The following is a 57,671-nucleotide window of genomic DNA, read 5'->3' as shown; positions in this document are numbered from 1 at the left end:
GTCGTCCAAAACGTCTTCAGTCTTCACTCGAAAGAGTTTCGCCATTTCGCCTAGGTGCGGTGTGATTATCAAGTTTTTATCCTTAAGCACGAGCTGATCTCTGGCTTTGTTAAGCCTGTATATTCCATCTGCATCTACAACTATTGGGATATCGCGCTTAAGGGCTTTAATCATCATCTTATCGTACTTTTCATCCATTCCCATTCCAGGACCGAAAACAGCAGCCGTGGCTCTTTCCAAAAGCTTTTCAAATTCAACTTCATTTGCATAGGGTTTGATCATCACTTCAGGCCAGGGACTATTGCAGTATGCATAAGCCTCTTTATCTATCAAGACAGTGGAAAGCCCACAGCCGCTTCCAAGACCTGATTTAGCGCTCAGCAGCGGCGCTCCCGTCATTCCTATGCTTCCTCCGGCAATCGCCAGGCTTCCAAAATCGTATTTATGGCCAGAGGATCTTCTGGTTTTCATTTTACCCGCAGTTTTTCCCGACAGCAACCTTTTATCAGGTGAAGCCTGAGACTTATCCAGTCCGATTCCCTCTCCCACGATTATTTCACCGTTGTAGTCAGGAGCTTGTCCCAATAGGTTCCCTGTTTTAAGGGAATCAACCACTACAGTAAAATCAGCTTTTATGGCATTGCCGTAAACCCTGCCATTGTTTCCGACAAGTCCACTTGGTATGTCTATGCTTACAACCGTTGCTTTGCTATCGTTGATTTTTAACATTATATCAGACAGCTCTCCATCAACTTTCCCTTTAAAGCCCGTACCAAATATCGCATCTATAATAAAGTCCGAGTCCCCGATTATCTGGTCTAACAGCTCCCTCGAAGATGAGCCCAAATAATATACATTGTCCGTTGAGATTTCAAGCCTTTTTAATTCTACGGATGTATCCCTTTTAAGCTCCTTCTCCCCGGCTGTCATTAAAACCCTGATATTGAAGCCATCGTTGCCCAATAGCCTAGACAGTGCAAGACCGTCTCCCCCATTATTGCCTTTCCCGCACACCGCCAATACTTGCTTGTGCTTTTTTTTGCCGGTTATCCTGTCACTAAGGACATTATATATTGATTTTGCTGCTTTTTCCATCAATTCAAGGGATTTGCCGTCCTCTCCTCCAATGGTTTTTTCGTCTATTTCCTTCATTTCATCGGCAGTGTATATGTACAATTAAGACCCCTCCTTCAATACTGCAACGGCCATGGCAGTCGCATATTTCTCGCTATGGGATATGCTTATTAAAATAGAGCCTATGTTGTTATCTTTAGCGTATTCAAAGGCCTTGCCGATAAGAACCACTTCAGGCTTGCCCCAAGCATCTTTTACTATTTCTATATCGGACATGTTGAAAAAACGAAAACCCATTCCCATCGCTTTGGAAACAGCCTCTTTCGCGCTAAAGTAGCCCGCAATTGTCTGGGGAGACATTTTTCGTTTATTGAAGTATTCCCTCTCTGATTCGGTAAAATATTTAACTAAAAATCTCGGATTCTTTTCAATAGTCTTTCTAACCCTATCCACTTCTATCACATCGTTGCCTATACCGTAGATCAATCTCATTCTCCTCTGTTGATTATTTGACTGATGTTATGATTATATCATAAAATGCCACGGATTATACCTCTGTTGCTCCTGTATCATCGATAGCGGGGGCTCACCAATATAAAACATCGTACTCTCTGGAGGCTAATCTTTTTATCATAAATAAAGCAACATAAAGCTTTATTATTCGGAGCTGAATGCCTCAAAAGAATTTAGCAGCAAAAGAATTTAGTTTAATCAAAAACCAATTTATGCTATACTAAAATTAGGTGATGGATATGGTATATAAAAAAAGCATTGAAACGCGGAGAAAGATTTTATCCGTAACAAAAGAACTTGTTTTGGAAAAAGGATGGAACAACATTTCCGTAAGAGACATAGCTGAATTGGCCGGTGTCAAAAATCCGCTGCTTTATTATTATTTTCGAAACAAGCAGGGTATAGCCGACCATATATTCGGCAGCCTCATACTGAAAACTCTCGACTACGCGGAAAAGGAAGTTCCATTCAAGGACGACGGCATGTTGAGCCACTTCTTGTATGTTTCTCTGTATTACAGAATACTGTTGGAAGACGAATTGTACCAAAAACTCTACATGGAATCGACACATCCTTTTGACAGCCCGGTAGAGAACGTAGACGACTACGATTTGAACTACATGGTTACTAAACAGTTTGACGGCATATTGAAGGCTTACAACATGAATCTCGATTCAACTGCTTTAAAAGCTTACACCATTTCAGCTTTTTCCGTTGCCACGAGTATCTTCAGAAATATAATCGCAGGCAATTTGGACCTAAGCTACAAAGATGCGATGTTTTTCATATCGCGATTTTGGATAATGAGTGTGGGCATAGATGAAAAAATCTTCGAAGAGAAGATGAACAAAGCCATTGAAATGGCTCTTCAGGTTGATTTAGAATCATTTGTAAGCGATGATGACTGAAAATAAAAAACGCCTAAGGGCGTTTTTTATTTTCTCGAAAGCGTCGGAAGATATATGCTGAATCTGCTTCCTATCCCCGGTTTTGTCCTCACTTTTATCTTTCCTCCGTGCTGGAGAACTATCACCTTTGCGATGCTCAGCCCTAAGCCGTATCCACCGGTGGTTTTGGTTCTGGATTCGTCAGCTCTATAGAACCTCTCAAATATATTGTCTAGATCATCCTTTGAAATACCTATCCCAGCGTCAGTTATTTCCACCACGGAGAACTCGTTCTCAATAAAAGCCCTTATTTGAATTTTCTTGCCTTCAGGTGTGTACTTCACTGCATTGTCAACAAAAATCCTTATAACCTGTTTTATTCTGTTTGGGTCTCCTTCAATCCATATTCCGGAAGTCAAATCAGCACAAATATCATGCTCGCTGTCGATCATTGCCGTCTCTTTAGCCACCTCTTCAACTATTTCACTCAAATTCACTTCAGTAATTTCATATTTTAATGCATCCCTGTCGTGTCTAGCCAAAAACAAGAGCTTTTCAACTAGATCAGACATGTTTCCAGCTTCATTTTTCATGGCATCTATTGACTCCTGCAAAATTTCAGGGTCGTTTTTCCCCCACCTGTCAAGCATGTTTGCATAGCCATTTATTACTGAAATTGGGGTTCGAAGCTCATGAGAAACGTCTGAAACAAACCTTTGCTGCTTTCTGTAGCCGTCTTGAATTCTGTCTATCATCTCGTTTATCGTTATTGCAAGATCTTTGAGCTCATACTTTGCCCTGCCCACGTCTATTCTCGTGTCCAGATTCTGCGTGTTGATGTTTTTTGCTGATTTTGATATCTTTTTAATGGGGTTCAACACTCTTCGCAGTTTTATATCTCCTAGAACCAGTATCATCAATAATCCCAATATGTACCCGAAGCTCATTAAAATCAGCACAATCTTAAGTGTGTGGATATTTTCTTCCACGTTGAAAAAAAACACTACCCTGCTGTACTCCCCTTGACTTGCCTCCAAAGCAATGAGATCGTAAGAAAGCAAGCTGACTATGGAAAAACTTTTGTACAAAGGGTTGTTTTCAGTCAAAAACTGGTAATTGACGACGGGGTAGAACTGGGTGGTTGCAGCACTTTCCTGAGTCACTGCGTTTGTGACTAATATGTTTATTCCACTTTCCTCGTAAATATGCTCTAATTCCTGTTGTAGCTCAACGTTTGACTCATGTTGTGAAACTGCCCCCAGGGCTTCATTTATGTAATCCCTGTTTCTTTCGTATATCTGGTTTCTGGTTATTAAAAGATATCCGCCACTAACTAAAGCAGCCGTTAATAGTGCGGATACGCTATAAAGTAAAATATAATTTAACGTTATCTTTGTTCTAATCGAAAACTTCAAAATCCGAGTTATATTGTCGATTAAAATCATCGGCAGCCTCAATAAATATTCAAGGCCTGAAAACAGATTCCCTATGATCGAATTTTCTCTTTTATTCATCAGTCATCTTATATCCCACGCCTCGTACTGTTTTAATAAGATCTACGCCATATTTTTGATCGAGCTTGCTTCTTAGGTATCTTATGTAAACATCAGTGACGTTGGTTTCCCCCATATAATCATATCCCCATACTTTTTCAACGATTTTGTCCCTTGTCAAAACTATGTTTTTATTTTCCATGAGGTATTCCAAAAGTTCAAACTCTTTTTTAGTCAATTCCACCAATTCCTGTTCGTAGGTAACCTTATATTGGTCTTTGTCCAAAACCAACTCCCCCATAATCAGCTTGTTGCCGTCGGGCTTATCCACGACGGCTTTTCTTTTTACAGCTACCCTTATTCTAGCCAGCAATTCTTCTATTGCAAAAGGCTTGGTCATATAGTCATCGGCACCTATATCCAACCCCATGACCTTGTCGCTTACATCATCCTTGGCGGTCAGCATAATTACCGGCACACTCAGATCTTCCTGCCTTATTCTTCTGCATATCTCCATTCCACTTAAAAGGGGCAGCATAATATCTAGTATTATCACATCATACTTGCTCTCCTGAGCCATTTCAAGCCCTGTTCTGCCTTCAAAAGCCAAGTCAACCTCATAACCCTCGTGTTCCAGCTCCAATTGCAGAAAACGGGCGATTTTGACCTCATCCTCAACAACCAATATCTTGATGCCCATAGGATGTCCTCCCTCATTCTATTATTATCTCGTTGCAGTTTTGTTCATCAATACGACTTTCTGTATATGCAGTCGACTTATCCGAATAACAAGGTTCCTTATCTTCTTCACAGCTTTTAAGGCTTATATTGTCACTCTTTATTTTCTTCTCATTTGCCTCCACCACATCTACATTATACAGGCTTTTATATACTCCGTCGTAGGTTTTGTCTGATTTTATATCTGTTTTTTCTGTTTTTTCTGTTTTTTCAACGACATTATCTTTTATCTCCGATTCTTTGATGGTTTTCCCATTCTCTTGATTTCTTACGCCGATTTCAAAGGAATAATCGCTAATTACAGCTATCAATGCAACAATCAATAAAAACGCCATTGGTATGTTGAATAAAACTACCACAATTAAAACAAGGGCCGCAGGCATTGCTATTACTTTTTTATCATTTTTGATCATCAGAATGTCGAAACTGAATATCTTGTTTAAAAAATCTTCGAATACGAGAAGTAATTTCTTAATTCGCGAATCTTCTCTTTTCTTTAGATACAATACAGCCCCATCTATGTCTCCTCGAGACTTTCTCAAGGCTTTTTCCCCAGTTTGATAATCGCAGTCCACTCTTTTTCTCAGGTTTTCCACCTGATCGAGAGTAATTCTCATCTTTGCACGCTCCTCTACTTGGTACACCCTTATCTGTATCCATCATAGTAAAGGCCTATTAATCCAGCATTTGACTAGGATTAAAATTAAATTAAAATGGCTCAGGCAAATTTTGCCCAAGCCACAATGAATCTATCTCAATGGTATTTTACATTTTGCCTTTCAGCTGCTTCGCCAGATCTTCAAAGCCCTTTTTGCCCAACAACGCAAACATGTTTTTCTTGTAGGCTTCAACACCAGGCTGGTTGAAAGGATTTACCCCTAGCACGTAGCCGCTAATGCCGCAAGCCCTTTCAAAGAAGTACACAAGTCGCCCTAAATTATATGCATCCAGCTTTTCGAGCTCCAATACTATGTTTGGAACATTTCCATCCACATGGGCAAGAAGCGTCCCCATATAGGCCTGAGTGTTCACATAGTTCATTCCTTTGCCAGCTATATAGTTAAGTCCGTCCAAGTCGTTATCGTCACTTGGAATAATCATGTCTTCTTCGTGGTTATTTACAGTTATGACAGTTTCAAAAATATTTCGTTTTCCTTCCTGAACGATTTGCCCAAGGGAATGCAGGTCGGTGGAATTATTAACTGAAACTGGGAATATGCCTTTGCCTTCCTTGCCCTCACTTTCTCCAAAGAGTTGCTTCCACCATTCGGCAAGCATCGTCATTTCAGGTTCATAATTTACCATTATTTCAGTGTCTTTGGCTTTTCTGTACAGGACGTTTCTTGCAGCCACGTATCTATAGCAGGGGTTATCTAAGGAATCATCACCATTGATTTCATCCATTTGATCCTTTGCCCCTTGCATGAAAGCCTTGATGTCAAAGCCGGCAGCACCTATTGGCAGCAAGCCTACTGAAGTATGAACAGAATATCTTCCTCCAACATCATCAGGAATTACGAAGCTTGCATATCCCTCTTCGTCGGCAAGGCTCTTTAAAGCCCCCCTAGCCTTGTCAGTGGTCACAAAAATTCTTTTTTTAGACTCTTCTTTGCCGTATTTCTCTTCCAAAAGGTTCTTGAAGACTCTAAACGCTATCGCCGGCTCAGTAGTAGTTCCAGATTTTGATATCACGTTTACCATGAAGTTTTGGCCTTTGACTCTTTCGTAGAGGGCCTTTAGGTATTTTCCGCTGATATTTTGTCCTGCAAAGTAGATTTTTGGAGCTTTCCTTTGATTTCCATCCAATTCGTTGACAAAAAAAGGATTCAAAGCATCAATTATCGCTTTCGAACCAAGATACGAACCACCGATACCAATTACCACAAGGGCTTCGCAATCATTTTGTATATTTCCCACAACATCTAAAAGCCTATCAAATTCTTCTTTGTCGTAGTTGTCCGGGTAATCAAGCCAGCCAAGAAAATCATTTCCTGCACCACTTTTGTTTTTTAACATCTCATCAGCAAGTTTAATCTGGGTATAAATGTTTGACATTTCCTCTCCGGTTATCATAGCATTTTTAATATCGACTTTTATGCTCATAGTATCAATCCTTTCAGTGACATATTCTGTCCTAATTATAACAGAAAGTTGTCAAAATAACCAATAGATAAGTTTATTTTTCCAAACTTTACAACCTTTTATGCAAAGCATTTCTTTCTTTATATTAAACGTTGTCTATGATAGTATTAATAAATAAAGGAAAATGGAGGTGCATCATGGATTATAAGATCGTAGTCGGAAGCAGCTGTGACTTTGACGAAGCCTGGGGGACCAAGATACCCCATTCTACAGTGCCTTTCACAATAACCATCGGTGATGAAGATTTAGTGGACGACGAAAGCTTGACTGTGGAGACTATAATAGAAAAAATGAAAAAGTCTGTGGGAGCTATAAAGACCGCCTGTCCCTCGCCAAATCATTTTTTAGAGAAATACAAAGAAGCTGAGAATATTTTTGTGGTCACCATTTCTTCAAACTTAAGCGGAACATATAACAGCGCGATAACAGCAAAGGACATGTACACTGAACAATACGGAGAAAAATTCATCCATATTTTCGACTCTTTAAGCGCCGCCATAGCCGAGACTATGATCGCTATAAAAATAACAGAGTTGGCAGACCAAGACAACTCCCTTCCGGAAATCGTCAGCAAGGTCGAAAGCTACATAGGTGAAATGAAAACCATGTTCGTTCTCGAAAACCTGGACAACCTTATTAAAAACGGTCGCATGAGCAAGCTTACAGGCATGTTCGCTCAATTCTTGCATATTAAGCCCATATTGGGGGCAGATGAACACGGCGAGATAAAACTGATCGAAAAAGCTCGGGGCAGTAAAAACGCATTGAAAAAGCTTGTAGACCTTATCGGATCAGAAACAGATTTCTCAGACAAAAGGCTTGGAATTGTTCACTGTAACGCACTCGAAAAAGCCCAATCCGTAAAGGAAATGATTATGGAAAAGTATAACTTCAAGGATGTGGTCTTAACTGAAGCCAACGGTTTAAGCGCAGTATATATGGATGACGGTGGAATCGTCATCTCCTATTAAGGTAAATAGCATGCCGGCATATCATATAGCCGGCATGCTATTTTTATTTTTTTGTATTAAAGAAGAATACGCATAGGGTGCCAGGACCCGTATGGGCGCCTATTGCCGCACCCATCATGCTGATTATGAAGTCTTTTGATCCGAATCTTTCCTTAATCATCTCCACCAGCTTTTCAGCACTTTCTTGGTCGTCGCCGTGGCTTATTCCAATCGTCTGACGGCCAAGGTCATCTGCTTTGTCTTCCATAAGCTTTAATATTTTGCCAAAGAGCTTCTTTCTGCCCCTGACCTTGTCCAGCTGCTCAAGTTTTCCATCTTCGTCCACTCTCAGTATTGGCTGTATGTTTAGCATGTTTCCCACAACCGCCGCCCCTTTACTGAGTCTTCCTCCTCGATAAAGGTAGTTTAGATCTTCCACTGTAAATATATGTTCTATTTTTGCTGCGTCTGACTCAACACTCTTGATCAAATCTTCAAATGACATACCGTTGTTTTTTCCATCGACTGCCTTTTTTACGATCAAACCCAGTCCGTTTACTGCAGCCTTGGTATCGATTATTTGAATTTTTGCATTTGGATATTTTTCTTTTACTGCATTTGCCGCTATCTGAGCTGCATTGCAAGTTCCTGAAAGACCCGATGAAAAGCTCAAGTAAAGTATTTCATCACCTGCTTGCGCATATTTTTCAAATATTTTTTCAAAATCCTTTATGGTTATTTGAGCTGTCTTATAAACTTTACCATCTCTCATGCCTTGATAAATTTCTTCTGGAGTGATGTCAATTCCGTCTTTAAAATCATTGCCATCTAAACTTATGTAAATTGGGATTAATTCAACTTCCTGGGTTTTTAAATACTCTTTTGACAAATCGCATGCACTGTCAGTAATAAGCTTTATACCCATGATTCCCCTCCTTAGATTTTTTCCGGTTCCGAATAACTCTCTCCAAAGGTTTCAACTGTCATTTCTTCTATCACTACAGGCTCGATAGGTCTGTCCTGACGTCCGGTCTTGGTATTTGCAATAGCGTCAACCTCTTCCAGCCCTTCTACAACTTTTCCAAAAGCAGCGTACTGGCCGTCGAGATGAGGTGAATTTTTGTGCATTATGAAAAACTGTGATCCTGCTGAATCCGGCTGCATAGATCTTGCCATGGAAAGCACGCCTCTGTCATGTTTCAAATCATTTTGAACGCCATTTCCTGAAAACTCACCTTTTATTCCGTAACCTGGACCGCCTGTTCCCGTACCTTGTGGACATCCTCCCTGAATCATGAAGTTCTTTATTACCCTGTGAAAAATAAGTCCATCGTAATACTTGTTGCTAACGAGGCTCACGAAGTTATTTACAGTATTTGGTGCCTTGTCTGGATAAAGCTCTGCTTTGATAGTGTTTCCATTTGCCATTTTAATCGTTATTATAGGGTTTTTTGCCATTTTCATTCTCCTTTTTATCTATGGTCTCTTACATTTATCCGCGGGTCCAAGAAAAGCTTTCTACCTTTGGATTCTAAATATCTTACAAGCTTGTCCACATGTGTGTTTATTATCAAATCTTCAGGGAAGTCTATCTCTTCAAGCATCGTCTTGGCGACACCGAACTCTCCAACGTCGTATGCAATATGAGCATCGCTGCCCAATGTTATCATCATGTCCCTTTTCATGCACTCCTCCGCGACCATCCTGCAGTTGCTATAGCTGCCCTCTCTTGAGTGCACAAAAGAGCTGTTATTGATTTCGATAATCGTATTGGTGTCCTTCGCAGCTTTAAGTGCCTCCTGATAATCTACTTCGTAAATCGGGTTTCCTATATGGACGATAACATCCACATACTCCTTCTCCATAGCCTTTATAAGAGCCCTCGTATTTTCCTTTTTGCTTCCAGGCGCCAAACACATGCTGTGTAGTCCCGCCAAAATAATCTCCATCCGATCCCTGTATTTCTCAGGTATATCCATATTTCCATCGAAGTCCATTATGTTCGCCTCTATGCCTTTTAATATCTTTACCCCTTCTATTTTAGGCGGCACGACTTTAATATTTGCAAAGTAGTATAGATGCGGACCTCCGGGAAGCTCTATTCCGTGCTCTGTTATGCATATCAGCTCGAGTCCTTTTTCTTTTGCAGCTGCGGCATTTTCATTTATAGTGCTGTAAGCATGGTTGCATGCCACTGTATGGACATGTGTGTCGATAACTGTTTTCAATCCATCAGCCTCCTATTCATCGTTGCCTTTATTTTCTTTTTTTTCGTTGTTTATCATAATTCTATCACAAAATTCCTTGGCTGAGTTGATTCCCATATATTTTAACCTGTTGTTTCTTGCAGCAGTTTCCAATATTATTGCCAGATTTCGCCCCGTTGTAACAGGTATGACGACTTTAGGCACGTCAATTCCCAATATATTCAGATACTCTTCGTCTACTCCAAGGCGGTCATAATACTTTTCAGGGTCCCACTTTTCAAGATGGGCATTCATGTCTATCTGCATCGCATCTTTGACCGCCCCGATTCCGTACAATGTCCTTATGTCTATTATTCCTATTCCTCTAATTTCCATATATTGGCGAAGAATATCTGGAGAAGTTCCATTAAGCCCATCCCCGATTTTTTTTATCTCTACCACGTCGTCGGTTATAAGCCTGTGGCCCCTCTTAATAAGCTCAAGGGCAGTTTCGCTCTTGCCTACTCCGCTGGATCCGGTTATTAGCATGCCCACTCCGAAAACCTCTACCAAAACTCCGTGTATTGATATCATGGGAGCTAAATACGCATCCAGGTAGTTGATGACCTTATTAATGATCTTTGAAGTCTCTCTTCTCGACCTTAGTACTACCTTGTTGTATTTTTGGGCCATTTCCATGTAGAAATCATCCACTTCCAAGTCCCAGCATATTATAAGACAGGGAAACGTATAGGTAAAAAGCTTCTCCACCTTTTCTCTTCTCTCTTCATATGACAGATGCTTTAAGTAGCTGTTTTCAACCTTTCCAATGATTTGAACCCTGTCTGAATCAAAATGCTTGTAAAAGCCGTACAATTGGAGCCCAGGCCTGTTTATGCTGCTGCTCGTCAAGTGGATATTTTCATTCCCTCCGTCACAGAGCACCTCCAGATCAAGATCCTTGCAAAATTCTTTCAATGATATATCTTTCATATGGATCCTCCAAATATAAATTTATCTATCGCATAAGCTACTCCGTTTTCATCGCAGCTTTTGGTTATGTAATCAGCAATTTTTTTTATGTCTTCAGGAGCATTTTCCATGGCTACGCCCATTCCGGCATATTCCAGCATTGATATGTCATTGTAGGAGTCTCCTATGGCGATGACCTCTTCTCTTTTTATGTCGTAAACCTCAGATAGCTTTTCAATTGCGATAGCTTTGGACGCCATCCTGTCAACAAATTCAAGAAAGTAAGGTCTCGAAGTATGTACTGAAACCGTCTCGCTTTTTAGCCTTTCCATCAACTCCGGCATGAATTTTTTTATTTTATCTTCATCTTCATACCACAAAAACTTAGTCACTCCCTTTGAAACTTCGTCCAGGGAATTTACCAGTATCAGCGGAGTTTTGGTTATTTCGCTATAGTAGTTGGATTTATCGTTGTCCTTATTTGAATAAAGCCTATTGTCTGACCATATCATCATTGTTATGTCCCAGTCCTCGCCTATGGTATAAATCTGGCGAGAATCTGAATTTTCTAGAGTTCGTGAATACAAGACTTCCATAGTATTGGCTTTCAGTACCATGGAACCGTTGTATGTTATCAACGGAATGTCCAATCCTATTTTTTCAACCAGAGGCATTACTCCCTGTATGGGCCTTCCTGTGGAAATGGTAAATACGATTCCCTTATCCACCGCTTTTAGGATTTTGTCCTTAGTTGTTTGTGTCAGCTCTCCCTTAGAATTAAGTAATGTTCCATCTATATCAACTGCAATGAGCTTATAGGTCAATGTGCTTCCTCCTCTTTATTTTTGTCACTATCCGCATTATTTGAATCCTTTTTAAAATACTGATATATCGACTCAGCTGTTCTGCTGTCGATTCCTTTAACTTTCTTAAGCTCGTTCAAATCTGCTCTTTTTATTTTTTCCAGGCTTCTGAAGTGTTCTAATAGAAGCCGTTGACGCTTATGACCTATCCCCTGTATTTTGGACAGTTCTGAAACTTTAAGCCCGTCGCTTCTAAGTTTTCTATGATATTCAACGGCGAACCTGTGTACCTCTTCGGAGATTTCATTTAAAAAATAGTATATGGGAGTTGCTGGCGGTATCTCTACCACTCCCCTTTCTATTACAAGCTTTTCAAGCTTGTGCTTGTCGTTTTTCACCATGCCGCAAAGGGTTATATCTAAATCATACATGTCGACTATCTTCTTCGCCGCATTCAAATGCCCAAGTCCTCCGTCGAGGAGTATGACTTGGGGAAAGGGCAGAAAACTTGACTTGTCTTCTTTTTTTCCCATTTCCCTCAGGCCTCTTTCGATCCTTCTGAAGATTATTTCTTGAGTGCTTGCAAAGTCATCCTGACCTTCGACAGACTTTATCCTAAATCTTCTATACGCCTTTTTGTCCGACTTGAACCCTTGAAATACCACCATTCCACCAACGGCATCTTTTCCGCTTATGTTGGAAATATCATAAGATTCTATCCTCTGGGGATATTCTGACAAACCTAGGTTTTCTACAAGCCATTTTCCGCAAAAGCTTTCAGCTTGATTTTTATTGAATTTCTTGTTGAGGTGCTCAAACAGCGCGATCTTGGCATTCTCTTCCACCATGGACAAGAGTTTCTTTTTGTCTCCCTTGAATGGAACAGTTATACTGACCTTTGATCCCTTTTTCTCTCTGAGCCAGGTTTCGATGGTCTCTCTGTCTTCTATATCCTGTGGTATAATTATCTCTTTTGGAATCATGGAACGACTGTGGTAAAACTGTTTTACAAATTGGTTCAGGACGTCTTCTCCAGATGCGTCCAGCTCTATCATATGAGTTTCTCTACCAAGCATTTTCCCATCTCTAATATTAAACACTTGTATGCATATATCTTTACCTTCCGCAGTGTAGTTTACCACATCCTGGTCGGAATATATGTCTAAAATTATTTTCTGCTTTTCACCTATTGCTTTTATTCCCTGGATTTGATCTCTAAGCTTTGCAGCTGTTTCAAAGTCCAGTTTAACTGATGCTTCTGCCATGTCTCTGCTCAGCTTGTCTACGATTATTTTGTCTTTTCCCTTAAGTATTTCTATGATTTCACCAACGCTTCTCATGTACTCATCCCTATCTACTGTTCCGGTACATACCCCTGGACACCTGTGGATGTAGTAATTTAGGCATGGCCTTTGGTTGTTGTTGCCGTTGTCAAATTTTTTATTGCATACCTTGAGCTTATAAGTTTGATGGATGGCTTCCACTGTCTGTTTAACAGCAGAAGCACTGGTGTATGGTCCAAAATACCGTCCTCCATCCTTCTTGACATTTCTAGTCATCATAACCCTGGGATATTGTTCGTTAAGAGTGACCTTGATGTACGGATATGATTTGTCATCTTTCAAGAGTATATTGTATCTTGGGCGATGCTTTTTTATCAGATTGTACTCAAGGATCAATGCCTCAATCTCATTATCCGTTACTATAATCTCAAAATCTTCTATGTTCCTGACCATCGACAACACTTTAAGGCCATGGGAGCTGTTTTTCTGAAAATACTGCTTCACCCTGTTCTTAAGATTTTTTGCCTTGCCTACATATATTATTTGATTTTCTGAGTTCTTCATCAAGTAGACTCCCGGCTTGTCCGGCAAGTCTTTTAGTTTTTCGTTGATCATGGGAATCTATCTCCAAAATAATTATTAATATTTTCATATAATAAGTTTTTTTTAAGCATATGATGGTATATATTATAATATCACATAAAATTAATATTAAAAAGTTAAGATCGCGAGGTGTTAAGCATGAAACTAAAATTTGGCAACGAATCCATAATCGTTTATGACGAAAACTACGAGGTGCATATACAAAAAAAGATTTTCGGAGGATATACTCTAAAGAAATATGTGCGCGACTCCATATTCGATCTTCTGGAATCAAGAGATATACGCGTAGAAATTTCCCAGGAGGAAGCCATTGACCTTGGCAAAGAGCTTTTGGACAAGATTTATAAAACCAAGAATGTACAGATAAATTTCAATCCTCTAACAACATAAAAGGGAGCCGCATATCACAATGCGGCATCCCTTTTATGTTTTATCCTTTATGTCGTTGCAGCTATCCATCTCGCCGCAGGTTGAACACCCTTGTGAACAGCTGCACTCTCCTTTTTTAACATTCTTAAAGCCTCTTACTAATATATACCCGGTAAGAACCAAAACGGGTATTAGTATCATCAAATCACCCATATTAAAATCTCCTTAAAAAAACAAGCTGCCTATCTGGTATACAGCCATTGCCATCAAATAAGCCGTACCAGTTTGGTACAAGACGGCAAAACCGGTTTCCTTCCACGAATTAAGCTCCTTTTTCATAACACTTATAGCTGCAAAGCACGGTGATGCCAGCAGTATAAAAACCATGAATGAATAAGCGCTTAGGGGAGTGTACAGGCCCCTCAATGATGTAACGAGAGCTCCTTCACCCACTCCATGAAGCACGCTTAGCGTACTTATCACAATTTCCTTAGCTGCAAAGCCGGTTATGAATGCAACCGAGGTTATCCAGTCTCCAAATCCTAGAGGGATAAAAACCGGGGCAATCGCTTTTCCGAATATAGCCAGGATGCTTTGAGATGGATCTGCCACATGGGAAAATGAAAAATCAAAGGATTGGGCGAACCACAGTATAACAGAAGCTGCAAATATCACCGTTCCCGCTCGTATCAAAAAGTCCTTTCCCTTATCCCACATGTGAATTGCCACGCTTTTTAGAGCGGGTATCCTATAGGGCGGAAGCTCCAACAAAAACCCTGATTCCTCACCTTTGTATCTAAGTTTTGACAAAAGCATCCCTGAGGCCATGGCGATCCCTATGCCCAAGACATAAAGGGAAAACACCACCCAGTGAGCGCTTGAAGCAAAAAAGGCACTGGCAAACAAAAGATAAACCGGCATTTTAGCTCCACAGGATATAAAAGGCGTCAAAATTATCGTCAGTTTTCTGTCTCTCTCGTTTTCAAGTGTTCTGGTAGCCATTATCCCAGGCACTGAACAACCCGAGCCTACCAGCATCGGAATAATAGATTTTCCGGATAACCCGAACTTCTTAAAAACTCTATCCATCATAAATGCTATCCTAGCCATATATCCGCTGTCTTCGAGAATTGATATAAAGAAAAACAATATCATGATTTGAGGCACAAATACAAGAACGGCTCCCACTCCTCCGATGATCCCGTCAACAACCAGGCTTTCTACCATCTCTGAAGCTCCGATCCAAGCCAATCCCGATTCCGCTGCTCCAGTTATGAAGTCTCCAATCAGCCATTCCATAAATCCAATGGTCATATCTCCCAGGCCTGTAATGGTTATATAATAAATCAGCCACATGATTCCTAAAAAAATCGGTATGGACAGTATCCTGTGAGTCAGATACTTATCCAGCTTTTCAGTCAGGGTCTCCTTTTCCAGGTTGCCTTCCGTATCCTTTATAACTTTTTTTGCAGTTAAACTTAAAAAAGCGTACCTTTGTTTGGCAAGCAAATGCTTAATGTCTTCATTGTATTTTGCTTCAAGTTCTTCTTTTAATTCTTCACCTTTTTTTAAAAGACCCTCATCGATGTCTTTTAAAGCACTTAATACTTCCTGATCCTTTTCCAAAATCTTTAGAGCCAACCATTTGGCGTCAATTCCGGATTCTAAATCCGACTTTGATACAGCTTTTGAAATATCGTCGACAGCTTCGATTATATCTTTAGAAAAATAAGAGAATCTTTCAAATATACTTTTATTGTCTTCATCAACAATATGTTTTATTTTTTTTAACTCGCTTCTGTCATTGGATCCTGTAGAAATGATTTTAGTGCCCAATATGTCGCCAAGTTTTTTAATATCGACATCCATATTTCTCCTTTTCACTTCATCCATCATATTTAATATGATGACTACAGGGACATTCATCTCTAGAATTTGGAGGGTTAGATATAGATTTCTTTCGAGATTTGAAGCGCTGACTACATTGAGTATTCCATCAGGCTTGTCTTGAACGATGTAATTCATGGCAATTATCTCGTCAATGGAAGACGATGACATTGAATATATTCCGGGAAGGTCCACTATGTGAACGCCTGTATTCCTAATGTTTCCTTCCTTTTTTTCAACTGTAACTCCACTCCAGTTTCCTACATACTGAGCTGATCCGGTAAGCTCATTGAAAATTGTCGTTTTACCCGAGTTTGGGTTTCCTGTCAAAGCATAGGTCGTACCCATGCGCATCACCTCTTTTTGCTATTTTAAGATTATGTTTTGTGCCACTGCTCTTCTGATTCCAAGATTGAATCCTCTTACTTTAATATTTATGGGATCTCCCAAAGGAGCAGTCCTGACAAACTTGACAGAAGTACCCGGAGTCATCCCCATTTCCATCAATTTATTTTTCATTTTTCTATCCAGTTCCAGTTCTAATATCTCTCCCGATTGTCCTGGTTTCAAGTCGATAATCGTCATAATCATCTTCCTTTCGATTGATTCTATCGATATTATATACTAATTGATAACTTATATCAATTATTTTTTCTTTTTTTTGCTTATACTTTAACAATATAAAAAATCAGCTGTGATATACTGTTTATGAGGTGATTTTATTGACTTTGGTAATAGCCCATCGTGGTGCTAGCGGTTATGCACCGGAAAACACATTTGCTTCTTTTGAGAAAGCTCTTGAATTAAATAGCGACGGCATCGAGCTAGATGTGCACATGACAAAGGATAACCGGCTTGTGGTCATCCACGATTTTACTTTAAAGAGAACAACCGGCGAAAAGGGGCGCATCAAGGATTTTGATTACAGCGATATTAAAAACCTCGATGCCGGCAGTTGGTTTTCTGATGCATATAAGCATCAACAGATTCCTGAACTCATAAAAGTTTTGGAATTTCTTAAAACTGAGGATATTCTAATAAACATAGAAATCAAAGCCGGTAGCAGGTTGTATCCGTATATAGAAGAAAATCTTTTAGAAGAAATTTCCCGCATTTCAGTCAAAGGTAAGTTTCTCATATCTTCCTTCGACCATCACGGCATCAAGAGACTTAAATCTCTTGACCCTAAAATCAAAACGGGAGTATTGAGCGGATCCTCCATGATAGATCCTTGCAGGTACTCACGGGAATTTGTGGGTGCCGATGCATATCATCCACATTATAAAACTGTGGATAAAGATTTAATCGAGGAGAGTTTAAAGCATCATATGCCACTTAATGTCTACACGGTAAACCGGCGGAGGGATGCAAAAAAACTTGCAGATTTAAACGTCAATTCAATTATCACCAATTTTCCTGACAAGGTCATGGAAGCATTAAAGGGGTTTAGTTTATGAATTCATAAACTAAACCCCTTGTTTATTTGATTTTAATTTCAGGGCAATTGTGGGTTAGTCCCACAATCTTCTTTTCGAGCTCTTCTATCATCTCATCCAATTCCCGCATGTCATCCCTGGGCACATTGTAATGTAGAAACAAGGATTCAAGATAGTATACTATTCTATTCAGCTTTTTATTTTCCGAAACAAACATGCCGAACATCTTGCTGTTCGAGGCATTGGAGAGTCTGTCTATGTCGTATTTTATGTACTCGACAAGGTCGTTTATTGTTGTGAACATGCCCGCTCCCAATGGATAGGGCTTTATTCTTTGAAGCATGAATTCATTCTTTCTGCTGACAGTGTAAATGTATTCTACATCTATGTCTTCTTTTGAAAACTCAACCTTGCATATAAGTCCATGATTTGTATGGACTTTGGCACCCATTTGACGCAAAAGCATAACTGCGGTATCTTGATCGATTAAATTATAATCCATTTTATTTTACCTCCCGTTAAACTAAATATTTTTTGGTTAAAGTAAATAAAAAACAAGCAGATATACTGTTGATATTGCAATCGACAGTATCATAAGGGGAAATCCCACCTTCATGTACCTTGTAAAACCAAGTTTATGTCCTTGTCTTTCTGCAATACCTGCCACAACTACGTTTGCTGATGCTCCAATTAAGGTTCCATTGCCTCCTAGGCATGCCCCTAGAGAGATGGCCCACCAAAGGGGCGTAATATCAGCAGGACTGTTTTCACCGATTGCAATTATCAGAGGTATTAAAGTTGCTACAAAGGGTATGTTGTCCAAAAATGATGACATTATTGCCGAACCCCACAATATTACGATAGCAGTCAGTATAAAATGTCCTTCTGTGAAGTCGAGTATCCCTTCTGCCATAAAATGTATTACTCCAACTTTTTCAAGGCCGCCGACTAAAATGAACAATCCGGCGAAAAAGAATATAGTGGGCCATTCCACGCTTTTGAATATCTCTTCAACATCTGCTCCGCTTATAAGAAGCAGCAATACAGCACCTGACATGGCTATTATAGACGAAGGATAATCCAAGAATTTATGCAGAAAAAAACCTACCATAATGAAAATCAGAACTGTTATGCTTTTTTTTAAAAGTGGATGATCTGCTATGGATTTTTTTTCATCGAACTTCATTATAAGGTCCAGCTTGTCTTTATCAAATACCAGTTTATCCTTATAGATATACTTGATTATTGCAAAGGTGATTATGAAAATCACTGATGTGACAGGAAGAAGATTAACTACAAAATCCGAAAAGCCGAGATTTGCTGCGCTACCTATCATTATATTTGGGGGGTCGCCTATGAGGGTAGACGTTCCACCGATATTGGAGGCGATTATCTCCGGTATTAAAAAAGGTATCGGGTCAAGCCCCAGGGTATTTGTAATGATCAGAGTCATAGGCGCTATCAACATTACCGTGGTAACATTGTCCAATAAAGCAGAGGTAACAGCTGTGATGACTGAAAATACTAATATTATCTTCCAGGGATCTCCTTTTACCTTTTTGGCAGAGTATATTGCTAAAAATTCAAATACGCCTGTAGTTTTTACGATTGCGACTACTATCATCATCCCTATCAATACTCCGATGGTATTGAAATCAATGTAGGCTACTGCATCCTCAGGCGATAGTATTCGCATGAGAATCATAACGCTTGCTCCGACCATTACAGCTACGGTTCGATTGATCTTCTCGGTGATTACCAGACCGAGAACAAATAAAAAGATCAACACAGCAGATAAAACGTTAAAACTCATATAAGATCATTTCCCTTCTTAATTAAATATATAAGATTCCCATTGAATGATTATAGTCCTCTTGAAACAAAAAAGCTACCCACCATAGGCAGCTCCAAGCAAAAAAACTTAATCTAATTGTCTTGTATATTCGAGGAAATAATTTTCGTAAAATCTATGGCTATGAAATCTGTCTGTTGTTGATGAGATTGAATATTAGGGTTTGCTATATCCGTAATTTCCAAAAGGGATAAGAGCAGATTTCCTGTATTTACTGAAAGGTGAATTTATTTTTTTGCAACTACAGATCTAGATGAAATTTTTATAGGCCTATGGTATAATATTTTGATGACATTGAACAAAGGAAGGTAACAAATGATAACAGTAACCAATATTAGTCTCCGATTTGGAGAACAAAAACTATTTGAAGATGTAAACTTAAAATTCAATCCAGGAAATTGCTATGGCGTAATAGGGGCAAACGGTGCCGGCAAAAGTACTTTTTTAAGGATTTTATCCGGAGAGATTGAACCTAACACCGGTGATGTGAGCATAGCGGCCAACACGAGACTGTCAGTACTAAAGCAGGACCACTATCAATACGATGACATGAAAGTCATAGAGGCGGTAATCACAGGAAACCCTAGACTCCACCAGATAATGAGCGAGAAGGATGCCCTTTATTTAAAGCCTGACTTCGATGAAGATGACGGGATAAGGGCAGCTGAGCTTGAAGGAGAGTTTGCTGATCTTGATGGTTGGGAGGCTGAGTCTGATGCCGCGTTTTTGCTTCAAGGACTTGGCATCGGCACAGATCTTCACGACAAAACATTGAAAGAACTCGGTGGAAATGAAAAAATCAAGGTTCTCCTTGCACAAGCTCTCTTTGGCAAGCCGGGAGTTCTGATACTGGATGAGCCTACAAATCACTTGGATCTTAAAGCCATAAACTGGCTTGAGGAGTTTTTAATAAACTTTGACGGAACGGTTATCGTCGTATCCCATGATCGCCACTTCCTCAATAAAGTGTGCACCCATATGGCTGATGTGGATTTTGGCAAGATAAAGCTTTTTACTGGAAACTACGATTTCTGGTACGAATCCAGCCAGCTGGCACTTCAGATGATGCGGGATCAAAACAAGAAAAAGGAAGATAAGGTCAAACAGCTCCAGGACTTTATCGCAAGATTCAGCGCCAACGCTTCAAAGTCGAAGCAGGCGACTTCAAGAAAGAAAATTCTTGAAAAAATCACTTTGGATGATATCCAACCTTCAACAAGAAAGTATCCTTTCATATCTTTCAAACCTGAGAGAGAGCCAGGGAACGATATATTGTTTGTAGAAGGAATCAGCAAGACCATAGACGGAGAAAAAGTTCTTAACGATGTAACCTTCACCGTAACAAGAGACGATAAAATAGCCTTTATGAGCGAAAACGACATAGCTCTCACATCCTTATTTAAGATACTGGCAGGAGAAATGGAGCCTGACGAAGGATCATTTAAATGGGGCGTAACCATCACAAAGGCTTATTTTCCCAAAGATAACGCTTCATATTTTGACGACGTAAACTTAAGTCTTATCGACTGGCTGAGACAATTCTCAGAAGAAAAATCAGAAACATATATTCGGGGTTTTTTGGGCAAGATGTTGTTTTCCGGTGAAGATGCATTGAAAAAAGTAAGCGTTCTTTCCGGTGGGGAAAAGGTCAGGTGCATGTTATCGAGAATGATGCTTCAAAACGCAAATCTCCTGATGCTTGATCAACCGACTAACCACTTGGACCTTGAGTCCATTACAGCTTTGAACAACGGGCTGAAGGATTATAAAAACAATATCCTAATAGCTTCCCACGACCACGAACTGTTGCAAACTGTAGCCAACAGAGTGATTCAAATTACGCCTGAAGGCATGGTAGATAGAAGAACAAGTTTTGATGAGTTTATAGACAGCATGTAAAAACAAGGGATCCTTCATTTGGCGGATCCCTTGTCTTTTTATTCTTTAATAAGATCGTTAACCTTATTTATATCTCTTTTCCTCTCAATCACAGGAGTCTTATCCTTTGCATACACATTCGACAGTTCTTCAAAGGAGGGCTTGCCTTCGCTCTGATAAATTACCCCCAAGGCATGTTTTTCAGTTTTCAAGGCGGTCATCAGCGCATTTTCCACCTTGGACTTGTCGTAACCTTCATCCAGGTAGTAAGTATTGTTTTTATACCAAGAATAATTATTGACCTTATTGAAGCTGACGCAGGGATGGAAAATATCCACCAAGGCATAGCCTTTATGGTTAATAGCAGCCTTGATCGTATCCTTCACCATTTCCTTGTCGGCTGAGAAGACTCTGGCTACGAACGTCGCCCCTAAAACTATCGCCGTCGCCAAGGGATTAAATGGTTCGTTTACGACTCCCGACACTTGAATAGGGGTAGTAAATTCCTTCTTGCTTGTAGGCGATGCCTGACCTTTCGTCAGACCGTAAACCATATTATTGTGTACGATATGGGTTATGTCCGGATTTCTCCTCACGTTGTGGAGAAAGTGATTTCCGCCTTCGCCATACATGTCGCCGTCGCCACCTTCGGCAATTACAGTCAGCCTAGGATTTGCCGCTTTTACTGCAACGGCCACCGGAAGCCCCCTTCCATGGAGCCCATTGAAATAATTCACGTTTACATACTGAGGCATTTTTGCAGCTTGTCCTATGCCTGAGGTCATCACCACTTTTGTTGGATCTATCTTCAGTTCCTGCAGAGCTCCTATCAAGCACTCCCTAATGGGAAAGTTTCCACATCCGGGACACCAGGCTATGTCCAGATTACCATCCATTTCAAAGTTTTTCATTTGAGCACCTCCTCAACACGGCTTTCAATTTCTTCAATGGAAAATGGCTGACCGTTGTATTTTAGTATTTTGTGATCTGCATTTATGTCAAGCTCCAATTTAAGGAGGTTGGCAAGCTGTCCCGAAGCATTGTTTTCGATCGCAATTACTTTATCAGCTCTGTCAAAATACTCTTTAATCGAAGGATCTAGAGGATACAGCTGCTTTATTGATAAAAACGCCATATCCTCATGTGCCCCACTTTCGACATATTCCTTTATAACGCCGAATGTGGATCCCCATCCTACAATCAAGGTATTATATTCGTCTGGTCCTATGAATGCCGGTTCAATGTAATCTTCGAGTATAAGCTCTTTTTTTGAAAGCCTCTTTTCGTGCATTGCCACTCTAACGCTAAAATCCTCGGTAATATACCCGGATTCGTCATGCTCATCGCTATCCACCTTTACCATCCCTTTTCCCTGGGCAGGAATTCCACGAGGAGACAACGGACCTTTCGAAAGGTCATATCGCTTGTAATCCTCTTCTGTTTCCTCCACAAAAGAATCTAGGTATTTTCCATCCAGTTCAAACCTTTTCATCTGACCGAAGGATTCGAGATAAAACTGATCGGTGAGTATAATTGCAGGAACCTGATACTTATCAGCCAGATAAAATGCCCTCTGCCCAATCACAACTCCGTCCTCGAGGGTTCCCGGAGCCAATACCACTTTAGGGTATTCTCCGTGACCTGCATGCACAGCTTGAAATAAATCTGCCTGTTCTGTTCTTGTAGGAAGTCCCGTTGCTGGCCCCGGTCTTTGGGCTATATGAACAACGCAAGGGGTCTCAGTTATGCCAGAGAGGCTCATTGCCTCTTCCATAAGAGAAAACCCTCCCCCTGATGTCGTCGCTATCGCTCTGGCTCCTGCATACCATGCCCCAATTACCATATTCAGCGCCGCTATTTCATCCTCAGCCTGCTCGACGAAAACGTCAAATTCCACACCTTTGTTAGCTAGATACTCAAGCAGCGCTGTTGACGGTGACATCGGGTAAGCACTGACAAAATTACACCCTCCACCAAGACAGCCTATTCCTACAGCCTGGGTGCCGTTAAGCACCTTATAGCTTTTCTTAAGATCCCCTGCAGGTGCAATTTTTTCCTCGATGACAAAATCAATTCCATTTTCAAACCCAATATTAAACGCACTATGGTTTTGCTTGATTACTTTTTCCCCTTTATCTTCAAACTTGTCACTTATTAATTTCAGGCATTCTTCTTTTTTAAGATCCATCATTCCTGCGGCAAATCCGAATAAAACCGTATTTAAAAACAGCTTGCCACCAGCTTCTTTAGCCATCTCTTCAAAAGGGTAAGCTCTATATGTCAGGTCTGCTCCTTCCAGTCCGTCTTTATTGCTGTAATCCTTTTCACCCACTACCACTGTATGCTTGCCAGTACGCTTTGAAAGCCTCGCAAAAGAGTGGTCATTAAGCAAAAATATGATGTCGATCTCGTCTTTATACGCGCCAACAGGAGCGTCCGACACTCTAATTTCAACTGTATTGTTTCCACCTCTAACTCTGCTCATCACATCACTACATGAAAATACATGGTGGGATGATGAAACCGCGTTTACCAAAAAGTCTTCAATGGTTTGAAGCCCTTGGCCCGCTTCCCCTGAAAAAACCAACGTTATGGACTGTTTCATGTGACGCCTCCTTATGTGACTAGTTTATTTCCACTACGTTAGTAATTATATCCATATCTTAAATGAATTAATCACATAATTCAGCTTTGATTCTAAAAGTAATTTAGAGAAAAATGATTATAACAAAGGAAAGCAGGAAAATCGCACCTGCTGGAGGGTCTATGTGCGAATCACAAAAGCTATTAAAGGCATTACCAATAAAGTCGCCCAATAATGCTGACAATACTCCAAATGTAGCTCCAATCAGTATAGACCCGCTTGCCAACGCTGCGCTGGCAGATATCAATGTTATGTGATGAGTCCCCGGGACCGGATGTCCCATTTGAGTAAAAATAAGTGTGGTTGCGCTGACTAAGAACCCTAGAACCACCAACCCAGTAGTTACAGCATAATATGCAGATATGAGACCTGCGCCTAATCCCATGGTTATCAAAAAAATGCCGGATTCTTTTGTAGGAACAAACGCCCTGCTTCCATCTGCACATTTTTCCCCAAACAAGCCTGTCTTTCCAAATAAAATACGCGCAATCATTCCTGATGTAAATACGGTCATTGCTATGGTGTCTGTAGGCATCGCCAAGATAGAGCCATAAATATGATTTATTACAAAACCAAGACTGCCAAACATACCGCCGACTATCAATGTCATAGGATCATTTAGTTTTGCCATTGGCAAGAGAATATTGCCCCCAGACTCTATTTTGTTTTTATTGTGGGCGTATGCGGTAGCAGCTACACCCCCGGCAAATGCTATGTGGGGACCAAAAAAAGATCCAAACGCAACGTTACCAACTAAATCTGCCGCACCAGCTCCAGCTGTCATTCCAGCCAGCCCAATTATTCCTACCATTATGAATGCAGGCAATGCCCCTATCAAAGCCCCGAACAATCCACCACCAAAAGCACTAGCAATTAATATAATGAACTCCATCTCGTTTACCTCCTGTTATTTTTATAAACAAAAAAAGAGAACCGCTTTTCGCGACTCTCTCATCTCGTGTCATGAATTTCTTTAATTTATTATTCAGTTATCAGCTTGGTTCAATCTTCCTTTTCCCATTCCATTGCTCTTTTTACAGCCTTTATCCAACCACGGTAAAGCTTTTCTCTCTTTTCATCCTCCATGCAGTTTGTAAAATCACGATCAAGCTTCCATTTCTTCATAATTTCATTTTGGTCTTTCCAAAAACCTACGGCAAGTCCTGCGAGGTAGGCAGCGCCAAGTGCGGTCGTTTCCAATATCTTAGGTCTTTTTACAGGAACACAGAGCATATCAGCTTGAAATGACATCAAGAAGTTATTGGCGGAAGCTCCTCCATCTACCTTTAACGCTTTTAACTTTATATTAGAATCTTCTTCCATAGCCATTAGCACATCCTTGCTTTGATATGCTATCGATTCCAATGTCGCTCTTACTAGATGTTCTCTTTTGACACCTCTGGTAAGTCCCATAATCGAGCCCCTTGCATACATGTCCCAGTATGGGGCTCCAAGTCCGGTAAAGGCAGGCACCACATAGACACCGTTGGTGTCTTCAACTAAATTTGCATAGTATTCTGATTGCGCCGAGTCATACACTATTCTAAGCTCGTCTCTTAACCACTGAATCGCGGCTCCTGCTATAAATATGCTCCCCTCTAGTGCGTAGGTGATCTTTCCGTCTATCCCCCAAGCAATTGTCGTAAGAAGTCCATTTAACGACTCCACAGGCTTGTCACCCGTGTTCATCAGCATGAAGCATCCCGTGCCATAAGTGTTTTTAGCCATCCCCGGTTCAAAACAGGCTTGTCCGAATAATGCCGCCTGTTGATCGCCTGCGTCGCCTGCAATTGGTATTTGAGCACCTCCGAAAGTGTTGGGATCTGTATATCCATATACTTCGCTTGATGGCCTGACCTGTGGCAACATGGATTTTGGTATGTCCAATTCCCCAAGTATTTCTTCATCCCACTCTAGTGTCTTTATATTATATAGCATTGTCCTTGAGGCGTTAGAGTAATCCGTTACATGGACCTTTCCTTTTGTCAGGTTCCATATCAGCCAGCTGTCCACTGTTCCAAATAACAATTCTCCATTTTCAGCTCTTTCTCTGGCTCCCTCCACATTGTCAAGTATCCACTTCACCTTGGTCCCCGAAAAGTATGCGTCTATAACAAGACCGGTTTTCTCTCTAATTTTAGCTTCCCAGCCTTTTTCCTTTAATTCATCACATATATCTGCTGTTCTTCTGCATTGCCATACTATGGCGTTGTATACTGGCTTACCTGTCGTGCGATCCCATACTATAGTGGTTTCACGCTGATTGGTGATTCCAATAGCTGCTACTTCAGCAGGACTTATGCCCGTCTTATCAAGAACTTGTCTTGCCACTCCGCTTTGACTACCCCAAATTTCCATGGCATCGTGCTCCACCCATCCAGCCTTTGGATAAAACTGGGTAAACTCACTTTGCGCCGTGCCCACTATTGCCCCCTCTTTGTTAAAAAGTATTGCCCTTGAACTTGTAGTCCCCTGATCAAGTGATAAAATATAATCCTTCATACATATTCCCCCTATTCTAAAATTTTATCTTTGTTTGCAAACCGTGAATTAAATACAAAAAAAGAGACACCGCAATTCGCGACTCTCTCATCTCGTGTCATGAAATATAAAATAAATTTATTCTCTTGTTCCCCATGATACAACAAAATAAAATCATTGTCAAACGTTTTCATTTTGTTTTTTTGTAAAAAATAAAAATTATTTTCGCTTAACTTTCCATAAATTCTCTCTAGTAGTGGATATAGCCATCCCGCCATGATTTAAAATATCTATGACCTCTTCTTCCGTTTCAATCAAGCCACCTGCAATTATTGGAGTATTCGGAACTTCATTTTGTATTTTTTTTATGACTTTGGGTATAACGCCAGGCATGATTTCAATGGCATCAGGTTTCATTCTTTTTATGCTTTTTACATTGTTTTCTATTGATAAAGAGTCTATCACAAAGAGCCTTTGAATCACAGTAATTCCCACGTCCACAGCTTCTTTCACTAAATTTCCTTTAGTAGTTATTACCCCACAATTTTTGCCATGATTTTTCAAAATGTACTTGATGCTCATAGGATTTGTAGCAAGACCTGTCACCATGTCTATGTGCACAAACGGAATTTTTCCACTTTTTAAGATCCTCTCTATTATTTCATCGAGATTTAAGATATCAGCATAAAGCACAAACACGATTTTGTTGTCTGAAGCCAGTGCTTTGCTTAGCCCTTGTTCGTCCTTTACAGCTGCTATAATAGGATTTGTTTTTAATATCTCCCATAGTTTTCTTTTTGTTATCATATCCAACCCTCCAGTAGACTTATTATAACATCCTATTTATTTCAGTCAAGCTAACCTTTTCAGTCAACTCTATATAAAAGAAGACTATGTCTTCAAAATTCCCGGATTTCGTCTTAAAACCATTCGTTACGGACCCTAGCTTTATAAATCCCAGCTTTTCATAAAGCTTGATTGTCGACATGTCAGTTGCCACTACCCCATTGAATGGCATTACTAGAAATTCCTTGATTTTTGCCGTCAACAGGAAGTGAATTGCCAGTTTCTCCCCGATTCCAAGCACTATTATATCGTCACTACCTGCGTACGATGCATTTGCAATATGTCCGCACCGTCCTAAATTGTTCGGATGTAATATATAAATTTTAATAACTTTTTCCAGTAATTTTGCCACTCCTGAGAATGTCTGTTCTTTGAAAAACGATCTTGCTTCTTCCAAATTCATCAAGTCAGTTTGAGAAAATGCATTACCTTTTTCAACAACTGCATTCCATAGTTTCATCATTCCTTCGATATCTCAATCTTTGTATTCTTTTATTAAACAATCCACAATGGTTTTTCCTAATATCAAATTTCACAGGCTTATTATACCAACCATCAATTGATTACGTAAATATCATTGTCAATATTTATAAGCAAACTTCAATTACTTGTTGTAAACATCTCTTTTTTTTAATATACTTTAAATACGACATGAACAAGGAGATGCCTTATGGAAAACGATAGAAAAATTGCAGTTTTAATAGATGCTGACAACGTCTCTGACAAATACATTAAGTTTATTTTTGACGAAATCTCAAATCATGGAACACCTACGATCAAAAGGATTTACGGTGACTGGACTAAGCCACAGCTCTCGTCATGGAAGACTGTGCTTTTAAGCTATTCAATAACGCCAATCCAGCAGTACAGCTATACATCCGGTAAAAATGCTACTGACGCGGCTCTGATAATCGATGCCATGGACATTTTGTATTCAAGAAATGTTGACGGATTTTGCATAGTTTCGAGCGACAGTGACTTTACCAGGCTGGCCGCGCGACTTAGGGAGGCAGGTCTGTATGTTTTGGGAATGGGCGAAAAGAAAACCCCTATCGCATTTATATCAGCCTGCGAAAAATTCAAATACCTTGAGGTTTTGGCCTCGACAGCTTCCGAGGATTACGAGGACTCTGCCGAGAAGGACGACAAGCAAGATTATCAGAAAAACGAAACGGGAAACAGGAACGATTTGATAGAAGCCCTAAAAATCATTATCCGGGAGAGCAGCGACGAAGACGGCTGGGCCTATCTTGGGGAAGTTGGAAAGAGATTGAATATTCGTTATCCGGACTTTGATACGCGAAACTATGGGCATACCAAACTCACTCCCTTGATAAAATCCTTGAGGCAGTTTGACATTCAATCCAGAAAATCAAACCACCCTCATATAAACCATTATTTTGTCAGAATAAAATCCAAAAACAAGGCTCAATAAAAAAACGTCGAGACAGGTTTACTGTCTTCGACGTTTTTCCATATATGGAGTCAGTGCTGTTTCGTTCAATAAAAATATGCTGAAGCGAATCAGCACAAAAAATACCATTATAAATGCCCATGCCACCATCAAGATGTTAATCGGCTCCAAAAACACCACTGCATATCCTGAGGTTCTTAAGAAACCCGTCATGGAACTAAATGCCATGGCGCTTATTACAAATGGAAAAGTAAAGGCAGAGCAGCTTGGATAAAATGGCATCTTCAGAAGCTTTGGCATCTTACTTACTCCAAACAAAGTCATAATAAAAGCCCAAACACCTATGATTAGAACCACATTGACGCTTTTATCTTGAAAAACACTTAAGTATCCAGCTAATAACAAGCTCCCAGGAGCGGCGTATATCACCACCACCGGTTTTATTTGATCAGGCAATTCTCTGTACCGGAGGATTCTGTAGGTCACTATGGGAAACCAAGCTATATAAGCTGCCAATGCATACCAAAAAATCACTTTGCCCAATGAATTCATCCCGTACGCCGGAGCTGTAACGCTGCCTACTGCTATTCCTACATAGAGCACAAAGTAGCTTGGAAACACTTTCTTGATATCAAAGCTCAACACATGCTTTTTTGTAAAAACCAGAATTATCACTGCGTTCAATGCTAATGCAGCCATCCATATCCAATAAGCTGCAATTTGCGCTACAGGTATAATGTAGGTGCTTAAGATCATCAATCCCATGGGTATTGTCGCCAATATACAGCCTATGACCGGATTTGAAAACCCTTCCATGTACGATCGAGGCATCATTGCCAACTTCAGTACCAAAGTTATGAGTATGATTGCCGATATGCTTCCAAATATATACCTCAAACCTTGGCTATAAGCTCCCACAAGATTACCCAGGGATGCCAAGGCCAGCATCAATCCGGATATGGGAATTGGTATTTTATTTATTATATTTTTCATTTTCAAACCTTCACTTCGTCGATATTGATATAATCGAGCTCCCTTACTATTATCCTGGATAGATTTTCTGCAATTTCTCCTGTCAAAGAAACACATTGTCCCTTGTGCTCTCCAGAGGCCATATTCATCCCCTTTGTCAGCAAGCTGCAACAGAGAACTTTATGTTTGTCTTTGAAGCTTTGCTGAAGTTCATTAGCCAGCTCTAAAGTCTTTATGCTCCTGGGATCTTGGGGGGAAGATCCACTTGTCCTTCCGAAAAAGTAGCCTAGCATAAGTATTCCACCAGAAACCGCTCCGCATACACATTTAGACTTGCCTATCCCTACAGGGAACCCTGAAGCCATAGCTATCATTTCGTCAGGCATGTCCAGCTTAAAATTATGCTTTATTGAAGCTGCAATCGCCTCAGAACAGTAGTATTTCCCTTCTCTAAACAATCCCTCTGCATCGGACCTTACTTTCTTAACGCTTATCTCTTTTGTCATTTTATTCTCCGTTTCTTAATCAGTTTTTCTCACTTTGATATTATACACTAAAAAATCATCTTATTTCTATTATTCTAATTTTTTTTAGCTTTCTTATTCCTTAACGACTCAACAAGCTCCAGCCCGATCGCTGCAAAAAAGCCTATAAACATTACAAACATATAGCTGATGATGCTGACCAAGTCGCTCCAACCTTCTGCAGTTCTATTTATTACTATCATCAGCATATAAACAATTCCGATGATGTTTGACACAAGCATAGCTAGGAAATATCTTTTAAAACCAAAATATCCTCCTACAGCAGCTGCAAAAGATACTATTAGGGCCAGCTTAGAAAATCCCAAGATATTTTCAATCCCAATATCCAACTGAAGAATCAGACTGACTGAAACCATGGCAAGAACAACCAAAATAAAAATGGCTAACATGATTAAAAACCACTTGTTGGAATGCTTATCAGGAAGTTTCACGGTCTTTACCCTCTTTCCCGGCTAAAAGCCATAACTGTTTATATAAAACATACCATCTTTGAACAGCATTTTCTAATCTATAATAATGCGCAATATAAAATACGCATAATGCTGTCAATATGAAAAACAACATCCCCGCTAATATAAACTCGGTGGTCAACAATATCCAACACGAAAACAATATCGATACTGCAATTAAGATGGTGACCAACAGATGTACCAGTCTTTCGTGTTGTAGCCATTGTATTTGCCTTTCATGATATTTAAGCATACTAAAATATGACCCTTTAGGATTCTTGATTTGATCCTCGACCCATTTTTCGTGATCTTGTATTTCTTTGTACATAACCCCACCTCTATAACTTGATTATTTATAAATATATACCCATTATTCCTGTGCAACAGCGCTTCCGGAAGCTGTAGCCATCAACATATTTCCTCCCTGCCCAGCGTTTTTTAGCCTAAATCCACTCCTGATATTGCTTCTCCAAAAAACATCCTTTAGTACTTAATTGCTTTTTCTTTTGTTATTCCTCAAATCAAAGTTATCTACAGAAGATTGTATGTCCATTCTCGATTTGATGCTATAATATCCTTAGAACCAAAACTCGGAGGTACCTATGGAAATTTTACCACTAATATTTACCCTAGTCATTTTCTCAATCGGTGTGTTGGGCACCCTGCTACCTGTTATACCAGGCCCTGCCTTAGTATTCTTTGGCATGGTTCTTTACGGCATATTAACTGAATTTGCATCACTTGATCTTGATTTTTATGTATTGCAGCTAATCGCCTTGATAATCGCATCCCTAATAGATAATGTTTCTTCAGCAGCAGGAGCAAAGATTTCAGGAGGCAGCAAACAGGCTGTCATGGGGGCGCTGGCAGGCACCTTTATAGGCTTGGCAACCTTGGGCCCCATTGGCATTGCAGTAGGGCCATTTGTTGGTGCAGTATTGGTGGAAATCTTAAGAGGAAAAAGGCCTTTTGACGCTGTCAAAATAGGCATAGGCACTTTAATAGGATTGTTGGGTGGAGTTGTATTGAAGCTTATTATCGTTTTTGTCATGATTGCAAACTTCTTTGTGGCTGTATTTTGAGGCAACGTCAGGTATACCCGCCGTTGCCTCACTAGGATTAATAATCAAACAGGTTTCCATGCCAAACCCACATAATGGGTGTTTATATTGCCCCCAGCAGTCTTTATCACAACCTTTTCAAGCTTCTCTAATTGCAGATCATATATATTTGAGATCTTTTCAACTTCAACTTCCAGTTCTTTCTCAAGCTCTCTTAGCTTTTCTTCTACAGATATTAAAGTTTCCCTTGCCTGGTCTACTCCCTCGCTTTTAAGCGCCCGGCCTGTACTCTTGACTGCAGTGCCCACTTTGGATATTGATGTTGCCGTCAGTGCTTTTTTACCGAACAGCGATCCCAACAAAGCCGTTCCGGCTGAAACCGCTGCTTCCATTTTCCTCTGGTTAGCCATGGCATTTTGTTTTTCTAATGTCTGCCTTGCCCTTCTTTGCCTGTCGTCAAGCACATCAATCTTGGCTTGGTATTTCTTCTTCAAATCTTCTACAGCCTTATCCCTACCTTCATGCATTAAATGCTGCAGCCTAATTTTAAAATCTCTTTCATCTTCCTCAGGGTTTGAAATCACTTTCAAAGTTGGACTATACAGCAGTTCAAGCTGGCATTCATTCCTTAAAAATTGTTCCAGCATCTGTTTCCACTTGCCGTAGATTTTAGAATCCGATGCCAGTGCAGGTAACACCATGTATGAGCTATCCTCATTCGGTTGCTTCATTAATTCATTCAATTCATATTTCAAATCCTCAGAGTTTCTCCATTCTAAAGCTATCGGACCTTCGCTGATCTCAGACAACAGCGAGAATCTCCTTGAAGTATTTATGTTGTATTTGGCACTAACATAATTCACATCTGCGACTCCCAGAACAAATGGTTTGTACACGGTTTTTTCACCAGCAATATTCTCTTCTGGAAGGTAAAGTTGTTCTATTCCCGGAGGAAGAACCGGCCTTGACAGAATCGTTGGCTGTTTTGTCTCATTCACTTTATTTTCATTTAGCCTTTGAGCTTGATATTGGTCATTTAAAACTGATTTTTCACCCGTTAGAAGCTTAAGCTGCTTTCTTGTCATTGGTCCTGCCAAATAAGACAGTACCCATCTGGTAGTAAATATTGAAGGCTCATCCCTGTGTACGCTATGGAGATAAAAGACCCGCTGACCCAGTCCTGACAAAATCCTTTCAGTTTTCTTCTTGTCAAAATTCCCACCGGCGGCTGCGCCTTCAAGCCCGTCTATGACCCTTGCCTTGTCTCTTTCTGTCTGAAGCCTGCCGATAAACCACGTTCCCGCATTTGATAGTGCCTTATAATCCAAATCAACAGGATTCTGCGTGGAAAGTACCAAGCCTAATCCAAAAGCCCTAGCCTGTTTTAGCAAAGTTAAAAGCGGTGCTTTTGACGGAGGATTTGCCGTCGGAGGCAAATACCCAAAAACCTCGTCCATGTAGAGTATGGCTCTTAAGCTACCTGTACCCGGTTGACTTCTTGTCCATGCCACAATTTCGTTTAACAGCATGGTTACAAAAAACATCCTTTCTTTGTCCTGCAAATGGGCTATCGAAAAAACAGAAATCTTAGGTTTTCCCTTTTCATCATACATAAACTTGTCTACATCAAGCTCCTCCCCCTCCATCCAGGCTTTAAAAGACGGGGATGCCATTAGGTTGTTGATTTTCATCGCAAAATCAAACCTGTCTTTCCCCGGGTAAAAATTTTCGATATCGATGACTCCTACCTTCTGAATTGGGGGCTTTTGGATGGATGTTATGAGATCTTCCATTCTCAAGTCACGATTTAAGCTCCACTGGTCTTCAATGATATTTGACAGCAATATATATTCTTTGCTGCTTAGGGGATCAGATTCCATACCTAGGATCGCCAAAAGACTGGTAACCGTGGTATGAATTTTTTCCCTGTATGCGTCACTATCTTCTTTAACTTTCATGTTGGGACACTTTAGCGAACTTAACACCGATACGCTTTTCCCCGCTGAGCTTCCCGGAGTATATACTTCAACGTCTGCTGACTGTTTTAGCATTTTTATTCTTTCTTCATTTTGGTTCCATTCGGATAAACCCTTTCTCCACATATCAGCCTGATATACTGAGTATTCCGCTACGCTCATACCCTTGTTTTCAGCTTCGGTTTCATTAATCCAAGGAGCAAAATCTTCCGGCTTAAGGTCAGGAAAAGTCAGTGCCATATTTCCTAAATCGCCTTTTGGATCGATAGCAATCACTGGTATGTTGTCTATCGCAGCTTCTTCTAAAAGGCCTATGCCCAGTCCGGTCTTTCCACTTCCGGTCATTCCTATTATGACAGCGTGGGTAGTAAGGTCTTTTGATTTGTATAATACAAGCTCATCTGATATGCTGGCTTTTTCGACATCATATTCCTTGCCAATATAAAATACACCCATTTTTTCATAGTCCTGCATGGTGCTTCCCCCTTTATTTGATTGACTTCATTTTTTAATTCTTATAGGTTAATTATATCCATTTTAAGCACAAATCAACATAAGAAAATCCACTGACCATAAATTCAATATCGCCAGTGGATTTCACTTAATTTCAATCTAACTTCTCACTCCACAAACCTCTGCCTTCATGTCTAGCTTTTTTCTCAGCTTCGATAAACATTTCGGCATGTTTTACATCCGGAGGGTACGTAACTGCATGGGCGTAAACTATTCTGCCGGCTCCCACTTGCATCTGACTGGAGAGACTATCGCATTTTCTTTTTTAAGCTCCTTGAAAGCCTTGTCGATTTCTTTTCTGTCCAAGCCAGTAAGCTTTTCTACTTCCCCTGCGCTTACCGGCTTTGCTGCTTCTTTCATAGCCTTTATAACATCTTCTTTAACGCTCATATTGTTTCACTCCTATTAATTTTATTTGAAATCTAGTTATACCCTGAAAAGCGAGATTTAAAACTATGCTGCTATCATAACATCTCACTCTATTCCATTTATCTTGAAATATACAACCATATTGCTCTCAATCAGCTTTCTTGTCATAAGCTCTTTGAACTCTAGCGATTTAGTTTTACCTTCATAGCGCAGCCTCTCCAGTTCCTTTGAAATTTTATCCTGATTTTTCACCAACAATTCATACATATCTTCAAATTTAGCCAGTCGATCTACGGCTTCACCACAATATCCGATGTCGGTCTTTTTAATCAACTCACCGTTTTCTATATAGGATTTGCCGTCGCGTTTGACAATGTATCTATCCAAATTCATCCCTCTTTCGATATCATGCTAAATTCTATCCTTAGAATGCGCTATCTTAATCAGTTCATTCATTTTTCTGTTAAGCTTAGATACGGGAAGTCCTACGATGTTATTATAATCTCCTTTTATCCACTTGACCCATAATCCCGCTTCTTCCTGAATGCCATACCCTCCGGCTTTGTCCATTGCTTTGCCGGATTTTATATAATTATTCACTTCAATCTCCATCTGTTCATTCCACTTGTAGAACCTGACTTTTGATACAGACACGAAACTCTCTTCAATGAGGCCGTATTTCAAACTAACACCGGTGATAACGATGTGAGTTTTTCCAGCTAGGCTCCTGATCATTTCGTATGCATCATTATTGCCACTTGGTTTCCCCAATATTTTGCCCTCCGATACAACAACCGTATCTGCGCCTATGACGAGGGCATCCCTAAAGTTCTTGTGGACTGCCTCAGCTTTTGAATCCGCCAGCTCTAGCACGAGATTCTTTACATCCATCGCAAATCCTTTTTTACTTGTTTTCATAATTTTTTCTGCTATTTTCTTTTCATCTACTTGCGCAGGAATTACGTCAAATTCGTTTACAAACAACTTAAGCAGCTCTTGTCTCCTAGGCGACTTGCTCGCCAATATTATTTTAGGGTTCAAACCTTTCCCTCCTTCTATCTAGCATCTTCGCGTTTGAGTCTGTTAAGCCTTAGCTTTATCAAAACTATCAATACAATAGCCGACATGGTCAACACCAGGAAATGATTTGTCTCAAGTGCCTGCGAGCTGAGCAAATTCATCCCATGGGTCGCCGGAAGCAGGTATCCTGCATATTCTAGAATCTTTGGCAACATATCCGCTGGAAACATTATTCCCGACAACATCATAGAAGGCAAAAATATTAACTGAGCGTACATCGTAAGCTTTGATGAATTTTTAGCATATAAGCCAAGCAGTATCCCTAAAAGCAAGGTTGCTGTCAAGAAAACGCTAAACCCGGTAATGAACAACCAAATATTCTCGGGAACTACAGACTTGAACGCTAGCGGAGATACAAAATATATTATGCAGCTAACTACCGAAAGATTCAAAAAACCTGATAGGAAGCTCGATACCACAATAGCATCCATTGGAATACCCGCTGATTTAAATGATTTTCGTAAATCATTTTGGAAATATTCCATTATCGATCCGGGTGTCCCTATCAATGCCCCCATCGTAACTGAAAAGATAACCATGCTTGGAATCAAAGTAGTTCTCGATTCGGGCATTATCGATGTGAAAACCGCTCCCATGACACCGAAAAATAAAAGGGGCACCAGATAATTCGTTATAAGTATGTCCATGCTTTTAAGATCGAGTTTTGTCTTCAAATACAACGTGTATAAAAATGCTTTCATATCACTTATCCTCCCTTGCAATTTCAATAAACCGTTCTTCCAGCGTGGGTTTGTCGATTATGAGATCCAACAGTTCAAGATTGTTTTCTTTTAGGTAGCTCACTATCTCGCTTAAACCCTCTAGCAAATCCGCTGCGGCAAATCTGTAATAACCTTCTTTTAAGTCTTTTAAAACTACGTTCTTTAACAGCTTGGCTTCAATTTTGCCGGATGGCTTTATTTTAATCAGCGTATCCCGTCTTACCTCCAAGATTATTTCATTCGGCGTTCCAATTTTTTTTATTTTTCCTTCCACTATTATACCCACTCTGTCGCACAAGGCTTCAACCTCAGCCATGTCGTGGGAAGCCAACAAAATGGTAGCTCCTTTTTCCTTAAGCTCTCTAATCTCTTGATGCAAAGCTACCCTTGCTTCTACATCTAAACCAGCAGTAGGTTCATCTAAAAATATAATCTTTGGTTCACATGCCAAGGCTAGTGCAAGGTGGAGTCTTCTTTTTTGTCCAGTGGACATAGCCCGATACTGTTTATTTCCCATTTCTTTTAAACCGAAAGTCTCCAATAGATCATACCTAGGATTTACTTTGTTCCAGACACAAAACAGCTCCATAGATTCCTTGACTGTGATATTTGAAGGCAATGACGACGATTGAAGCTGTATCCCTATGAGTTTCCTCTTTGCAGCTTCATCGGGATTTAAGCCCATAATCGATATGCTGCCTGAATTAAATCCTCTTAGTCCCTCCATACATTCCATGGTAGTCGTTTTTCCGGCGCCATTTGGCCCCAGCAGCCCGAATATCTCATTTTTCCGAACTTCAAAGCTGATTTTTTTTAGCACTTGATTTTTTCCGTAGCTCTTAGTAAGATCTTCAACTTTTATCATTTTCTTTATCCTCCTTCACCGTTGGAAAAACCAATAGATTTTTTTCAAAGCAGTAAGTCAACACTTCACTGATGTAGTCTTCAGCTTCCTTATAGGTATTCATGAATTCCGAATTCTCAAAGCTGCCCTCATCAGTCATTTGAGTCATCTGCTGCAGCATTTTAATGTCCCCACCGGTAAACTCCATTATTTTCTCCCACCATCTTTCTGCAAAATCAATTGACTTTGAATCGTGGCAGCTGGTATTTTCCCTTTTTAACACTATTGCTTCTTCACATAATCTTTGCATGTATCTCGTATATTTCTTTCCCTTGTCGTCTTTAAACCTGTCTTTGATCTTGCTGTATGTTTCCTTGTCAAAGTGTTTTACTACCCAAAAGTTTTCATCGTCGTTTCTTAGCAACGAGAGAATCTCTACAAGCATCTCCCAGTCCAAATCTTTCATGAGCATCATTTCATGTCTGAATTTCTTGATAATCTCGTATCTGGCATTTAGCTTTTGGATTTCATTTTCAATTCTAGTTTCCTGTTGCTTGAGATACTTGTCAATTTCTTCAGCTCCATTCGAAGGAATCAATCTTTCCTTTATTTCTGTTAGGGTAAATCCCAGTTCCTTAAGGCTTACTATTTGGTGAAGAGTCATGTAATCCTTAAAGGAATACAGCCTCCTTCCGCCTTCAGAAATTTCATTTGGTGCCAGCAACCCGATTTTGTCATAATACTGTACAGTTCTTACTGATACGTTCATTTTTTTTGCTATTTCACCTGTAGTCATAAGATTATTTTTTCTCATATACTTCACCTCACCTACATAATACTACGTTACGCAACGTCATAAGCAAGTGTTTTTTTAAAAAAACATATACAATTCTATAAATAGTTAATATAATACAGTATGCGTAGTATTAAAACCATCGGAAAGAAGGATGAAAATGGATTATTTGTTTTTGGCATTGGGGTTGATGATGCTTGTTAAAGGTGCCGATTTCTTTGTGGAAGGTTCTTCCAGTATCGCAAAGCTTTTAAATATCCCTCCCATATTGATAGGACTCACCATTGTTGCATTTGGAACCAGCTCTCCTGAAGCTGCAGTGAGTATATCTGCTGCTGTAAAAGGTACTGGAAGCATAGCTCTTGGCAATATAATTGGGAGCAATATATTCAACGCTTCGCTGGTGGTGGGTGTAACTGCTTTTATTTATCCTCTCAAAGTACAAAGACAGACAATAAAAAAAGAGATACCATTGGCTCTCCTTGCTAGCATAATGCTTATTGTTACTATTTCAGATGTTTTTCTGCAGGGCTTTGGAGAAAACATCATAACTAGATCCGACGGACTGATGCTTCTCGGGTTCTTTTCTATATTTTTGTATTACGTTTATGAATTAGCAACCCACAACAGTGAAATGACCGCCGAAAATAGTGTAACTCATCGCTCAAGCACAGTAAAAATCGCAACATATACTATTGGGGGATTGACCGCTATTATCTTTGGAGGAAACCTTGTAGTAAACAGCAGCATCACCATCGCTCTCAATCTCGGAATGAGCCAAACTTTGGTAGGTTTAACGATAGTGGCTATAGGAACATCTCTTCCAGAACTTATAACTTCTATTACGGCAGCCAGAAAAAAAGAAAGCGAAATTGCTCTTGGAAATATTGTCGGCAGCAACATATTCAATATACTTTTTATACTTGGCGCATCTTCGGTTATTTCTCCATTAGATGTTGATCCTAAAATCTTTTTGGATGCTTTTGCAGCTATTTTAATAACTTTTGTATTATTGATTTTTTCATCAAGCCATAAGAAAATCTCAAAGAAAGAAGGAGCCTTTCTTCTTTTAGTATATATTGGATATACCGTTTATATCGTTTTGAGAAACTGATTTGCTATACATGTCAGAAATATCCATCTTGATTGCAACATAAAAATGTGTTACAATTGTATTACAATAAAGAGGGAGAGATATTTATGTTAAGTGTTCGATTAAGCAAAGATGAAGAAAATCTCATAAAAAAATTCGCTAAATTCAACAACATGTCCTTATCAGAATTTGTTAGATCTACATTGTTAGATTCCATTGAAGATCAGTATGATTTAGAAATTTTTGAAAAAGCTTGGAATGAAATGGAGTGTACTTATACCCTAGAGGAAACAAAGAAAGAGTTAGGCTTATAAAAATGCATTATAAGGTCGTGATTTCAGACAAATCCTTAAAACAATTAAAAAAACTTGATTCTGCCGTACAGCGCTTGATAATTAATTTCATAGAAAAAAATTTAGAAGGATCTATAGATCCTAGATTGTTGGGAAAGGGTTTAAAAGGAAATCTCAAAGGCATTTGGCGCTATAGAGTCGGAGATTATAGATTGTTAGCTAAAATCGAAGATGAAAAGTTGATTATCGTATTTGTAGATATAGGACATAGAAAAAATATTTATACCATAAATAAGTTTTGATTTGAGGTAACCAATGCGAATTTTAATAGACGGGGACGGATGTCCCGTAATTGACGAAACAATTAAAATATCTAGTTCATATAACTTTGAGTGCCTGATCTTGTGCGACACCTCCCATGTTTTTGAACGGGCTGGAGCCAAGACCCTCACATTTTCAAAAGGAGCAGACAGCGTGGATTTTGCTCTTGTAAACCTGTTGGAAAAAAATGATATAGTCGTGACCCAAGATTATGGTCTTGCTGCGATGTGCCTAGCGAGAAATGCTCTTCCCATAAACCAAGACGGAATGGAGTATACATCTGATAACATCGATTCGCTCCTGCTTGCAAGGCATACGGCAAAAAAAATCAGAAGCTCAGGGAAACGGCTTAAAGGGCCTAAGAAAAGAACCAAGGAACAAAATAAGGTTTTTGAGGACAGGTTGAAAGGATTGATTGACAAACTATCTTTATGATTTTAATCCTACAGGTTATCCTCAAATACCAATGGAATACTATCAAGTTAGTTTTAAACTCTTGATCTTCCTCCCGCCAAAATTCTTAAAACTTCTTGAAACTTAGGCAGTGAATATCCATAAAACATTTTATAAGATGCACAGAAATAGTTTGTTCGAATTTCTTTTGTAGTGTCGTAGTGCCTCTGGCAGCCGCCTCTGCATATGCTGAAAAACTCACAGCCATCACATTCCTTGCGTATAGAAATTGACTTTTCCACAAAGTTTTTGCCTATTTCACTAGACAGTACCGAATCTAAAGTGTCTTCCTTTATATTTCCCATTCTGTAATCGTCAAGAACGTAAAAATCACATGGATATATGCTGCCATCTGCTTCTATCACTGTATTCACTGAACAAATCCCATTCATATCACAGGATTCGGCTCTATGACCTGATAAAATCTGAAGTATATTATCGAACATCCTGATGCTTACCATTCTCCCGTTTTTAAAATCCTTATACCAAAGATCAAACAGCTTTATCAGAAATTCTCCGTACATTTTTGGAGTTAAAGAATAAGGGTTCGTTCCATGTTCTCCGAACATGTGGTCAAGACAGGGTATGAATTGCATATAATGAAATCCTTCCTTTGCAAAAAAACCGTATACCTTTTGAACGTGCCTTGCAACAGGCTTTGTTACCACAGTGAGTATGTTGTATTCTACTTTGTACTTGTCCATTATTCTTGCCGCTCTCATTACATCTCGAAAGCTTCCAGTGCCTTTTACGTCAATCCTGTTTAAATCGTGTATGTCTTTAGGACCATCCAAGGATAGTCCAACAAGAAATCTATTTTCCGACAAGAATTTTGCCCAGTTTTCATCTATAGCTACTCCATTTGTCTGTAAAGAGTTTTGCACCTTTATCCCATTGGTGTTATATTGATTTTGAAGTTTTATAAAGGTCTTGAAAAAATCAAGGCCTGCAAGAGTAGGCTCACCTCCCTGAAAGGCAAAACCAACGTGGTACTCGCCGTATTCAAAGGCTTTTTTAACTATTGCCTCAAGGGTGTCCTCTTTCATTATGCCATAATTTGCTATATCTCTATTTTCAGCTGTATCGTAATAGAAGCAGTATTTACACCTTAGATTGCAGCTGCTTGACGCAGGTTTTATAAGCATTGTTATTGCCGGCATTTATCTCACATCCTATTTTTTATTTATTAGCCGCGTTCATTTTTTCTACATGTTAAACTACTAAAATAAAATCATAATTACTAAAGAAAAAGCTCCTAGCACTATTATATTAATCACATCGTGTATCTTTAGCTTTTGCATTATGTAGATAAGCAAAAAACATCCTAGAAATATTGTAAGTGAAAATATGTTGCCTAATCCAGACCCGTGGATTATATGCAAAGATTCATTTATCATTGCAAGCATGGTAGATACCAACAGCCCGCACACTACAGGAAGTATCCCTTGTGAAAGCCTCCTGAAAAACTTCATATGGGCAAACTTTGCATATATTTCGTGCAAAAAGCTAAATACAGACATTGTAGCTCCGATTCCTATCGCAAAGCCTAACGTGGCAGTCATATAGCCTGCAAACTGACCGCTTTCCTGAAGACCTACTATATAGCCAACTCCGGATAGCATCTTTACCAGTATCGGCCCCGGAAGAGCGTTTGCTATTGGGACTATCTGGCCATAAAATTCTCCGGGGGTTACGTAGCCTCCACCTACAAATATTCCGTCGGCGACAGTTAGATATGCTTCGCCACCGCCAAAAGAAGTTACCGTTGAGATTATTCCATTTAACATAAATGCTGTCGTATCAACAGATAGTATTCTGGTTATTATGTATAAGATAATTATCAGCCCCAAAAAATAACTAGACTGCTTAAGAGGCTTTAATAAATTCACCTTATCCCCTGTGGTTTTAATCTTCCTTGACTCGGCATATATGAACAGACAAATCATCAGAAATATCAGAATCTTGATTGCTGTAAATACAGGTCCGGGAAGGCTGAATGTCTTTCCGGCGAAAAGTACGAACATTGCAGAAAAAACCATCACTGCTATGCTTCTAGCGCTTTTTAAAGTGGATCCAAGCCCTGCTATCAAAAAAAATGTTATAAGAAGAAGATCAATGGTAGAAATATCTAGGATCGGTGTTGCCAGTGATGGAGGAAGATCTCCTATGACTTGTGTGAACACTCCCCTTATTTCTTTGCCGAAGGTCACGATTGTCGTCAAAGCTATTATGAATATTGCCTGTTTTGAAAATTTCTGCTTCTTTGCAGTCTTCAAGACTTTTGATATGTAATGTGTCAATAAAAATAATATAAATGCAGTTACCCCAATTGATACGTATTCAACGTAGTGAAGAAACTCTGAGCTTAAGATAGATATCATGGAAAGTAATATTACAGTTATAGCCACCCCGGGGAATGTCACTGCATAAGAACCGAGCACCATTCCCAAGTTTCCAGCCAAATGCTCTCCTGCCGCCCCGCCTAGCTTAACTGGCAGCGCTCCGGGAGTAATATTAGCCGTTATAGTATGCTGAAGGTAGGTTTCCTTATCTAAAAGCTTCTTCTCTTCTACCATCTCTTTTTCAATTATCGGTATCAGCGCACTCCCTCCACCAAAACCTATCAATCCTACTTTTAAAAATGATCCTAGTAATTTTTTTATAATACCTTTTGTTTTTTTCATCTTTCATCTCCTTGCGTCCTATTGAATCTATAATGAAAATGATCCGAGTTTCACGATTAAAACTGCTTTTGGTTATTAGAATAGCACACTTAACTTCCTCTAATCAAAGAAGATAAGTGTGCTTAATATTATTATTTTATAATTTATTTATTATACTGGCATTATAAGCTGCACCAAATCCATTGTCTATGTTCACCACGCTTATTCCGCTAGCGCAGCTGTTTAGCATTGTAAGAAGCGCAGACAAACCTCCAAAGCTTGCCCCGTAGCCGACGCTTGTAGGCACTGCTATTACCGGCTTATCGACCAAGCCTCCAACTACGCTTGCCAGGGCGCCTTCCATACCCGCCACTACTACGATAACCTTGGCATTCCTAATGAAGTCCATTCTTGCCATAAGCCTGTGTATACCTGCGACTCCCACATCTGTAACCTTTTCGACTTTATTTCCAAGTATCCTAGCAGTTTCGTAAGCTTCTTCAACAACTGGAAGATCGCTTGTGCCAGCAGCGACTATTGCTATATAGGACTCAGTCTCTTCAACCGGTCTAACCTGAACGGTTATCACTCTTCCAAGTTCGTTGTATTTTGCTTGAGGGCAAACTTCAAGCAACGCTTCGTACATCTCTTTGGTTGCGCGAGTCGCGAGTATATTGTTGTTACGAGTAATCATATATTCTGCGATTCCTCTTACCTGGTCAACGGTTTTACCAGCACAATAAATCACTTCTGGGTACCCGTTTCTAATCTCTCTATGGTTGTCAATGGTTGCATAGCCTAGGTCCTTATAAGGCAGTTCCGAGAGCATCTTTATACCTTCATCTATGCCTGTTTCTCCGTTTTTAACGTCTACTAATAATTTTTCTAATTCTTTTTTATTCATTTTTATCCCTGCTTTGCATATGATTTTGCATGACCAAGTCTACATCTCGGCTAAATACACTCTTAATACATTAGGAATCTCAAATTCTTTTGTCCCGAGTCCATAACCCGTTTTAGATATCTTCATATCTAAGTTCACAAATGTCTCTGCATTTGATGCCAAAATAGCAGCTCCCGTTGGAGTAGTCGTTTCACTATCGACCAATCCTGTTTTAACAGGCACTCCTTTAAGTATCTCTACAGTTGCAGGAGCGGGAACGGGTATGACTCCATGGGCACAATTTACAAAGCCTCCACCAAGCTGTACAGGCGATGAGTAAATCCTGTCTACATCTAGTGCTTCAAAGCAAATAGCGGCTCCCACTATATCCACTATAGAGTCTATTGCGCCTACCTCATGGAAATGAACTGCCTCCATTGATTTTCCGTGTACTTTGCCTTCTGCTTTTGCAATGACTCTAAACATATCTTTGCTTTTTGCTTTGACAAACTCACTCAATTGACTATTATCGATTATTTCATCTATATGTCTTAAATGCCTGTGCGCATGATCATGTTTGTTCATTATAACATATGCTTTGGTTCCGGTGATTCCATTTTTTATTTCTTTATCGAACTTAATCTCAAACTCATCTTTTATACTTAACTTGTTAAGCTCACTTTTCAGATATTCAGCATCGACCCCAAGATCAACCATAGCTCCAAGGTTCATATCTCCGCTGATACCACAAAAACAATCATAATATAAAATTTTCATAATAAAGCTCCGTTCTTAAATTTCAACTTTAAGGGAATAGCTAAGCTATTCCCTTAAAGCACTTATCCTGTATACACTTCGTCTTTCATCATAAGGTGAGCGCTGGACAGCTTAAATGTCATTGGAAGTGCAAGTATATTTGGTTTATCCCCAACGTATTTTTTCGCATCTTCAAGTGCTTCTTCGAAGCTAGCCCTCGTCTTCATGCCCATTCCTCTAGCATAACCGGGCTCGTGTGCTCCTACAATGTATATAGCTGCAGTATTTTTTTCTGCGATATGTCCGCAGCTGATCATAGAGAACGCATGGTACGGATGATATCCGTATGCAAATCTATATTTCTTTATATACTCTTCATTGTGGCTTAAGTATTCTCCATACTTTTCCAAATCAGGTAACTGGTTATTAAAATCCTTTTGGAACATGTTGTAGACTTCTCTGTACGCCGGAAACTCCTCGTCGTGGAAGTATCCGTTGCATGTAGAAGCACAGATTACAACGCAATTGTCACTTAACACTCTCTTATGTCTGATTATTTGAGCCGAGATAGCCTGAAGCATGAATATAGGGTTTGTTCCCATACCATTTCCGTAATGGAAAAACTGCGGCATTCCAAATACCATCACATCGTATTTCTTCTCTGCCCAAGGCACATACGTTCTCTTATCCGCCTCTTTCCAAGACTCAGGTTGCATCTCTTTGCCATATCCAGAAAACACAGCTATTTGTCTGGATTTAGTATCCAGCACAGCATCGCATATGAAGAATTTCTTATTCATGCATTTTTCCATGTGTTGTCCAATTTCATCAAACTTTCTTCTCATCAAGGATTTCCCGTTAACAGGTACAAAGTCATTTCTGTGCATAACATGTGGAACATGATGACCCGCAATAGACTTCCAATGCGTAAGACCTGTAGAGCAGTGCTTGTAGCCTCCTGAGTATCCTCCATATGGATTACCTTGAGTATGCCCTATCAGTACTGTTAAATCTGATTCATAGACATCTTTATTCATTATTACTCTATCGTGCGCTTCTGTATACCCTAAGTCTACTAAATTATCCCAATCTTCGCTATCATGGTTAGCTATCTGGCCTGAACGCCAAAATTCAAAGAAAACTTCATCTCCTAAGATTTCTCTTATCTCATGCTTCTTATTTTTTCTGTGAAGCCCATTTGAACATATAAGCTTGATATCCTTTTTTTCGACTCCGGCTTTATAACATTCATCTAGGATTATCGGTATGGAAACCTTCCTGTGAGCAGTCTCTTGTGTTCCACCTTTTACCCTGTCCGGGAAAACTATTACAACTTTTGAACCTTTCTTTACAAGTTTGCTTATGGGATCCATCCCTATTGGATTAAGGATTGATTCTTTAGTTGCTGTGTGTATATCTTCAATAAAGTCAGGATCTTTGACAGTTACTCCAGGTATAAACACATCAGTGTTGTCCGGAAGGTTTGCTTCCATAGTTCCGTGCCCATATTCAAATTCCAGTTTCATTTTCTCTTCATCCTTTCGTTCTAAATGTATTTTTCAATTATTATTTTAAGATCTTCAACGTAAAATCCTATATCCCCAGTAAATTTGGTAAGTGCTACAAGTCCTCCGTCTATAGTGTCTATGCTTGATATCATCTCTGCATTTTCTTCTTTTAATCCTCCACCATAGACAACTTCTAATTCATATCCAAAAATTTCTTTTGTCAGCTCTTTTATAAGCTTTGATACATATGCTATATACTCTTTACCTGGCGGAGTTTTTCCTGGACCAATTGCCCAAATAGGCTCATAGCCTATGACTACGCTTTGTTTTCCAGTGTACTTTTCCGTTCCTGACAACCCGTTTTCAATCTGAGATTTGAGCACTTTTTTGATTCTCTTCTGTTGCTCTTCAAAATTGCCTTCTCCACGTTCTTCTTCGGTTTCTCCTATGCAAAACAACACATCCATGCCTTGATCCATAGCGTTTAGAACTTCTTTATTCACTATTTCATCGACAGTTCTTGCTGCTTTTTCACGCAGAGCCTGAGAATTTTTCAATTCAGGTTCAAACATGCTCAAAATCTCTAAAATCCCTTTTCTTTCTTCTGAGTGTGCAATTATAGTGTCTTTGCACCCCATATTAGATGCAGCTGCAGCCGGCAGCTTTGTGGTAAATGCTCCAAAATTTCCACCTTTTTTAATATCATCTTTGTACACGCTTTGAGACCCTATCTTAAGTGAGGCTCTATCTTCTGATGCGTAGCTCTTTAGTTTTTCATTGGCTGTGATAATTAAAGATTCCGGGATCATGTACACGATTTGAAAACCTTCAAGCTTTCCTAACCCTAACTCGATGCTTTTTTCAACGATATTTTCAATCCATTTTTTAGGATTAGTCAAATCACATATTCCGCCCATCTCTCTGGGTACATCAAACCTCTTTAAATTAATAAATATCTTTTTCATGTAATACCCCTTTCACAATTTTTAAACTGCTATTTCTTCTTTCTCTTTTTTAAGGCTTGCAAACATTTCATTTTTATAAGCCTCTACTCCAGGTTGATCAAATGGATTTACTCCAAGCAGAACTCCTGAAATATAGCAGCTGTACTCAAACAAGTAAAAAAGCTGTCCAAAATAATATGGTGTCAGTTTTGGTATGTTGAACACCATTGCAGGTATTCCACCTTCTGAATGTGCCTTTATAGTTGCATCAAACGCCACTTTGTTAAGCTCGCTAAAATCTTTGCCATCTAAATAATCAAAATAATCTATTGTAGACTCATCTTCAGATATAGGGCATGACTCCATTTGGTCTTCTAAATTCAAGAAAGTCTCAAATAGATTCTTTTTCCCATCTTGTATATATTGTCCCAACGAGTGAAGGTCCTCACTGAAAGAACAAGCCGCTGGAAAAATCCCTTTATTATCTTTACCTTCGCTCTCTCCAAAAAGCTGTACCCACCATTTGGTAAAGTACTCGAACAGAGGCTCGAAATGAGCAAGGACTTCAACTGAATATCCTTTTTTATAAAGAATATTCCTGATTGCAGGGTATACTACCGCGGGGTTCTCCTCTAGCGGAAGTGTCTTGATTGATTTTGCCATATCCTTAGCGCCTCGAACAACCTCTCTTATGTCGATTCCCGCAACAGCCATAGGGAGCAGACCTACGGCTGTAATCACTGAATATCTGCCACCGATATCTTCTGGGAAATCATAAAATTCATAACCCTTTTCATTAGAAAGATTCTCAAGGGAGCTGCCATTTGGTGACCCTGTAGCTATGATCCTCTTAGCTGCATCATCTCTGCCATACATGGATTCCATTTTATTTCTGATCATCCTGAATGATATTCCCGGTTCAAGGGTAGCAAAATTTTTAGCTATAATATTTGCATAAACTGATTTTTCTTCGATGTCTTTTAAAACTTTATTCATATATATTGGAGACAGTGTATTTCCTGTATAAATAATTTCTGGTTTTTGTTCTTTATCAAAAGCTTTAATAGCCGCTCTTGCACCTTGATTCGATCCACCTACGCCGATTAGCAAGAAAGCATCGGAAGTTTCCCTGATATTCTTAGCAGTTTTTTCTATTCTTTGAATCAATTCTTCTCCGGCATGCTTGTCTACGTCTATCCATCCGAGTACATTTTCATTGTCTGCTTTGCCTTTAATAATATCTTCTATAACTTTTCTATTGTCTTTTATCTCGTTATTGACGTCTTCGCCTGATATAAAACTTTTTAGATACGAATAATCGATAGTAATTGACTTCATTGGTCCACTCCTTTATTTTATTCCTTTTTTATATAATTCCGCCATTTCATCAAGGGTTATCATTTCGATTTTAGGAGCATAACCAACTGAGCCAAATTCTACTATCAATGTTCCTGCAACTTCCTTTACTCCTCTTTCTATGCAGTCTAGAATCTCAATGACGTCTAAATCTTTAGTTTCCCCATACATCAACACATCTATAATAGGCGTTAGATATGCTCTTGGGTCAAATGCGTCCGGTTTCGCTTTCATTATTGACCAGATATCCTTGAGTGACTCGCTCGCTTTTTTATTTGGATTAAAGTTAAAATACTCCCTTATATTTCTTGTTATAGCAAGTCTAATATCAGTATCGATATTAATCTTTCCAATTCCATGTTTGGTCACCGATTTCAATTGATCTATAGATATTCCATAAGCATTTTGGATATTGCCTCCTAGGTCGTTTATCTCATTTACGATATACTGAGGAACGGTAGAAGATCCATGAGATACCAACGTCCCAAAGATACCTTCGTGTCTTAAGTTCTCTTTTGATGCAATTGCAATCTCTTTTCTAATCTTTGTGTCCTTGCCTTTATTTGGTCCATGAGCTGTGCCATAGGATATCGCCAAGCAATCTACGCCAGTTTTTTTGAAAAATTCACATACCTTCATAGGATTAGTGTAAGTGGACTCATTTGAAAAGATATTATCTTCAACTCCAGCAAGTATGCCAAGCTCTCCCTCAACACTTACTCCTCTCTCATGGGCGTACTTTACGACCTCTCTAGTAAGTTCTACGTTTTGATCAAATTCTAAATGAGACCCATCTATCATGACAGAAGAATAACCGTTATCTATAGCTGCCTTCACGGATTCAAAATCTTTACCGTGATCTAAATGAAGTACTACCGGAATGTCAACCTGATCTGCATATTTTTTAACAGCAGTGGCAATATTCTTTGCGCCTTTTTTCTTATCTTCAAGTGTCGCATTTAAAAAATCAGCTTTGCCACCCATAAATCCATTTGCCAAATCTGCAGCCTGCAATATTGCCGCCGATCTAAACATGCTATGAACTTCTATTACAGCTTTTGCCTGCGCTACGGAATTTACGTTAAATCCGCCATGGGCAAATCCGTATTTATTGGATGTTTCTAGTAATGGTCTTAGTGGTACGATTGGCATAAAAATTCCTCTTTTCTAATATTTTATTAACATGATCACTCCCATGATTACCATGAAAGAGTTGATAAGTCTTCTTAACACTATTTGATTAATAAGTTTGAAAATATTCAGGCCTATGTAACTGCCAATCAATATTGCAACGGAACCTATTAATGAAAGTTTTAGTACTTCAAAAGTTATGTTGCCGTATGCAGCGTTCATTGCAAATGAGCTTAATCCACTGATTAAAAAAGTTGCCTGTATAGATGCCATGTATTCTTCTTTATCATCACAAACCGAATAGAAATACGCTACTAGGGGAGGGCCTCCTACATTGGCTAAGCCTCCAAGAACACCGCTTATAGTTCCTGCTATCATGCCGTTTTTCCTGCCCGGGCTAATCGTTGTTCTTTCGCTAAATGCGGTAAAGTAAGCTGCAAATGCAATAAGTATAACTGCGAGCATCTTGAACAAGATTTTTTCATCTGCTGTTGTCAGTATCGTTATGCCTATCCATCTTCCAAACATCGCTGAGATCACCGGCCAAAGCATCAATTTGTAATTGATGCTTTTTCTAAGTTTAATAACAATACTCACCATCATGACTATCGATGCACATAGTACTGCTATCACCGCAGTTTTGAATGGCATTATTATCGGCAATAAGCTCATTGCAAAAATTGCAAAACCGAAGCCCGTAGATGATTGAATTACCCCACCAATCAGTATGATGAGAAAAAACAAGATTCCTTCAATCACTTGTTAAACCATGCAAATTCCAGTAAATCCTCACCGATAAGGGGTTTGCACCATTTGACAAAATCCTCTGTTATGCCATTTTGTTCAGCATTTATAAAGTTTTTAGGCATTATTTTTTCATTTAGCATTACTTCTTCTATGGGTATTAAAAGGGTTTTGCATTCATAATTTTTTTTAGTCCTTTCAAATCCTACCATCACACCGGTCTTTCCTTCTAAAGCAGCCTTTACAGCTTCTTTCCCTACCTGCACTGCTTCATCTCTGTCAACCTTGGACTGCAATGAAATTGACGCTCTTCCTGCGATTCCAGGCTTTTCGCTTCTAGCCTTGATACCAAGCTTTTCAATTACCAGTTGAGCTAAATGCGTGCTGACATCTCCAAAATAAACAGCTCTTTCAGACTCAAAAATCGGTTTCACTATAGGGTTTCCATCTTTGTCCTTAAGCCCTTCGCTAGCTACAACTACGACACCCCCATGTCTTTCGTGCATCCGTTGTACGTCTTCTAAAAATTTTTCTTCATTAAATGGACATTCCGGCAAATAAACAAGGTGTGGAGCATCTTCATCATTTTTTTTAGCCAATGCCGAAGCCGCAGTAATCCATCCGGCATTTCTGCCCATGGCCTCAATGATACTTACATGTATAGGCATGGATTTTACATCTTGACCTATCTCTGCAACCGTTTGGGCTATGTATCTAGCTGCGCTACCAAAGCCTGGACAATGATCCGTTACAGATATGTCATTGTCAATAGTCTTTGGTATTCCTATGACACTTATCCCATGCTCTTTTGCTTTATCGTAAAGCTTGCCGCAAGTATCCATAGTTCCGTTGCCGCCATTGAATAAAACATATTTGATTTTATACTTTTTTAAGACTTCTACCATTTTTTCGTATTCTTCTTCATACAGTGGCGTCCTAGATGTCCCAATGGCAGATGCAGGTGTCTGCAATAGCTTTTCTATTTCTTCCTGCGGAAGATCGCTAAGCAACAACAGCTTCTCATCCAGTATTCCTTGAGTGCCTCCTGCAGCCCCGTATATTTTATTGATCTCTTTATGGTTTTTGGCCTCAACCAACACTCCATATAGTGAAGAATTGATAACAGCTGTTGGACCGCCTCCATGCACAACAAGTAAATTTGAATTCATATTTTTTCTCCCTCGCTATCGACACTTTATTTTCATTATGAAATTATTATAGCATGTAAGGTATTTTATTTCAATATGAAATGAAATAAAACTAAAAAAAGATCTGGGTGATCTTTTTAGTCTATCTTTAGGATTTCTTCATATATCAACGCAGTCGCATTAAATTCTATCATGAACTCTCTTCGTGGCTTTTTGCTCCATTTGAGTTCATTTAGCTTAACATTAAAATTGTTTTTTTCTGCCTCCGATTTTAGATATTCCATCGCTTCTTCGAAGTATTCAAAAATATCACCTGACACTATAAGCATCTCAGGATTTATTAAAACATTGATATTGCTTATGGCAATAGCTAATTTAGAAAGTGCTTCATGCAGTATTTTTTTTGCAATTTTATCATCTTGGTTTGCTTTTAAGCAAATCTCCTCAAAAGAGTCAGCCTTTAGGGTCAGTCTATTATAGTCATTTTCCATGCTTGGTATAGATATATACGCCTCTAAACAACCATTCTGCCCGCACGTACATAACTTGCCGTTTTGTTCTATCTTCATATGAGCGATCTCGCCAGCATTATTATTATACCCTCTTATTATTTGTCCATTAATCAATATGCTGGAACCAACACCCTCACCGCAGAATACGCAAACTAAGTCCTCGACTCTTTCACCATTCAAATGATCTTTAAACCAATACTCTCCAAATAGCAGAACATTGATGTTGTTATCAACCCTTACGAATATTTTGTATTTTGACTCTAAGTATTGCTTAACCATTATATTCTTAATACTCTTATCCGGCGGCCAAACTTCTATTATTCCATTATCAAAATCTACGACACCCGTAGTGGCGACACCTATTCCTAAAATTTTTTTGGAATCTACTTTTGCATCAGCCAGCAAATTATCAACTTTTGATTCAATTGTCCGAAGCAAATCTTCCTCTTTAGAGATATTTAACTTCTCGGTTTCTTTGTACAAAATCTCTCTGCCCAGATTAGTCAAAACTATATGTATTTTTGACTTTGTTATGCTTATACCTATTATATACCTGGCATTTTTATTCACTTCTAGCTTAACCGGACTTCTTCCAACACTTGTCTTAATTGAGCCAACTTCTTTTATAAATTTATCTTTAATTAGCGAATTTACGATTCTTGTAACTGAAGGTGCTGATATTTTCAATTCTTTGCTTATGTCCGTCCTTGAAACAGATTCTTTTTCCCATATATAATTAAAAACTTTAATCTTATTTCTTGATTTGGTTTGAGATTTGCCTTTGTTTTCTAATTTAAGCATGTTTGTGCACCTCTTTATTTAATAGCTTGTGTGGTGTATTGCTAATACCCTTTAAGCCTACTATAAATTATATATGTCAAAAATTTGTTTGTAAAGCAAATCAGTTTCAATGATTTGAATTCAAAATCATTTTTTATAAAGCAGTTCAATAAAATCTGAATCCATTCTTTTATCTTTATTTAATGGAACGACGTCACATGTATCTAAGTAGTGTGTTAGAAGTCTTTCTTTTAACACTAATATTTCATCTTTATAATTTTCGTCATTTATTACATTGCTTACTTCTTCTGGATCGTTTCTCAAGTCATAAAATTCGTCTTCTTCATACAATCTCTTTATATATTTGTACTCTTTGGTCCTACACATCACAGCTTTGCCGTTATATGTAAATTCATTAGATAACTGTAGTGATAACCTTGGGTAGTATAGATTTTCTTCTGTCAACCCATTTGGACCGCCTGTTTCGCTACAATAAGACTCTCCTACTCTGAATCCTCCTTCAGAAAAAACCGCATCTCTTAATTCTTCTTCATTTTTTTGCAAATACGGTACCAAAGACTTCCCAAAGTGCTGGTGGGTAGTTTCTAAATCTGCAATTTCTTCAACCGTGGCATAAAAATCTATTAGCTCAACCAATTCGTCACTAATTCCTTTTCTTCTACCCATTTCCTTAGGAAGCTTAACTATAAAAGGAACATTAGTTAGACAATCTTCGAAACAATTTTGTGCTTTTTCAACCAGGCCATAATCACCTGTATAATCGCCGTGATCGCTAAATACAAATATGACAGTATTATCGTATATTCCTTTAGCTTTTAATGCATCTATTACCATTCCTGTAAAAAAATCCACTTCATTGCACATACCAAGATAAACAGCTCTTAATTCTTTATACTGCTCTTCTGTCCAGCTGTCCATGTTGAAAAGTTTGTTTAATTCTTTCTCAATTTTAGGTTTTCCCGTGAAGCCATCCGGAGGCAAAATTCTTTTTTGTATCTTGTCCCTGTTTACATTACTGTAAAAGGGATCGCTTACTTTATAAACTGGGTGCGGCAACATCAATGGCAAAAATATGCAAAACGGCTTCTCTTCATCATATTCCTGTATGAATTCTACTGCTCCTTCTGTCCAAATCCTATCCAAGTTTTTGTGTGGGGGCACCTTTCCTCTAAAAAATGAATAGTAGTTGGACTCACCTTTTTCGCCCCTCCAGTTATCTCTTGGAAGCGAATCCGGAGATTCTGGCAACCTAAAATATGTATCACAGTATTTTGCGTATTTTTCAGGATATTGTGCAGGAAACAAATCATTTCTTTGATTTAACCATACATGGTATCCACTGTTTTTAAGATTTCTTAAAAGATTAGGCTCATCATCATGGAGCATGTATTCCATGGACCTATGCCCCCTGACATGAGGATACCATCCGGTCATGAAGCTGCATCTGGAGGGCGTACACACCGGATTTTGACAGAATGCATTAGAAAAAGACACTCCTTCCTTTGCCAAGGCATCAAGGTTTGGGGTGATGCTTGCCTCGTTGCCTAAATGAGCTAAAGTATCTGCTCTCATCTGATCGGGATTTATTATGACAATGTTTGGCTTTTTTTTCATAGAATTCTCCTTAAAATATGATTCAAGGAGAGAAATTTCTTCTCTCCTTAGTTTTTACTTATACATCTGTTGAAAGCAGTGCTCGTGCTTCATCTTCCAACCTATACTCTTCTTCTCTAATTTTTCTTATCTGTTCTTCTAACTCTATTTCACCTTTTTTACTTAATGGATAAAAATACATTCCTACAACAGAGAATATATATGCTGCAATTGGAACCAATGTCATAAGATACAATATAGTTCTCAAGGTACCATCGGATTGCTGTGCCAGGCTTGCATTATACCCAGTAAAAGTAAGGATGGTTCCTGCGAAAAAAGCGCTAATGGCTTGAGCTACTTTATTCATAAATGTAAGAGTTGAAGAGATTAAGGCATTATTTGCTACACCATCTCTTACTTCAACATAATTCGCAGAATCCAATACTGCCGCACGGCTTAAGAGGTTTGTAAAGCTGAATAGGAAAGTGGTTCCTACAAGTGAAATCATTACCAAGGGCACATTCTGCCTTGGTGCTGCAAATAGTAACACTAAGGCCAGTACTATACATATTGATTCTACTACCATAATGCCGATTCTTTTACCCATTTTCTTGGCAAATGGACCTATAACGAATAGCATGATTAATGATGCCACCAAGCCAACATATCCCAAATATACCATTAAGTCCATTCTTCCACCCATATTGTACTGGAAGAAATAAATTCTCATAGAGTTTGCTATTTGAAATGCAAACATATCCGTACTAAATGCTACCAATACGCATAGTAATGCTCTGTTTTTCGCTACAGCATTAAACCTTTGGCGCATGGTTATCTTATCTCTTTTCATCTTGTCACTTGAATTAGGATTATACACATCAAGCTTGTTTACAGACATTGCCGATAATATAAATAGTATTGTTGAAACTATTGCAAATATAATCGCTACTGTAGTCCATGCACCAGGATCGTCAAGGCCGCCAAATCTTTCAAGCATCAAGATTGCTCCAGACTGAACTGCAACAGCACCAATTGCACCTAAAGTTTGGAATACGGCTTGTACTCTTGTACGTCGTGCGATACTGTTAGAAAGTATAATTGGCAGTGCTAATTGCGGTATCTGAACACATGTCCAAGTAAGTGAATAAAAAATATACGAAATATAAGCATATGCAAGTTTTCCCCCAGCACTAAGATTAGGTGTTGTAAAAAGCATTACTAGCGCTATCCCTAAAAAAGGCGCTCCAAAAATTATAAATGGTCTATATTTACCCATTTTTGTATTGGTTCTATCAACAATCATACCCATAATTGGATCTGTAAATGCATCAACCAGTCTGGCAACCATGAAAATCGCACCTGCCGCCATAGCTGATATGCCCAATATATTTGTATAGTAATACATGATGTACATTGCAACCATCATAAAGATAAGATTATTTGCCAAATTTCCTGTAGAATAAAGCCAAATGTTTTTTTCAGAAGATTCTCCTCTTCCAAGTGTTTTTGATCCCATTTTCTTCTCCCCTTTAAATTACTTTTACATCGCAGGTGTACTTTCTCTTGCCAGTTAAGTCCACCTTGTTTCCAACTAGAAGTATTTCCTCTTTAAAGTTAATGCTCTCAGCGCTAGTGCCAATCATGATGTCCAGGCGACCAGGTTCTACGACAAATTCCATCTCTTCATTGTAATACCCTGTCTGCGCAGCATCAAGATTAAACTTAAGTGTTTTTATTTCTCCTGCTTTTAAACTGATTCTCTTAAAACCACCTAGCTGCTTAATTGGTCTCGTAACCCAAGCATCCTTGAAATAATAATAAAGCTGTATCACCTCATCTCCATCAAATTTTCCAGTGTTTTCGACCTTGCACGTTGCCACTATAGTTCCATCCGTATCAACCTCTTTAGATTCTAGTGCAAAATCATATAATTCAAATGATGTATAGCTTAATCCGAAGCCAAACGGCAGCAACGGAGTATCTGGCGAGTCTACATAGCCGGTTCCCATAACCAAGTTTCCTTTTGAAGATCCATAGCCGCTTCCTGTTCTGTGATTGTAGTTTGATGGTATATGACCAACGCTTCTCGGTATGCTTACCGGTAGCTTTCCACCTGGGTTTGCATCTCCATATATTACTTTTCCAACTGCTTCTGCTCCTTTTGCACCGGGAAGCCACGCTTGTATAATCGAGTCCACTTTCTCTAGAGACCAATTGATTGAGAATATTCCTGGTCCGTAAAGCACCAAAACAATAGGTTTGCCTGTGGCCGCAATTTTTTCAAGAAGTTTTTGCTGCACTCCGGGAAGCTCTAGTGTGGATCTGTCTTTTCCTTCTCCGCCTGTTGTTCCAAACCAACCACAATTTCCTCCAAGCGTCATTACTACGACTTCACTTTCTTGAGCTACTTTAATCGCTTCAGCAAATCCATCAGTAGAATCATCAATCACATCGCATCCTTTAGCATATGAAACAATTGACTCCTGAGATAAAAACTCCACCAAAGTCTTTTGCTTATATTGTCCTTTATAAATTGAATCCATGTCCTTTAAGCTTTCAATCTCTTCGTTATTGAATACTGCTACAGTAAACGGACTCTTGGGTTTTTCATCTTTATTAGATGCCTTGTCTTTTTTCGCTTCATCGCTCATTCCTTGGAAAGAAATTTCCATATCACTTTCTTCATTGTTGGCAGCGATCATCATCTCGACATATGCCGGATATGTATATCCGCTGATTGGTTCCCTTAGGCTTCCACCATGGGGGCCGATCACTGCAATTTTTTTGCCTTTCTTAATTGGCAAGAGCTTATTGTCGTTTTTAAGAAGTATGATTGATTCCTCTGTTATTTGTTCAACAAGCTCCCACTTTTTATCATTTGCCATAGAAACACTTATCTTCTTTTCATCGACATATGGATTATCGAAAAGACCATACTCAAACTTGCTTTTAAGAACTCTCTTAACCGCTTCGTCTAATCTTTCTAACGAGAGCATCCCTTTCCCTATGTATTCCGGCAAGTGTCTATACGCGTTTCCTATTGGCATTTCAGTATCACAACCGGCTCTGCAAGCCAAAACCCCTGATTCTTGGTACGTTTTGCCTATCTTATGATAGTCAAAAATCTTAAGTATCGCAGCCCCATCCGATACTAATACACCTTCAAATCCCATCGTATCTCGCAAAAGCCCGGTAGCTATTTTTTTATTTGCAGCTACTGGAATGCCGTCAATATCAGAATAGGATGCCATAACAGACCCAAGATCAGCTTCTTTTATTGCCGCTTCAAAAGGAGTTGCAAAAACTTCGTATAGCTCTCTGTCACAAAGCCTAGTAGCTGTCATGTTTAATCCGCCTTGAGTCTCTGAATATCCTAAAAAGTGTTTAGCGGTTGCCAAAACCCCTTGAGTTTTATTCTTTTGCATCCCTTTAATATAGTTGATGCCCATTTGCGTAATCAGATAAGGGTCTTCCCCATAAGTTTCATAGGTTCTGCCCCAACGCGGATCTCTTGATACATCGATTACAGGACTTAATGCCTGTTTAATTCCTACCGCCATTGTTTCTTCTGAAATCACTTCCGCCATTTCCTTAGCCAATTCAGGCTTGAAAGTTGAACCTAAATTGATTTGTGAAGGAAATAATGTTCCTCCTGCGCCAGGATAACCGCAAAGGTTTTCACCTTGTAACATAACAG

General features: G+C 39.2%; 58 protein-coding genes and 1 pseudogene (2 of these 59 cut by a window edge). 11 read left to right on the top strand and 48 right to left on the bottom strand.

From position 1 onward, the window contains the following. A protein-coding gene (locus tag BUB93_RS03520) for a bifunctional ADP-dependent NAD(P)H-hydrate dehydratase/NAD(P)H-hydrate epimerase (protein WP_073269697.1) crosses the window boundary here: on the bottom strand, nt 1–1,176 show its 5' portion. 327 nt of this gene lie to the left of the window's left edge; only the first 1,176 of its 1,503 coding nucleotides appear in the window; its start codon is at nt 1,174–1,176; its stop codon lies beyond the left edge, outside the window. After that, on the bottom strand, nt 1,177–1,560 hold the full coding sequence (acpS, locus tag BUB93_RS03515; RefSeq protein ID WP_073269696.1) for a holo-ACP synthase: 384 nt from the start codon (nt 1,558–1,560) through the stop codon (nt 1,177–1,179). A 266-nt stretch (nt 1,561–1,826) separates the two neighbouring features. Between acpS and BUB93_RS03510 the strand changes: the two genes are divergently transcribed. Beyond that, the gene (locus BUB93_RS03510; protein WP_073269695.1) at nt 1,827–2,495 is read left to right on the top strand and encodes a TetR/AcrR family transcriptional regulator; all 669 of its coding nucleotides are present in this window, start codon (nt 1,827–1,829) and stop codon (nt 2,493–2,495) included. 26 nt (nt 2,496–2,521) lie between these two features. Here BUB93_RS03510 and BUB93_RS03505 read toward each other — a convergent pair whose 3' ends face one another. From BUB93_RS03505 to BUB93_RS03490, 4 genes are all read right to left on the bottom strand, one after another. Next, a complete protein-coding gene (locus BUB93_RS03505) occupies nt 2,522–3,988 on the bottom strand; it encodes a sensor histidine kinase (protein ID WP_073269694.1) in 1,467 nt (488 codons plus the stop codon). Next, nucleotides 3,981–4,667 carry a response regulator transcription factor gene (locus BUB93_RS03500; protein ID WP_073269693.1) on the bottom strand — a complete coding sequence of 229 codons (687 nt, stop codon included), beginning with the start codon at nt 4,665–4,667 and terminating at the stop codon, nt 3,981–3,983. The genes BUB93_RS03505 and BUB93_RS03500 overlap by 8 nt, the downstream gene beginning before the upstream one ends. A gap of 13 nt (nt 4,668–4,680) precedes the next feature. Beyond that, nucleotides 4,681–5,322, bottom strand: coding sequence for a hypothetical protein (locus tag BUB93_RS03495; protein WP_073269692.1), 642 nt, complete (start codon nt 5,320–5,322; stop codon nt 4,681–4,683). A gap of 148 nt (nt 5,323–5,470) precedes the next feature. Further along, nucleotides 5,471–6,808 (bottom strand): glucose-6-phosphate isomerase, encoded by a 1,338-nt coding sequence (locus tag BUB93_RS03490; protein WP_073269691.1) that lies wholly within the window; start codon nt 6,806–6,808, stop codon nt 5,471–5,473. A 176-nt stretch (nt 6,809–6,984) separates the two neighbouring features. Here BUB93_RS03490 and BUB93_RS03485 point away from each other — a divergent pair, with 176 nt between their 5' ends. Beyond that, entirely contained in the window at nt 6,985–7,818 is an 834-nt protein-coding gene (locus tag BUB93_RS03485) for a DegV family protein (protein WP_073269690.1), read from the top strand. Nucleotides 7,819–7,861: 43 nt separating this feature from the next. Here the strand turns inward: BUB93_RS03485 and BUB93_RS03480 are convergent, their stop codons facing one another. Genes BUB93_RS03480 through uvrC form a run of 6 tightly spaced genes read right to left on the bottom strand, consistent with a single transcriptional unit; the run spans nt 7,862 to nt 13,656 of the window. Then, nucleotides 7,862–8,722: a DegV family protein gene (locus tag BUB93_RS03480; RefSeq protein ID WP_073269689.1), complete on the bottom strand. Its 861-nt coding sequence runs from the start codon at nt 8,720–8,722 to the stop codon at nt 7,862–7,864. Nucleotides 8,723–8,733: 11 nt separating this feature from the next. Beyond that, nucleotides 8,734–9,255, bottom strand: a complete 522-nt coding sequence (locus BUB93_RS03475) for a peptidylprolyl isomerase (protein ID WP_073269688.1) — start codon at nt 9,253–9,255, stop codon at nt 8,734–8,736. Nucleotides 9,256–9,269: 14 nt separating this feature from the next. Next, nucleotides 9,270–10,025 (bottom strand): phosphatase, encoded by a 756-nt coding sequence (locus BUB93_RS03470; RefSeq protein WP_073269687.1) that lies wholly within the window; start codon nt 10,023–10,025, stop codon nt 9,270–9,272. A 12-nt stretch (nt 10,026–10,037) separates the two neighbouring features. Beyond that, nucleotides 10,038–10,976 (bottom strand): HPr(Ser) kinase/phosphatase, encoded by a 939-nt coding sequence (gene hprK, locus BUB93_RS03465; protein WP_073269686.1) that lies wholly within the window; start codon nt 10,974–10,976, stop codon nt 10,038–10,040. Continuing rightward, on the bottom strand, nt 10,973–11,779 hold the full coding sequence (locus BUB93_RS03460) for a Cof-type HAD-IIB family hydrolase (protein WP_073269685.1): 807 nt from the start codon (nt 11,777–11,779) through the stop codon (nt 10,973–10,975). Before BUB93_RS03460 ends, hprK begins: the two co-directional genes overlap by 4 nt. After that, a complete protein-coding gene (uvrC, locus tag BUB93_RS03455; protein ID WP_073269684.1) occupies nt 11,776–13,656 on the bottom strand; it encodes an excinuclease ABC subunit UvrC in 1,881 nt (626 codons plus the stop codon). Before uvrC ends, BUB93_RS03460 begins: the two co-directional genes overlap by 4 nt. A 126-nt stretch (nt 13,657–13,782) precedes the next feature. Between uvrC and BUB93_RS03450 the strand changes: the two genes are divergently transcribed. Beyond that, the gene (locus BUB93_RS03450; RefSeq protein ID WP_073269683.1) at nt 13,783–14,034 is read left to right on the top strand and encodes a hypothetical protein; all 252 of its coding nucleotides are present in this window, start codon (nt 13,783–13,785) and stop codon (nt 14,032–14,034) included. Between the two features lie 33 nt (nt 14,035–14,067). Here BUB93_RS03450 and BUB93_RS03445 read toward each other — a convergent pair whose 3' ends face one another. Genes BUB93_RS03445 through BUB93_RS03435 form a run of 3 tightly spaced genes read right to left on the bottom strand, consistent with a single transcriptional unit; the run spans nt 14,068 to nt 16,485 of the window. Next, nucleotides 14,068–14,226, bottom strand: coding sequence for a FeoB-associated Cys-rich membrane protein (locus BUB93_RS03445; protein WP_084116910.1), 159 nt, complete (start codon nt 14,224–14,226; stop codon nt 14,068–14,070). A gap of 12 nt (nt 14,227–14,238) precedes the next feature. Then, nucleotides 14,239–16,248: a ferrous iron transport protein B gene (gene feoB, locus BUB93_RS03440; RefSeq protein ID WP_073269682.1), complete on the bottom strand. Its 2,010-nt coding sequence runs from the start codon at nt 16,246–16,248 to the stop codon at nt 14,239–14,241. An 18-nt stretch (nt 16,249–16,266) separates the two neighbouring features. Next, nucleotides 16,267–16,485, bottom strand: a complete 219-nt coding sequence (locus BUB93_RS03435) for a FeoA family protein (protein WP_073269681.1) — start codon at nt 16,483–16,485, stop codon at nt 16,267–16,269. A 137-nt stretch (nt 16,486–16,622) separates the two neighbouring features. Here BUB93_RS03435 and BUB93_RS03430 point away from each other — a divergent pair, with 137 nt between their 5' ends. Beyond that, entirely contained in the window at nt 16,623–17,357 is a 735-nt protein-coding gene (locus BUB93_RS03430; RefSeq protein WP_159432054.1) for a glycerophosphodiester phosphodiesterase, read from the top strand. A gap of 22 nt (nt 17,358–17,379) precedes the next feature. Here the strand turns inward: BUB93_RS03430 and BUB93_RS03425 are convergent, their stop codons facing one another. Both BUB93_RS03425 and BUB93_RS03420 read right to left on the bottom strand, forming a co-directional pair. Beyond that, on the bottom strand, nt 17,380–17,838 hold the full coding sequence (locus BUB93_RS03425) for a hypothetical protein (protein WP_073269680.1): 459 nt from the start codon (nt 17,836–17,838) through the stop codon (nt 17,380–17,382). 36 nt (nt 17,839–17,874) lie between these two features. Next, complete coding sequence (locus BUB93_RS03420; RefSeq protein WP_073269679.1) at nt 17,875–19,149, bottom strand: ArsB/NhaD family transporter; 1,275 nt, start codon at nt 19,147–19,149, stop codon at nt 17,875–17,877. Nucleotides 19,150–19,503: 354 nt separating this feature from the next. On the opposite strand from BUB93_RS03420, the gene BUB93_RS03415 reads away from it, so the two are divergent. Further along, the gene (locus BUB93_RS03415; protein WP_073269678.1) at nt 19,504–21,087 is read left to right on the top strand and encodes an ABC-F family ATP-binding cassette domain-containing protein; all 1,584 of its coding nucleotides are present in this window, start codon (nt 19,504–19,506) and stop codon (nt 21,085–21,087) included. 38 nt (nt 21,088–21,125) lie between these two features. On the opposite strand, the gene BUB93_RS03410 is transcribed toward BUB93_RS03415, so the two are convergent. The 6 genes from BUB93_RS03410 to BUB93_RS03385 form a co-directional block, all read right to left on the bottom strand. Next, the gene (locus BUB93_RS03410; RefSeq protein ID WP_143159049.1) at nt 21,126–21,977 is read right to left on the bottom strand and encodes a thiamine pyrophosphate-dependent enzyme; all 852 of its coding nucleotides are present in this window, start codon (nt 21,975–21,977) and stop codon (nt 21,126–21,128) included. Continuing rightward, a complete protein-coding gene (locus BUB93_RS03405; protein ID WP_073269677.1) occupies nt 21,974–23,671 on the bottom strand; it encodes a 2-oxoacid:acceptor oxidoreductase subunit alpha in 1,698 nt (565 codons plus the stop codon). Before BUB93_RS03405 ends, BUB93_RS03410 begins: the two co-directional genes overlap by 4 nt. 103 nt (nt 23,672–23,774) lie before the next feature. Next, nucleotides 23,775–24,602, bottom strand: a complete 828-nt coding sequence (locus BUB93_RS03400) for a DUF7973 family transport facilitator (RefSeq protein WP_073269676.1) — start codon at nt 24,600–24,602, stop codon at nt 23,775–23,777. Between the two features lie 110 nt (nt 24,603–24,712). After that, on the bottom strand, nt 24,713–26,212 hold the full coding sequence (glpK, locus tag BUB93_RS03395; protein WP_073269675.1) for a glycerol kinase GlpK: 1,500 nt from the start codon (nt 26,210–26,212) through the stop codon (nt 24,713–24,715). Nucleotides 26,213–26,410: 198 nt separating this feature from the next. Continuing rightward, the gene (locus BUB93_RS03390) at nt 26,411–26,998 is read right to left on the bottom strand and encodes a glycerol-3-phosphate responsive antiterminator (RefSeq protein ID WP_073269674.1); all 588 of its coding nucleotides are present in this window, start codon (nt 26,996–26,998) and stop codon (nt 26,411–26,413) included. Between the two features lie 22 nt (nt 26,999–27,020). Further along, on the bottom strand, nt 27,021–27,497 hold the full coding sequence (locus BUB93_RS03385) for a hypothetical protein (RefSeq protein WP_084116906.1): 477 nt from the start codon (nt 27,495–27,497) through the stop codon (nt 27,021–27,023). 210 nt (nt 27,498–27,707) lie between these two features. Here BUB93_RS03385 and BUB93_RS03380 point away from each other — a divergent pair, with 210 nt between their 5' ends. Further along, nucleotides 27,708–28,472, top strand: coding sequence for an NYN domain-containing protein (locus BUB93_RS03380; RefSeq protein WP_073269673.1), 765 nt, complete (start codon nt 27,708–27,710; stop codon nt 28,470–28,472). A gap of 18 nt (nt 28,473–28,490) precedes the next feature. Here the strand turns inward: BUB93_RS03380 and BUB93_RS03375 are convergent, their stop codons facing one another. From BUB93_RS03375 to BUB93_RS03360, 4 genes are all read right to left on the bottom strand, one after another. Beyond that, nucleotides 28,491–29,444: a TDT family transporter gene (locus BUB93_RS03375; RefSeq protein WP_073269672.1), complete on the bottom strand. Its 954-nt coding sequence runs from the start codon at nt 29,442–29,444 to the stop codon at nt 28,491–28,493. A gap of 2 nt (nt 29,445–29,446) precedes the next feature. Continuing rightward, a complete protein-coding gene (locus BUB93_RS03370) occupies nt 29,447–29,929 on the bottom strand; it encodes a C-GCAxxG-C-C family (seleno)protein (RefSeq protein ID WP_073269671.1) in 483 nt (160 codons plus the stop codon). 74 nt (nt 29,930–30,003) lie between these two features. After that, nucleotides 30,004–30,399 (bottom strand): hypothetical protein, encoded by a 396-nt coding sequence (locus tag BUB93_RS03365; protein ID WP_073269670.1) that lies wholly within the window; start codon nt 30,397–30,399, stop codon nt 30,004–30,006. Continuing rightward, nucleotides 30,386–30,745, bottom strand: coding sequence for a hypothetical protein (locus BUB93_RS03360; RefSeq protein ID WP_073269669.1), 360 nt, complete (start codon nt 30,743–30,745; stop codon nt 30,386–30,388). Before BUB93_RS03360 ends, BUB93_RS03365 begins: the two co-directional genes overlap by 14 nt. 274 nt (nt 30,746–31,019) lie before the next feature. Here BUB93_RS03360 and BUB93_RS03355 point away from each other — a divergent pair, with 274 nt between their 5' ends. Then, complete coding sequence (locus BUB93_RS03355; protein ID WP_073269668.1) at nt 31,020–31,499, top strand: DUF456 domain-containing protein; 480 nt, start codon at nt 31,020–31,022, stop codon at nt 31,497–31,499. 44 nt (nt 31,500–31,543) lie between these two features. Here the strand turns inward: BUB93_RS03355 and BUB93_RS03350 are convergent, their stop codons facing one another. From BUB93_RS03350 to BUB93_RS03320, 7 genes are all read right to left on the bottom strand, one after another. Continuing rightward, nucleotides 31,544–33,928 carry an ATP-binding protein gene (locus BUB93_RS03350; protein ID WP_073269667.1) on the bottom strand — a complete coding sequence of 795 codons (2,385 nt, stop codon included), beginning with the start codon at nt 33,926–33,928 and terminating at the stop codon, nt 31,544–31,546. A gap of 249 nt (nt 33,929–34,177) precedes the next feature. Next, nucleotides 34,178–34,357, bottom strand: a complete 180-nt coding sequence (locus BUB93_RS03345) for a transcriptional regulator (RefSeq protein ID WP_073269666.1) — start codon at nt 34,355–34,357, stop codon at nt 34,178–34,180. A gap of 84 nt (nt 34,358–34,441) precedes the next feature. Next, the gene (locus BUB93_RS03340) at nt 34,442–34,723 is read right to left on the bottom strand and encodes a hypothetical protein (RefSeq protein WP_073269665.1); all 282 of its coding nucleotides are present in this window, start codon (nt 34,721–34,723) and stop codon (nt 34,442–34,444) included. A gap of 24 nt (nt 34,724–34,747) precedes the next feature. Further along, complete coding sequence (locus BUB93_RS03335) at nt 34,748–35,377, bottom strand: Maf family protein (RefSeq protein WP_073269664.1); 630 nt, start codon at nt 35,375–35,377, stop codon at nt 34,748–34,750. Between the two features lie 14 nt (nt 35,378–35,391). Next, the gene (locus BUB93_RS03330; protein WP_073269663.1) at nt 35,392–36,117 is read right to left on the bottom strand and encodes an ABC transporter permease; all 726 of its coding nucleotides are present in this window, start codon (nt 36,115–36,117) and stop codon (nt 35,392–35,394) included. A 1-nt stretch (nt 36,118) separates the two neighbouring features. Beyond that, nucleotides 36,119–37,003: an ABC transporter ATP-binding protein gene (locus tag BUB93_RS03325; protein WP_341465275.1), complete on the bottom strand. Its 885-nt coding sequence runs from the start codon at nt 37,001–37,003 to the stop codon at nt 36,119–36,121. Next, entirely contained in the window at nt 36,990–37,796 is an 807-nt protein-coding gene (locus BUB93_RS03320; RefSeq protein WP_073269661.1) for a MerR family transcriptional regulator, read from the bottom strand. Before BUB93_RS03320 ends, BUB93_RS03325 begins: the two co-directional genes overlap by 14 nt. A 139-nt stretch (nt 37,797–37,935) precedes the next feature. Between BUB93_RS03320 and BUB93_RS03315 the strand changes: the two genes are divergently transcribed. From BUB93_RS03315 to BUB93_RS03300, 4 genes are all read left to right on the top strand, one after another. Beyond that, nucleotides 37,936–38,889, top strand: coding sequence for a calcium/sodium antiporter (locus tag BUB93_RS03315; RefSeq protein WP_073269660.1), 954 nt, complete (start codon nt 37,936–37,938; stop codon nt 38,887–38,889). Nucleotides 38,890–38,975: 86 nt separating this feature from the next. Further along, nucleotides 38,976–39,182, top strand: coding sequence for a type II toxin-antitoxin system RelB family antitoxin (gene relB, locus BUB93_RS03310; protein ID WP_073269659.1), 207 nt, complete (start codon nt 38,976–38,978; stop codon nt 39,180–39,182). 2 nt (nt 39,183–39,184) lie between these two features. Further along, the gene (locus BUB93_RS03305) at nt 39,185–39,463 is read left to right on the top strand and encodes a type II toxin-antitoxin system RelE family toxin (RefSeq protein WP_073269658.1); all 279 of its coding nucleotides are present in this window, start codon (nt 39,185–39,187) and stop codon (nt 39,461–39,463) included. Between the two features lie 13 nt (nt 39,464–39,476). Beyond that, nucleotides 39,477–39,917, top strand: a complete 441-nt coding sequence (locus BUB93_RS03300) for a YaiI/YqxD family protein (RefSeq protein WP_073269657.1) — start codon at nt 39,477–39,479, stop codon at nt 39,915–39,917. 53 nt (nt 39,918–39,970) lie between these two features. On the opposite strand, the gene BUB93_RS03295 is transcribed toward BUB93_RS03300, so the two are convergent. The 14 genes and pseudogenes from BUB93_RS03295 to BUB93_RS03230 all read right to left on the bottom strand — a co-directional run. Beyond that, a complete protein-coding gene (locus BUB93_RS03295) occupies nt 39,971–41,095 on the bottom strand; it encodes an anaerobic sulfatase maturase (protein ID WP_073269656.1) in 1,125 nt (374 codons plus the stop codon). 60 nt (nt 41,096–41,155) lie between these two features. Next, nucleotides 41,156–42,619 carry a chromate transporter gene (locus tag BUB93_RS03290; protein WP_073269655.1) on the bottom strand — a complete coding sequence of 488 codons (1,464 nt, stop codon included), beginning with the start codon at nt 42,617–42,619 and terminating at the stop codon, nt 41,156–41,158. A 136-nt stretch (nt 42,620–42,755) separates the two neighbouring features. Further along, nucleotides 42,756–43,502 carry a nickel pincer cofactor biosynthesis protein LarB gene (larB, locus tag BUB93_RS03285; protein WP_073269654.1) on the bottom strand — a complete coding sequence of 249 codons (747 nt, stop codon included), beginning with the start codon at nt 43,500–43,502 and terminating at the stop codon, nt 42,756–42,758. 45 nt (nt 43,503–43,547) lie between these two features. Further along, a pseudogene (larC, locus tag BUB93_RS03280) lies at nt 43,548–44,258 on the bottom strand (nickel pincer cofactor biosynthesis protein LarC); the annotation flags it as partial. Nucleotides 44,259–44,320: 62 nt separating this feature from the next. After that, nucleotides 44,321–45,763, bottom strand: a complete 1,443-nt coding sequence (locus tag BUB93_RS03275; protein ID WP_073269652.1) for a lactate racemase domain-containing protein — start codon at nt 45,761–45,763, stop codon at nt 44,321–44,323. A 20-nt stretch (nt 45,764–45,783) separates the two neighbouring features. After that, nucleotides 45,784–46,710, bottom strand: coding sequence for a triose-phosphate isomerase (locus BUB93_RS03270; RefSeq protein ID WP_073269651.1), 927 nt, complete (start codon nt 46,708–46,710; stop codon nt 45,784–45,786). Nucleotides 46,711–46,731: 21 nt separating this feature from the next. Beyond that, nucleotides 46,732–48,027, bottom strand: coding sequence for a glucose-6-phosphate isomerase (locus BUB93_RS03265; protein WP_073269650.1), 1,296 nt, complete (start codon nt 48,025–48,027; stop codon nt 46,732–46,734). Between the two features lie 12 nt (nt 48,028–48,039). Next, nucleotides 48,040–49,197, bottom strand: a complete 1,158-nt coding sequence (locus BUB93_RS03260) for a class II fructose-bisphosphate aldolase (protein WP_073269649.1) — start codon at nt 49,195–49,197, stop codon at nt 48,040–48,042. A gap of 15 nt (nt 49,198–49,212) precedes the next feature. Further along, nucleotides 49,213–49,935 carry a sulfite exporter TauE/SafE family protein gene (locus BUB93_RS03255; RefSeq protein ID WP_073269648.1) on the bottom strand — a complete coding sequence of 241 codons (723 nt, stop codon included), beginning with the start codon at nt 49,933–49,935 and terminating at the stop codon, nt 49,213–49,215. Continuing rightward, nucleotides 49,932–51,089: a 6-phosphofructokinase gene (locus tag BUB93_RS03250; RefSeq protein ID WP_073269647.1), complete on the bottom strand. Its 1,158-nt coding sequence runs from the start codon at nt 51,087–51,089 to the stop codon at nt 49,932–49,934. Before BUB93_RS03250 ends, BUB93_RS03255 begins: the two co-directional genes overlap by 4 nt. A 116-nt stretch (nt 51,090–51,205) precedes the next feature. Continuing rightward, nucleotides 51,206–52,381, bottom strand: coding sequence for an ROK family transcriptional regulator (locus BUB93_RS03245; RefSeq protein WP_073269646.1), 1,176 nt, complete (start codon nt 52,379–52,381; stop codon nt 51,206–51,208). A gap of 126 nt (nt 52,382–52,507) precedes the next feature. Next, a complete protein-coding gene (locus tag BUB93_RS03240; protein WP_073269645.1) occupies nt 52,508–53,995 on the bottom strand; it encodes a sulfatase family protein in 1,488 nt (495 codons plus the stop codon). A gap of 58 nt (nt 53,996–54,053) precedes the next feature. Then, complete coding sequence (locus BUB93_RS03235) at nt 54,054–55,490, bottom strand: MFS transporter (RefSeq protein ID WP_073269644.1); 1,437 nt, start codon at nt 55,488–55,490, stop codon at nt 54,054–54,056. A 13-nt stretch (nt 55,491–55,503) separates the two neighbouring features. After that, nucleotides 55,504–57,671, bottom strand: the 3' portion of a protein-coding gene (locus tag BUB93_RS03230; protein ID WP_073269643.1) for a glycoside hydrolase family 3 N-terminal domain-containing protein. 289 nt of this gene lie beyond the right edge of the window; 2,168 of the gene's 2,457 nt are visible here — the last part of the coding sequence; its start codon lies off the right edge, out of view — the gene reads right to left on this strand; the stop codon is at nt 55,504–55,506.

Origin of the sequence: Alkalibacter saccharofermentans DSM 14828 (genome assembly GCF_900128885.1) — a bacterium.
GTDB lineage: Bacteria > Bacillota > Clostridia > Eubacteriales > Alkalibacteraceae > Alkalibacter > Alkalibacter saccharofermentans.
Note: the sequence above shows the minus strand (reverse complement) of the source record. Positions and strands in the feature narration are given on the sequence as shown.

What these genes read in the sequence shown, in the direction of transcription:
- BUB93_RS03510 (WP_073269695.1), top strand. Translation starts at nt 1,827, where the DNA reads ATGGTATATAAAAAAAGCATTGAAACGCGGAGAAAGATTTTATCCGTA.
- BUB93_RS03505 (WP_073269694.1), bottom strand. Translation starts at nt 3,988, where the DNA reads ATGAATAAAAGAGAAAATTCGATCATAGGGAATCTGTTTTCAGGCCTT.
- BUB93_RS03500 (WP_073269693.1), bottom strand. Translation starts at nt 4,667, where the DNA reads ATGGGCATCAAGATATTGGTTGTTGAGGATGAGGTCAAAATCGCCCGT.
- BUB93_RS03495 (WP_073269692.1), bottom strand. Translation starts at nt 5,322, where the DNA reads ATGAGAATTACTCTCGATCAGGTGGAAAACCTGAGAAAAAGAGTGGAC.
- BUB93_RS03490 (WP_073269691.1), bottom strand. Translation starts at nt 6,808, where the DNA reads ATGAGCATAAAAGTCGATATTAAAAATGCTATGATAACCGGAGAGGAA.
- BUB93_RS03485 (WP_073269690.1), top strand. Translation starts at nt 6,985, where the DNA reads ATGGATTATAAGATCGTAGTCGGAAGCAGCTGTGACTTTGACGAAGCC.
- BUB93_RS03480 (WP_073269689.1), bottom strand. Translation starts at nt 8,722, where the DNA reads ATGGGTATAAAGCTTATTACTGACAGTGCATGCGATTTGTCAAAAGAG.
- BUB93_RS03475 (WP_073269688.1), bottom strand. Translation starts at nt 9,255, where the DNA reads ATGGCAAAAAACCCTATAATAACGATTAAAATGGCAAATGGAAACACT.
- hprK (WP_073269686.1), bottom strand. Translation starts at nt 10,976, where the DNA reads ATGAAAGATATATCATTGAAAGAATTTTGCAAGGATCTTGATCTGGAG.
- uvrC (WP_073269684.1), bottom strand. Translation starts at nt 13,656, where the DNA reads ATGATCAACGAAAAACTAAAAGACTTGCCGGACAAGCCGGGAGTCTAC.
- BUB93_RS03450 (WP_073269683.1), top strand. Translation starts at nt 13,783, where the DNA reads ATGAAACTAAAATTTGGCAACGAATCCATAATCGTTTATGACGAAAAC.
- BUB93_RS03445 (WP_084116910.1), bottom strand. Translation starts at nt 14,226, where the DNA reads ATGGGTGATTTGATGATACTAATACCCGTTTTGGTTCTTACCGGGTAT.
- feoB (WP_073269682.1), bottom strand. Translation starts at nt 16,248, where the DNA reads ATGGGTACGACCTATGCTTTGACAGGAAACCCAAACTCGGGTAAAACG.
- BUB93_RS03435 (WP_073269681.1), bottom strand. Translation starts at nt 16,485, where the DNA reads ATGACGATTATCGACTTGAAACCAGGACAATCGGGAGAGATATTAGAA.
- BUB93_RS03425 (WP_073269680.1), bottom strand. Translation starts at nt 17,838, where the DNA reads ATGGATTATAATTTAATCGATCAAGATACCGCAGTTATGCTTTTGCGT.
- BUB93_RS03420 (WP_073269679.1), bottom strand. Translation starts at nt 19,149, where the DNA reads ATGAGTTTTAACGTTTTATCTGCTGTGTTGATCTTTTTATTTGTTCTC.
- BUB93_RS03415 (WP_073269678.1), top strand. Translation starts at nt 19,504, where the DNA reads ATGATAACAGTAACCAATATTAGTCTCCGATTTGGAGAACAAAAACTA.
- BUB93_RS03410 (WP_143159049.1), bottom strand. Translation starts at nt 21,977, where the DNA reads ATGAAAAACTTTGAAATGGATGGTAATCTGGACATAGCCTGGTGTCCC.
- BUB93_RS03405 (WP_073269677.1), bottom strand. Translation starts at nt 23,671, where the DNA reads ATGAAACAGTCCATAACGTTGGTTTTTTCAGGGGAAGCGGGCCAAGGG.
- BUB93_RS03400 (WP_073269676.1), bottom strand. Translation starts at nt 24,602, where the DNA reads ATGGAGTTCATTATATTAATTGCTAGTGCTTTTGGTGGTGGATTGTTC.
- glpK (WP_073269675.1), bottom strand. Translation starts at nt 26,212, where the DNA reads ATGAAGGATTATATTTTATCACTTGATCAGGGGACTACAAGTTCAAGG.
- BUB93_RS03390 (WP_073269674.1), bottom strand. Translation starts at nt 26,998, where the DNA reads ATGATAACAAAAAGAAAACTATGGGAGATATTAAAAACAAATCCTATT.
- BUB93_RS03385 (WP_084116906.1), bottom strand. Translation starts at nt 27,497, where the DNA reads ATGAAACTATGGAATGCAGTTGTTGAAAAAGGTAATGCATTTTCTCAA.
- BUB93_RS03380 (WP_073269673.1), top strand. Translation starts at nt 27,708, where the DNA reads ATGGAAAACGATAGAAAAATTGCAGTTTTAATAGATGCTGACAACGTC.
- BUB93_RS03375 (WP_073269672.1), bottom strand. Translation starts at nt 29,444, where the DNA reads ATGAAAAATATAATAAATAAAATACCAATTCCCATATCCGGATTGATG.
- BUB93_RS03370 (WP_073269671.1), bottom strand. Translation starts at nt 29,929, where the DNA reads ATGACAAAAGAGATAAGCGTTAAGAAAGTAAGGTCCGATGCAGAGGGA.
- BUB93_RS03360 (WP_073269669.1), bottom strand. Translation starts at nt 30,745, where the DNA reads ATGTACAAAGAAATACAAGATCACGAAAAATGGGTCGAGGATCAAATC.
- BUB93_RS03355 (WP_073269668.1), top strand. Translation starts at nt 31,020, where the DNA reads ATGGAAATTTTACCACTAATATTTACCCTAGTCATTTTCTCAATCGGT.
- BUB93_RS03350 (WP_073269667.1), bottom strand. Translation starts at nt 33,928, where the DNA reads ATGCAGGACTATGAAAAAATGGGTGTATTTTATATTGGCAAGGAATAT.
- BUB93_RS03345 (WP_073269666.1), bottom strand. Translation starts at nt 34,357, where the DNA reads ATGAGCGTTAAAGAAGATGTTATAAAGGCTATGAAAGAAGCAGCAAAG.
- BUB93_RS03330 (WP_073269663.1), bottom strand. Translation starts at nt 36,117, where the DNA reads ATGAAAGCATTTTTATACACGTTGTATTTGAAGACAAAACTCGATCTT.
- BUB93_RS03325 (WP_341465275.1), bottom strand. Translation starts at nt 37,003, where the DNA reads ATGATAAAAGTTGAAGATCTTACTAAGAGCTACGGAAAAAATCAAGTG.
- BUB93_RS03320 (WP_073269661.1), bottom strand. Translation starts at nt 37,796, where the DNA reads ATGAGAAAAAATAATCTTATGACTACAGGTGAAATAGCAAAAAAAATG.
- BUB93_RS03315 (WP_073269660.1), top strand. Translation starts at nt 37,936, where the DNA reads ATGGATTATTTGTTTTTGGCATTGGGGTTGATGATGCTTGTTAAAGGT.
- relB (WP_073269659.1), top strand. Translation starts at nt 38,976, where the DNA reads ATGTTAAGTGTTCGATTAAGCAAAGATGAAGAAAATCTCATAAAAAAA.
- BUB93_RS03305 (WP_073269658.1), top strand. Translation starts at nt 39,185, where the DNA reads ATGCATTATAAGGTCGTGATTTCAGACAAATCCTTAAAACAATTAAAA.
- BUB93_RS03300 (WP_073269657.1), top strand. Translation starts at nt 39,477, where the DNA reads ATGCGAATTTTAATAGACGGGGACGGATGTCCCGTAATTGACGAAACA.
- BUB93_RS03295 (WP_073269656.1), bottom strand. Translation starts at nt 41,095, where the DNA reads ATGCCGGCAATAACAATGCTTATAAAACCTGCGTCAAGCAGCTGCAAT.
- BUB93_RS03290 (WP_073269655.1), bottom strand. Translation starts at nt 42,619, where the DNA reads ATGAAAAAAACAAAAGGTATTATAAAAAAATTACTAGGATCATTTTTA.
- larB (WP_073269654.1), bottom strand. Translation starts at nt 43,502, where the DNA reads ATGAATAAAAAAGAATTAGAAAAATTATTAGTAGACGTTAAAAACGGA.
- BUB93_RS03275 (WP_073269652.1), bottom strand. Translation starts at nt 45,763, where the DNA reads ATGAAACTGGAATTTGAATATGGGCACGGAACTATGGAAGCAAACCTT.
- BUB93_RS03270 (WP_073269651.1), bottom strand. Translation starts at nt 46,710, where the DNA reads ATGAAAAAGATATTTATTAATTTAAAGAGGTTTGATGTACCCAGAGAG.
- BUB93_RS03265 (WP_073269650.1), bottom strand. Translation starts at nt 48,027, where the DNA reads ATGAAGTCAATTACTATCGATTATTCGTATCTAAAAAGTTTTATATCA.
- BUB93_RS03260 (WP_073269649.1), bottom strand. Translation starts at nt 49,197, where the DNA reads ATGCCAATCGTACCACTAAGACCATTACTAGAAACATCCAATAAATAC.
- BUB93_RS03250 (WP_073269647.1), bottom strand. Translation starts at nt 51,089, where the DNA reads ATGAATTCAAATTTACTTGTTGTGCATGGAGGCGGTCCAACAGCTGTT.
- BUB93_RS03245 (WP_073269646.1), bottom strand. Translation starts at nt 52,381, where the DNA reads ATGCTTAAATTAGAAAACAAAGGCAAATCTCAAACCAAATCAAGAAAT.
- BUB93_RS03240 (WP_073269645.1), bottom strand. Translation starts at nt 53,995, where the DNA reads ATGAAAAAAAAGCCAAACATTGTCATAATAAATCCCGATCAGATGAGA.
- BUB93_RS03235 (WP_073269644.1), bottom strand. Translation starts at nt 55,490, where the DNA reads ATGGGATCAAAAACACTTGGAAGAGGAGAATCTTCTGAAAAAAACATT.